The following is a 57,269-nucleotide window of genomic DNA, read 5'->3' on the forward strand; positions in this document are numbered from 1 at the left end:
CACCGTGATGGAGGGCTGGCGGGAGGGGCCCACGGTGGAGAAAGGGGCGCGGTGGATGCCGGAGGAGGTGGGGGAGGCGGTGCGGAAGCTCTTGGGGGAGGCGGGGGTGCCCGGAGCGGTGTACGGCACGTAGGAGGTTCCTCGCCCCCGCCGCCCCTACCCGTCCCATCCCAGGAAGATCCAGCCCCTCCGGCGTTTGAGGAGCGGGGTCTGGGGCGGAGCCCCAGAAAGGGGCGCGGGGCTGTGTCGATATGCGGCTCCGCCGCGTGGGCGCGACCAGCCCCCACCGGCCCGCACCCGAAGGACGACCGGCCGGGGTCGAAGGGGCGGAGCCCCTGGGATGGGACGGGTAGGGGCGGCGGGGGCGAGGAAGCCTACGTGTCGCACTCCAGGACCGTCCGGCACAACCCGCACCGCGCCCGAACCCGCCCCCGCACCGGCACCCGGATCCACTGCTGACACGTAGGACACGGGAACGACACCCGCAACGGCCCCCGCCCGTCCGGCGTGAACGAGTACGGCACCCCCGGCCGGGCACCGGCACTGGTACCGGCGCCATGATCCCCCTGGGCATGCCGCCGATCGTGGGCGTACCGCCGCCGCCCCGCCCACCCCGCCGCCGTCAGGGGCGGCTGCTGCGCGTCCCGCCGAGCCTCCGCAAGCCCCTTCCCGTAAGCCGTGTACGCCTGCGGACTGGTGAACCACACCGACGGATCCTCGGCGAAGACCAGCGCCCGCTTGGCGAGGACGTACCCGAACTCCTCCGGCGTCAGATACCCCAGCTTCTGCGAGGACGCCGAATCCTCCCGGTACGCGTCGAGAAGCAGCCAGCCGGCGCCCAGATACGTCGTCGCCGTGTCCGTCAGGATCTCGTTGTCGCGGGTGCCGGGGAAGGACAGGCCCAGGCGGTGCAGGTACACGTGCATCACCTCGTGGGCGAGGGCCGCCCCGATGTCCCGCCGATGCGTGCGGAAACGGTCGTTCAGCTCCACGAAGTACTCCGGCCCGGCGGCGAGTTCGACGTTCGCCGCATGGGTCATCTCGCGGAAGCCGACGATCAGCCGGGCGTCCGGGAGCCGGTAGTGCCGGACGAGCTCGCGGGCCACGCGCTGAGCCCCCAGATACAGGTCGTCCGTGTCGCAGAACGCCACGTCGGCCGGCGCCACACTCGTCGCGAACGTCTGGACGGTGTCGTACGACAACCGCTTGTAGAGCGCGGTGATCGACGCCCGCACCGTCTCCAGATGCGGGAAGCCGTGCTGGACCGGTCCGCCGTTCGCCACGCCCTCACCCCCGAGACGCCTGGAACACGATTCCACTCTACGGGGAGGTGAGGGGTTTTTCCCCGGCGAGGTTCCACGCCCGGGGCGTGAGATCCGTCCTTGTCAGGCATGCCACCCGATCTTCATACTGCGGGCCGCTCAACACGCCATGAGAGGACGTATGTTGACCCACAGCTCGCCGAAGAGAAGCGGCATGACACTGGCCAGGAGAGCGGCGGCGGTGGGTGCCGTCGCCCTCGCGGTCGCCTCCCTCCAGCCCCTCAGCGCGAACGCCGCGTCCACCCGCATCGTCGGTGGAACGCCCGCCGCGCAGAACGAGTTCCCGTTCATGGTCCATCTCTCCATGGGCTGCGGCGGAGCGCTCTACAAGAAGGACGTCGTCCTGACCGCCGCCCACTGCGTGGACGGCTCCGGCAACAACACCAGCATCACCGTCACCGCTGGTGTCAACGACCTCGACTCCTCCGCCGCGATCAAGGTCAAGTCGAAGAAGGTCAAGGTCGCCCCGGGCTACGACGGCACCGGCAAGGACTGGGCGCTGATCAAGCTCGCCCGGCCCATCGACAAGCCCACGCTGAAGATCGCCACCACGGACCGCTACAACCGCGGCATGTTCACGATCGCCGGATGGGGCGACACCGAGGAGGGAGCCGGCACGGGCACGACCAAGCTCCGCAAGGCCACCGTTCCCTTCGTCGCCGACCGCATCTGCAAGCGTCACTACGGGAACCGGCTGGTGTCGAAGGAGGAACTGTGCGCCGGCTGGCAGAGCGGCGGCATCGACACCTGCCAGGGCGACTCCGGTGGCCCCATGTTCCGCAAGGACGACGCCGGCAAGTGGCTCCAGGTCGGCATAGTCAGCTGGGGCGACGGCTGCGCCCGCACGGGTGTGCCCGGTGTCTACACCGAGGTCAGCACCTTCGCCAAGGACATAGCCCGCGCGGCCAGCGCCCTCTAGGCGGCCGCCGCACCAGCAGCGCGTCAGACGGCCCGGAGCACCGGGGCACCCGCCTCGCCGGACCCCGACCGGGCCGTCCCCTCCAGCTCCAGCACCCACACCTCGTTGCCGCCCTCCCGCAGGACGGGACCGGGGACGTGGAGCGAGCGCTGGGGGCCGGCGGACCAGTAGCGGCCGAGGCCGAATCCGTTGATCCACGCGAAGCCGCGGGTCCAGCCAGGCAGCTCCAGACAGGAGTCACCGGCGCCGCGCACGGTGACGGTGCCCCGGTACAGCCCCGGGGCACCGTCCTCCGGCAGCTCCCGTGAGGGCACCGCCCGCACCTTCCCGAAGTCGTCCAGCGCCTCCAGCCGCAGCCCACGCGCGCGTACGTCGTGCAGGTACTGCCGCTCGTGCAGCACACCCCCGGTGATCCCCTTGGGCTCGCCCAGCCGCGGCCCGTAGTTGACCCGCCCCAGGGACTCCACCCACAGCTCCACGCGCGCGTACCCGGCGACCGGCTCCTTGAGGCACGCCTCGTCCTCGGTCAACACCCCGGCCCGCTCCCCGTCGACGTACACCACGGCGAGGTCCCGCAGCCCGCGCACCGTCAGCGGATACGGCTGCCGCGGCCCCGGCACCGTCACCTCGTACCGCACCAGGCCCCGCTCGACGCCCAGTTCCTCGAACGTGGGCGGCACGGGGCCGGCGCTCTCCGCGCCGCCCAGGGTCTCCAGTACGGCGGTCAGGGGTGCCCAGTCGGTCAGGTCCGCCTCGGCCGGGGCGCCCAACGGGGCGGGGGCGGGCGGCACTTCGGGCAGGGGACCGTCGGCGTACTCGGCGAGGACCTCCCGGAAGGCCCAGAACTTCTCCGTGGGGCGCCCGTACTCGTCGATCGGGGCGTCGTAGTCGTACGACGTCACATCGGGCTCCAGCGGCCCGTCGTGCAGCGCGCCACCGCCCCGGTTGGCGCCCGCCCAACCGGCGAAGTTCGTACCGCCGTGCGCCATGTACAGGTTCACCGAGGCCCCGCACTCCAGGATCTCCCGCAGCGCCGCCGCCGCGTCCGCCGGGTCCCGTACGACATGCTCGCCGCCCCAGTGGTCGAACCAGCCGCACCAGAACTCCATGCACATCAGCGGACCGTCGGGGCGGTGCCGGCGCAGCGTCTCGAAGGCCGCGCGCGCGTCGGAGCCGAAGTTCACCGTCGCGAGGATCCCCGGGACCGAGCCGCCGGAAAGCATGTGCTCCTCGGGGCCGTCCGAGGTGAACAGCGGGACCGTGACGCCGTGCTCGCGCAGCAGATCCGCCAGCCGGCGCAGATACACCGCGTCGGATCCGTAGCTGCCGTACTCGTTCTCGACCTGCACCATGATCACCGGGCCGCCCCGGTCGATCTGCCGGGGCACGATCTCGTGCCGCAGCCGCCGGAACCAGCTCGCCACATACCCCAGGTAGCGCTCGTCACGCGTACGCGCGCGTGCCCCCACCTCGGCCGTCAGCCAGGACGGCAGCCCCCCGTTCTCCCACTCGGCGCAGATGTACGGCCCCGGCCGCACGATCGCCCACAGCCCCGCCTCCCGGGCCGCGTCCAGGAACCGGCCGAGCGCCTGCACGTCCCGGCTGTGCCCCGGCACCGGCTCGTGCAGGTTCCACGGCACATACGTCTCCACGCAGTTCAGGCCCATCGCCCGCAACATGGCCAGCCGGTGCCCCCACCGCGCCTCGTGCACCCGGAAGTAGTGCAGCGCGCCGGACAGCAGCCGCACCGGCCGCCCGTCCAGCAGGAAGTCTTCGTCCCCCACCGTGAACTCGCTCATACGCCCCACCCTCGCCCCTGGCGCAGGTCAGGGTCCATGGACAAAGATCGGCGCTGCTTGGACCGAAGCGCCGAACGGGAGGTGACGGGCATGTACCACACCTGGATGCGCTTCTTCACGCCCGGCCCCGCCCACCACCGCCTGGGCCTGGTCTGCCTCGGCGTCGGCCTCCAGTACGGCGCCCTGCCGACCGTCGGACCGCGCGTCCTGGACCACCACGTCGCCGTCGTCATCAGCACCGGCGGCGGCTGGTACGCCCACCCCGACGGCCGCCGTACGCCCGTCACCGCACCCGCGCTGCTGTGGCTGACCCCCGGGGCCCCGCACCACTACGCGCCCGACGCGGGCACCGGCTGGGACGAGGGCTTCGTCGACTTCGCCGGACCCGCCACCGCCTCGTACACCGAACTCGGCTACATCGAACCCGACCGCCCCGTGGTGCCCCTCTCCGACGCCTCAGGCCCGCGTGCCGTCATCGGACGCATGGCGCGCGCCGCCCGCCGTGACAACCCGCTCCTGGAGGTCGAGACCGGCGCCGCCGTCCACGAGCTCCTCGTCGCCCTGCGTCGCGCGCGTGCCGACCTCGCCCCGGACGGCGACCTCGTGCTCAAGGCCCTCGCCCGCGACGCCTGTCTGCCGCTGACCGTCGCCGACCACGCCGCCCGGCACGGCATGACCCCCGCCGAACTGCGCACCGCCGTACGGCGCGGCGCCGGCTGCAGCCCCAAGGACTATCTGCTCGGCATCCGCCTGGGCCGCGCCAAGGAACTCCTCGCCGCCACCGAGCTCCCCGTCGCGGCCGTCGCCCGCCGCGTCGGCTACGACGACCCCGCCTACTTCTCCCGGCTGTTCACCCGCCGCGTCGGCATGGCCCCGGTCCGCTTCCGCGCCCAGCAGAGCCGCGTCGTCCCCGGCGGCTGGAGCAACCAGGTCCCCGACCCCGACGATCCACCCGTGATCGAACGAACGACCACCTGACCCGCCCCGTAGGCTGGGCGCCCATGACCAGCAACACGTCCTCCAGCACCTCCGCCGGCGACGTCGACCCCGCCGTGCGCGAGGAGCTCGCCCGGCTGCGCGACAGCATCGACAACATCGACGCGGCCGTCGTCCACATGCTCGCCGAACGCTTCAAAGCCACCCAGCAGGTCGGCCATCTCAAGGCCAAGCACCAGCTCCCGCCCGCCGACCCGGCCCGCGAGTCCCGCCAGATCGCCCGGCTGCGCACCCTCGCCGAGAACGCCAAGCTCGACCCGGCGTTCGCGGAGAAGTTCCTGAACTTCATCATCGCCGAGGTGATCAGGCACCACGAGAGCATCGCCGAGGACACCCTCAACGGCGCCGAGCCCACGGCACCTCGCTCCTAGGAGACGCCCGCCCGGGACATCTCGCCGCATTCCCGGCCATGGCATGGTTCGCCGCGCGGCCGACGCAAATGTGACGACAGGACGTGAACTGACCCTCCCGAGGGAGTGACACGGCGGCCCGGGCGGGGCATGCTGCGCTGTGCACCGCATGCCAGCTGACACGCACTCCCCGTCAGCGCCCCCGGACATACTTCGGATGTCCACGCGGGAGGGACGTCGGGCCATGCCGTCGGATGCCAAGATCCTCATCGTCGACGACCACGAGGACACGCTGTACGCGCTGGAGAGCGCCCTGGCCCCGCTGGGCTACCGACTGGCCAGGGCCACCAGCGGCGACGAGGCGCTCAAGCAGGTGCTCCGCGGCAAGGTCGGCCTGCTGCTCCTGGACGTCCGCATGCCCGGCGTCAGCGGCCTGGACGTGGTCCGCTACATGCGGCGCGTCGAACAGACCCAGCACATACCGGTCATCCTCCTCACCGGCTTCGGCGCCGACCAGGAACTGGTGTCCGCCGCCTTCCGACTCGGCGTCGCCGACCTGGTCATGAAGCCCATCGATCCCTGGGCGCTGCGCACCAAGGTCCGCTACCTGTACGACGCCCACGAACGCCACCGCGCGCTGGAGCACGAGGTCCGCGCGCTACGCGCCCTCGTCAAGGACCCCACCGAGGCCGAGGACCCCGGCCCGCCCCCCGCCCTGCCCCACCCCGACGCCCGCGTCCCTCCGCAGCGCGACGGCCCAGCGGCCAGGAACCGGACATAGCGCACGTACTGATCCGCCTCTGTGCCTTGTCGGTGCCATCAGGCAGCATGTCCTGCATGTCCGTACTCACGCGCGACGAAGCGCAGACCCGTGCCCAGCTCCTCGACGTCCACGGCTACTCGATCGAACTCGATCTGACCACCGGGGACGAGACCTTCGACTCGCGCACCGTCATCAGGTTCACCACGCGCGCCGACGCGGACACGTTCATCGAGATCAGGCCCGCCGAGCTGCGCTCCGTCACGCTGGACGGACACCCCCTCGACCCCGGGATCCTGGACGACGACCGGCTGCCCCTGAAGGGCCTCACCGCCGGAGAGCACGAACTGCGCGTCGACGCGGCCATGCGCTACTCCCGCACCGGCGAGGGCATGCACCGCTTCACCGACCCCACCGACGGTGAGAGTTACGTCTACACCCAACTGGCGTTGGACGACTGCAAGCTGGTCTTCCCGGCCTTCGACCAGCCCGACCTCAAGGCCGTCTTCGAGCTCTCCGTCACCGCCCCCGAGGGCTGGACCGTCCTCGCCAACGGCATCACCGAGCACCTCGGCGACGGCCGCTGGCAGGCCGCGCCCACCCCGCTGATCTCCACCTACCTCGTCGCGGTCGCCGCCGGCCCCTGGCACTCGGTGCGCACCGAACACCGCGGACTGCCCTTCGGCCTCCACTGCCGCCGCTCCCTGGCCCCCTACCTGGACGCGGACGCCGAGGAACTCTTCGAGGTCACCCGGCAGTGCTTCGACCGCTTCCACGAGAAGTTCGAGGAGCCGTACCCCTTCGACTCCTACGACCAGGCCTTCGTCCCCGAGTTCAACGCCGGCGCCATGGAGAACCCCGGACTGGTCACCTTCCGCGACGAGTTCGTGTACCGCTCCGCCGTCACGAAGACCGAGCGGCAGACCCGCGCCATGGTCATCGCCCACGAGATGGCCCACATGTGGTTCGGCGACCTCGTCACCCTGCGCTGGTGGGACGACATCTGGCTGAACGAGTCCTTCGCCGAGTACATGGGCTACCAGACCTGCGCCGAGGCCACCCGCTTCAGCGACACCTGGACCGACTTCGGCATCGTCCGCAAGGCCTGGGGCTACGACGCCGACCAGCGCCCCTCCACCCACCCCGTCGCCCCCGAGGCCGTCGACGACACCGCCTCCGCCATGCTCAACTTCGACGGGATCTCCTACGCCAAGGGCGCCTCCGCGCTGCGGCAGCTGGTGACCTGGCTCGGCGAGAAGGACTTCCTCGCCGGCATCAACACCCACTTCGCCCGCCACCGGTTCGGCAACGCCACCCTCGCCGACTTCATCGACTCCCTGGCCGCCGCCACCGAACGCGACGTCCACGCCTGGGCCGACGCCTGGCTGCGCACCACCGGCGTCGACACCCTCACCCCGGCCGTCACCCGCGGCGACAACGGCACCTACACGCTCACCGTCGACCACGCCGGCAGCCGCACGCACCGCGTCCGTGTCGGCCTGTACGACCTGGACCTCGGCGACGACGACGGCCACCTCACCCTGCGCGAGCGCCTCGACCTGGACATCCCGCAGACCGCGCCGCAGCCCATCGGCAAGCGCCCGGCCCTGCTGCTGCTCAACGACGGCGACCTGACCTACGCCAAGGTCCGCTTCGACGCCGAGTCCTTCGAGACCGTCCGCACGAGCCTCGCCGGACTGCCCGACCCGCTCACCCGCGCGGTCGTCTGGAACGCCCTGCGCGACGCCGTCCGCGACGGCGAACTGCCCGCCACCGCCTACCTGGAGGCCGCCCGCGCCCACCTCCCGCGCGAGACCGACCTCGCCATCGTCCAGGGCGTCCTCGGCTTCGCCGGAGCCCAGGTCGCCGACCGCTACCTCGCCCCCGAGCAGCGGCCCGCCGCCCTGACCACGCTCTCCTCGCTGTGCCGCGACCTCATCCGCCGCACCGAGGACGGCGACAACCCCGGGCTGCGCCTGATCGCCGTACGCCACTTCATCGACGTCGCCGCCCACCCCGACACCATCGCCGCCTGGCTCGCCGACGGCACCGTGCCCGGCGGACCCGAGCTCGACCCCGACCTGCGCTGGCGCGTCCTCGCCCGGCTGGCCGTCCTCGGCGCCGTCGACGAGGCCGCCATCGCCGCCGAGCTGGAGCGCGACCCGAGCGCCACCGGCCAGGAGGGCGCCGCCCGCTGCCGGGCCGCCCTGCCGGACGAGGAGGCCAAGGCGAGGGCCTGGGACGCCATGTTCGGCGGAGACGGCAGCGCCGACCTGTCCAACTACCTCTTCATCGCCACCGCCCACGGCTTCTGGCAGCCCGAACAGGCCGACCTGCTCCGGCAGTACGTACCCCGCTTCTACCAGGACGCCGTCGCCCTCGGCGCCCGCCGCGGCCCCGCCATGGCCGACGCGGCCGGCCGCCACGCCTTCCCGGTGCACGCCGTCGACGCCGAGGCCCTGGCGCTGGGCGAGGACTGCCTGCGCGACGGCGAGCCGGTCCCGGCCCTGCGCCGCCGGCTCGCCGACCAGCTCGACGACCTGGCACGGGCGCTGAAGGTGCGGGAGGGCTAGTCCCACCGGGACTCCCCGAGCCCAGGGCGGCGGGCCCTTACTCCGCCGCCCTCGGCACGCATCCTCCGACACGCGTTCCCCGTACGGAAATACCCCCTTTCGGGTTCCGGTCATTGGGCTTCTCGGGCGCGAAAGCGCATCGGCGTACAAGCTGGAAGTCCCTCTTGCCCAGCGCCCGGGAGGACACGATGCGTACGTCGCCGTCGCTCGCTTCAGGCCCGGAAGGCCCCGCCGCCCTGCGGCCGTTGCTCGACACCGTGCTGGACGCGCTGAGCGAGGGGGCCGGGGCACGCGGCGGCCCACTGCCCCGGGGCGGCCCCAAGGCGGTGGCCGCGCGCCTGCGGGACGCCGTCGGCGACGTACTGCCGGCCGACGGCGACCCGAACGCCCTCCACACCGTCGTCCACGCCCTCGCCGAAACCGCCGCCGACCCCGCCGCCCCCCTCTGCACCGCCCACCTCCACTGCCCGCCCCTGGCCCTCGCCGCCGCCGCCGACCTCGCCGCCTCCGCCCTCAACCCGTCCCTGGACTCCTGGGACCAGGCGCCGGGCGCCTCGGAGTTGGAGACGCTGGTGACGGCCGCGCTGGCGCGCGAGGTGTTCGGCAGCGGGGAAGGGGAGGACGCCCCGCCCCCGACGCACGCGGCCCTCACCACCGGCGTCACCGCCGCCCCCACCGCCCTGATCACCACCGGCGGCACCGAGTCCAACCAACTCGCCCTCCTCCTCGCCCGGGAGGCGCACGGCGCCGGACTCAGGCTCGTGCACGGGGCCAACGCCCATCACTCGGTGCCCCGCGCCGCCTGGCTGGTCGGACTGGCCGAGCCCGCCGTCGTGCCCGCGCCGGCCGGTGTCCTCGATGTCGCCGCGCTCGACGAGGCGCTGACGGAGCTGCCCGGACCGCATCTCGTCGCCGCCACCGCCGGGACCACCGACGCCGGGCTCATCGACCCGCTTCCCGAGATCGCCGCCCTGTGCGCGGCGCACGGGGCACGCCTGCACGTCGACGCCGCGTACGGCGGAGGCCTGCTGTTCAGCGACCGCCACCGGTCGCGGCTCAGCGGCCTCGACGCCGCCGACACCGTCACCCTCGATCTGCACAAGCTGGGCTGGCAGCCCGTCGCCGCGGGGCTGCTCGCCGTCCGCGATCCGGGTGACCTCGCCGTACTGCACCACCGCGCCGACTACCTCAACGCCGACGACGACACCGAGGCGGGCCTGCCCGACCTGCTCGGCCGGTCCCTGCGGACCAGCCGCAGGCCCGACGTCGTCAAGATCGCCGTCACTCTCAAGGCCCTCGGCCGCAGCGGACTCGGCGGGCTCGTCGAGCAGGTCTGCGACCGGGCCCGTGAGTTCGCCGCCCTCGTTCACGGTCACCCCGGGTTCGAGCTCTACGACCCGCCCACCATCAGCACGGTCCTGTTCCGGCCGGCGCACGCCGACGACGACGCCGTCGCCGCCGTGCGCCGCACGCTGCTCACCGACGGCCGCGCCGTCCTCGGCCGGGCCCGCATAGACGGGCGCCTGTGGCTCAAGACCACCCTCCTCAACCCCCACACGCGCCCGGACGACCTGGCCGCCCTCCTGAACCTGGTGGAAGGAAACACCCCCGGATGAGCCCGCAGACGAACCCCCGCACCACCCCCCACGCCACCCCCCGTCTCGCCACCCTCCAGGCAGGCCCTGACACCGCTCCCCGAGCGGACCTGCAGCCGAGCCCCCGCTCAGAACCGGACCCCGGCCACCGCCCCGCCCCCGGCACGGCCTCGCACCCGAAGACCGCGCACCCCAACCCCGCGCACACCACCCCCGCGCACGCCCCCCGCGCCCAGCCCGGCCCCCCGCACCACGACCCCGACACCCCCCGCGACCTCGTCGGCATCGGCATCGGCCCCTTCAACCTCTCCCTCGCCGCCCTGGCCCACCCCCTCACCGACCTCGACGCCGTCTTCTACGAGCAGCGCCCCTCCTTCGCCTGGCACCCGGGGCTCCTCATCGACGGCTCCCGGATCCAGGTCCCGTTCCTCGCCGACCTGGTGACGCTCGCCGACCCCGCCAGCCCGTGGTCGTTCCTCAGCTACCTCCGGACCCGCGACCGGCTCTTCCCCTTCTACTTCGCCGAGCGCTTCCACATCCAGCGCGCCGAGTACGACGCCTACTGCCGCTGGGTCTGCGAGAACCTCCCCACGCTGTCCTTCGGCCACCAGGTCGACGCGATCCGCTTCAACCCCGAACGCGACGTCTTCGAGGTCGACTACACCCAGCTCGCCCCCGACGGCGACGCCGAGGCCGTCGGCCGTACGTACGCGAAGAACATCGTGCTCGGCATCGGCACCGAACCCGACGTCCCCGACCCGCTCAGGCCCCTGGTCGACGCGCCCGCCGTCCCCGTCATCCACGCCGCCGACTACCTCGACCACCGCGAGACGCTGCTCGCCGCCGAGCACATCACCGTCATCGGCTCCGGACAGTCCGGCGCGGAGATCTTCCTCGACCTGCTCCGCCACCGCCCCGCCGGACGCGAGCGACTGCACTGGCTCGGCCGTACCGCGGCCTTCGCGCCCATGGAGTACTCCAAGCTCGGCCTGGAGCACTTCACCCCCGACTACACCCGCTACTTCCAGTCCCTCGCCGAACCGGTCCGCGACCAGCTCGTCGCCTCGCAGTGGCAGCTCCACAAGGGCATCGACGCCGAGACCCTGGCCGCCATCCACGACGAGCTCTACCGCCGCACCCTGGACGGCGGCTGGCCCGACACCGTCCTCACCCCCGGCGTCCAGGTCCGCACGGCCGGCCGTATCGCCACCACCAAGGTCGAGCTGCACCTGGAGCACCTCCACCAGAACACCCGCTCGCGTCTGACCACCGACGCGGTCGTCCTCGCCACCGGCTACCGTGAGCGCCCCCTCGGCCGCATCCTCGCCGGCCTCGACCCCTATCTGCGCCGCGACAGCCAGGAACGCCCGCGCGTCGACGACCAGTACCGCCTGGTCATGGACCCGTCCGTCACGGGCTCCGGCTGCAACGTCTACGTCCAGAACGCCGAACGCCACACCCACGGCGTCGGCACCCCCGACCTCGGCCTCGCGGCCTGGCGCAGCGCCAGCATCCTCAACTCCGTCACCGGCCAGGAGGCCTACCCCCTGCCCACCCGCACGGCGTTCACCACCTTCGGCCTCCAACAGCAGGAGCCCCGGATCCCGCGCGCACGTCAGCCGAGGACGCTGACACCGCTCCTGGACGGGATCTGAGGCTCCTGCACAGAGAGTCCGGATCTAGAACACCGGCGTGCCGTTCCGCGTGAGCTTCCAGTCCACCGACGCGAAGTCCTTCGGGTCCAGCACGCCCTTCGCGGTCACCCACTCCGCGATCCGGGTGCGGATCTCCGTCGACTCCGCCCACAGCTCCTGGGCCGACGCCACGTGCGGGAACGCGCCGCCGCCGTTGGCCCGGTAGTTGTTCACGGCGAGCACGAACTGCTGGGCGTCGTCGAGAGCGGCACCGTTGTAGGCCAGGTTCCTGATCCGCGAACCGGCCGCCTGCGCGATGTCGATGTCGTACGTCAGCCCCGACACGTAGTCGTAGTTGTAGTCGGGACGGTTGCCCGCGTTCGTCAGCTTCTCCACGTCGACGGCCGCGTCGGCGGCGGTCTGTACGAAGTACTCCGCCGAGTACTCCAGGTACGCCCTGATCTGCGCGCCCGTCATCAGCTTGGCGACCAGCGTGTTGTCGTAGACGTACAGGCTCGACAGATCCCGGATGGTCACGTCGCCGGCCGGGATCTCCGAGGTGCGGGAGAACGGGGAGGCCTGGGAGATGACGGGCAGCGCGGCGTGCTCCGTGCCCGCCAGCGCCGCCTTCACCACGTCCTCCTGGACCTTGGTGATCAGGTCGATGATCGGGGCGTCCTTGTAACGCGCCTCGACCGTCGTCAGCTTGGCGGTCGCCGTGCCGACGACCTGGTTGACGTACTCCACGACGATGTCGTGGTCGTCCTTCAGCAGCTTGGTGATCTTCGGGTCGTCGGCGACCGTCTTGGCGTCACGCACCGTCGCCTTCACCGACTCGACCGTCCAGCGGCCCTTGTCGAAGACCAGCTCGAAGTCGAACAGGGACAGGCGCTGCGCGTAGCACAGCGGCTCCGACAGCACGACCTTCCTGCCCGTCTTCTCGTTCGTGACCAGCAGCTCCGCGATCTCCGTGTGCGCGTGCCCGACGAGGATCGCGTCGATGCCCGGCACCTGCTGGGCCACCAGCGCCGCCGAGTTCTCGATGTACGGCAGCTGGTCGCCGTACGACGACGTCCCCGACGAACCGGAGTGCGCGGACACGACCACGATGTCCGCGCCCATCGAACGCAGCTTCGGCACCCACTTCGCGGCCTGCTCCTCCAGACCCGGGAACACCATCTTGCCCTCGACGTACGCCTTGTCCCAGATCGCGATGCCGGGGTTGGTCAGACCGAGGACCGCGACCTTCACGTCAGGGGCGCCCGGCACGCAGAACCGCTTGATGAAGTACGGCGGGAAGGCGGGCTTCAGCGTCTTCGCGTCCAGCGCGTTCGCGCCCAGCAGCGGGAAGTGGCACTGGTCCTCGAACTTGCGCAGCGTCTCGATGCCGTAGTTGAACTCGTGGTTGCCGAGGGCCACCGCGTCGTACCCGATCGCGTTCATCGCCGCGGCCATCGGGTGGATCGGGCCGCCCTCGGCCGTGATCGGGTCGACCTTCGCGTAGTAGTACGTCAGCGGGGTGCCCTGGATCGTGTCGCCCGCGTCGATGAGCATCGTGTTGCGGCGGCCCTTCTCCGCGCGGACCTGGTTCACCAGCGTCGAGACCCGCGACAGGCCCTTGGCGTTGCCCTTGGCGTCGGAGTACTCCGCGTCCTTGAAGTAGTCCCAGTTGAAGATGTTGCCGTGCAGGTCGGTCGTGCCCATCACCGTCAGGGCGTACCGCTTCTTCGGCCGGGAGCCCTTCGCCGTCTCGGCGGCCTGCGCCGCCGGCGCGGTCACCGCACCGGCCATCGCCACCCCCGCTCCGGTCACGGCGGACTTGGTCAGGAACTTCCGACGGTTCAACGGCATGAGTGCTTCTCCCGGGCGAAATGGTCAACAACGCGCGTAGATTCTGACCTGGTCATGGCGAGCAGCAACAGACCCCGCAGGTTTCGATCTGGTGACCCACGGGGGCCGTAACCAAGCAAGCGATGACAGAGTGGGACGTATGACCGCCCCTTCAGAGGAACTTCAGCCCGCCGTCCCCTACGGCACCCCCGACGCCCCCCGTATCGCGGTGCGCGGTGAGGCCCGCCTCGAGGTCGACCCCGAGATCGCCCGCATCGGCGTCACCGTCGTCTCCCGCGGCAAGGACCGCCGCGCCGCCCTCGACGACCTCACCCGCCGCAACGCCGCCGTCCTCGACCTGGTCAAGTCCTACGGCGACGCGGTCGAGCGCCTGGAGAGCGGCTCCTTCTCCATCAGCCCGGAACTCAAGGAGAAGGGCCGCGGCGAACGGATCCACGCCTACCACGGCCGCGTCCGCATCACCGCCGAGCTCAACGACTTCACGGCGCTCGGCGAACTCGCCACACGTCTGGCCGACTTGGACCTCACCCGGGTGGACGGCCCCTGGTGGGCGCTGCGCCCCGACTCGCCGGCCCACCGGGAGGCCCGGCAGCAGGCGGTACGGGAAGCGGTGCAGCGGGCGCGGGAGTACGCGCAGGCCCTCGGCACCTCCCTGGCCGCGCTGGTGGAACTCGCCGACGTCGGCGCGGAGAACCCCCAGCCCTTCGCGGGCGCCGCCCCGGCCGGCCGCATGCGCTCCATGGCCTACGACGCCACCGAGGACGCCGCCGCGGCCCCGCTCGACCTGGAACCCCAGCGGCAGCACGTCTCTGCGCAGGTGAACGCGCGGTTCACGATGGCGCCGCCGCGCCTGTGACCTCGACGCCCGCAAACAGCCCCCGGCGGGGTGTCGCACGCCCGGGCGAATGCTCATCGGAGCACCCCGCCGCACAATTCAACACTTGTCAATAGCCCTTCACGCAAAGGTTGTTGAGTCGTCATGCGCGACCAATTCGCTACCCGTCGGTAAGTCATAGAGTCGAAACATGCGCCGAGCGAAAATCGTCTGCACCCTGGGCCCCGCCACCGACTCGTACGACCAGATAAAGGCACTGGTCGACGCCGGAATGGACGTCGCCCGATTCAACCTCAGCCACGGCAGCCACGCCGATCACGAGGAGCGCTACGAGCGGGTGCGCAAGGCCTCCGACGAGACCGGCCGCAGCGTCGGCGTCCTCGCCGACCTTCAAGGCCCGAAGATTCGCCTCGGCCGCTTCACCGAAGGCCCCGTACTCCTTGAACGCGGCGACACCTTCACCATCACCGTCGAGGAGGGCGCCGAGGGCGACCGCCAGCAGTGCGGTACCACCTACGCCGGTCTGGCCGCCGACGTCACCGCCGGTGAGCGCATCCTCGTCGACGACGGCAAGGTGTGCCTGGAGGTCACCTCCGTCGACGGCCCGCACGTCCACACGACGGTGGTCGAGGGCGGCATGGTCTCGGACAACAAGGGCCTCAACCTGCCCGGCGTCGCGGTCTCGGTGCCGGCCCTCTCCGAGAAGGACGAGGACGACCTGCGCTGGGCGCTGCGCACCGGCTTCGACGTCATCGCGCTGTCCTTCGTCCGCTCCGGCCGCGACATCGAGGACGTCCACCGGATCATGGACGAGGAGGGCCGTAGGCTCCCCGTCATCGCCAAGGTGGAGAAGCCCCAGGCGGTCGAGGCGATCGACGACATCGTGGCCGCCTTCGACGGCATCATGGTCGCGCGCGGCGACCTCGGCGTCGAAATGCCCCTGGAACAGGTCCCGATCGTCCAGAAGCGCGCCATCAAGCTGGCGAAGCGCAACGCCAAGCCGGTGATCGTGGCGACGCAGATGCTCGACTCGATGATCGACAACTCCCGCCCGACCCGCGCGGAGGCCTCGGACGTCGCCAACGCCGTCATCGACGGCACCGACGCGGTGATGCTGTCCGGTGAGACCAGCGTCGGCAAGTACCCCATCGAGACGGTCCGCACCATGGCGAAGATCGTCGAGGCGGCCGAGGAGGACATCCTGACGAAGGGCCTCCCGCCTCTGACGGAGCGGAACAAGCCCCGCACCCAGCCCGGCGCGGTGGCCCGGGCGGCGGCCGAGATCGGCGACTTCCTGGGCGCCAAGTTCCTGGTCGCCTTCACCCAGTCCGGCGACACCGTCCGCCGCCTGTCCCGCTACCGCTCACCGATCCCACTGCTGGCGTTCACACCGGAGCCCGCGACGAGATCGCAGCTGAGCCTGACGTGGGGTGTGGAGACGTTCCTGGGCCCGCACGTGGACTCGACGGACGCGATGGTCGACCAGGTGGACGAGCTGTTGTTGAAGTACGGCCGCTGCAAGAAGGGCGACGTCGTGGTCATCACGGCGGGGTCGCCTCCGGGGGTCTCCGGATCGACGAACATGGTCCGCGTCCACCACATCGGCGAGGACGACAGCCCGAAGTAGCAGGCGAGGGCCCCTCTTGAGGTTGGGGAGGGGCCCTTTGCGGTGGTCAGTGCTTGGGGCCCACATGGGTGTCCATCAGGGCTACGGAGGCCTTGCGGGCGATGGAGATGTTGAACGGGTCGCTGCCGCGGGCGAGGGTGGTCCACTCGACGCCGACCTTGTCGAGGGCGTCCGTGAAGAGCTTCCTGATGTCGTCCGACTTGTTGGCGAAGAAGTAGCGCGGGTACTCGTAGCGTTTGCGCTCACCGGCGACCAGTCGAGTGGTCCAGTTGGTGATACGGCAGCCGTCGGAGTGGATCAGGCCGCGGATGAACTCCCAGGGGTGCGCATCCATGATGGCCTGCTGCCAAGGTTCGAGTGCGATGAGACGTTCGTGCTTCTTGCCGGGGCCGTGCTGCGGGAACAGACAGTGCAGGTGCTTTGAGTAGACCTTTACGTTGCGGCAGCCGGTTTTGCGGACGCGGCAGACAGAGTTGTCGGGGAAGACCGCGTGCATGGCCAGCTCACAGGCATCCATCAGGCCAGGCCATGATTCGTCACACGTGATCATGAGGTTGGGTGCCCGGTGCCCGGAGTAGTGACTGATGTGGCCGTCGCCCAAGTAGAGACCGAGTAAGTAGCTGTACGCCACTGTGTCGAGGTCTCGGCCATCGCATCGCGGGCACTGCGGATCGTGCTTCCCTGGGCACTCGCCGCGTTTCGCACGGTCCAGGTGTTTCCAGTACGCGATGGTGCCCGGTGGGACATTGAATGTGCGTGCGACTTCTGCGTTCCTGATGCCGCCGCGCAGGAGCGTGAGTGCCTTCTGTCGCACCTCAGTGCTATGGAGGTTCATGCGGCCACTCTGAGTCACTGATCGTGACCGCATGCAGCAAAAAGCGGATGTTCACGAGAACGTGGACATCCGCTTTCTTGGTGCCGGGTATGGGATTCGAACCCACACGTCCTTGCGGACAGAGGTGTTTGAGACCTCCGCGTCAACCAGTTGCGCCAACCCGGCGAGAGTGGCTGCTGGGAAGCATACCGGCTCACTGCACCGGCCTGCAGCTAGGTAGGCTCTTGTCAGCAGCACCCCTGCCCCTGAACGAGGAGCCCCCGTGACCGCCCCCGAGTCGCCCCAGCCCGTAGACGCGCCCGACGACGACAAGTCGCACGTGCCTCCGCTGACGACCCGTGTCGTCATCGCCGAGGACGAGGCACTGATCCGGCTCGATCTCAAAGAGATGCTCGAAGAAGAGGGGTACACCGTCGTCGGTGAGGCCGGTGATGGTGAGCAGGCCGTCGAGCTGGCTCGTGAGCACCGGCCGGACCTCGTCATTCTCGATGTGAAGATGCCGAAGCTGGACGGTATTTCCGCGGCGGAGAAGATCGCCGAGGAGAGCATCGCCCCGGTGCTGATGCTGACCGCCTTCTCCCAGCGGGACCTGGTCGAGCGGGCCCGGGACGCCGGCGCCATGGCCTACCTGGTCAAGCCCTTCAGCAAGAGCGACGTCGTGCCGGCGATCGAGATGGCCGTCTCCCGCTTCACCGAGCTGAAGGAGCTGGAGAAGGAGGTCGCCGACCTCACTCTGCGCCTGGAGACGCGGAAGCTGGTGGACCGGGCGAAGTCGATCCTGCAGACCGAGTACGGACTGACCGAGCCCGCCGCCTTCCGCTGGATCCAGAAGACCTCCATGGACCGCCGGATGTCGATGCAGCAGGTCGCCGAGGCCGTCATCCAGGACGCCGACGAGAAGAAGGCCGCCAAGGGCTGACCGGCCCGAGCGCGTACGACGAGGCCCGCGTCCCCAGCTCAGGGGGCGCGGGCCTCGTCGTGTACGGAATGCGTTCGGGCGGTCAGTCCTCGCCCAGGTACGCCTTGCGCACCGACTCGTCGTGCAGGAGGTCCTGCCCGGTGCCGGAGAGGACGATCTTGCCGACCTCCATCACATGGCCGTGGTCGGCCAGGGAGAGCGCGGCCTGGGCGTTCTGCTCGATGAGCAGGATGGTGGTGCCCTGGGACTTGAGCTCCTGGATGGTCGCCATGATCTTCTGCATCATGATCGGGGAGAGCCCCATGGAGGGCTCGTCGAGCATGAGCAGCTTCGGCCGGGACATCAGCGCCCGTCCCATGGCGAGCATCTGCTGCTCACCACCGGAGAGGGTGCCCGCGGCCTGCTTCCTGCGCTCCCCGAGGATGGGGAACAGGTCGTAGGCCCGCTGGATGTCCTTCTCGATGGCCTCCTTGTCGTTGCGCAGGAACGCGCCGAGGCGGAGGTTGTCCTCGATCGTCATGCGGGGGAAGATGTGCCGCCCCTCGGGGGAGTGGGCGAGCCCCAGCGCGACGACCTTGTGGGCGGGGATCTTCTTCAGCGACTTGCCCTCGAACCTGATGTCGCCGGACACCGGCTGGAGGAGACCGGACAGGGTCCGCAGCGTGGTGGTCTTGCCGGCGCCGTTGGTGCCGATGAGGGTGACGACCTCGCCCGCGTCCACCTTGAACGAGATGCCCTTGACGGCCTCGATCTTGCCGTAAGCGACCCTGAGGTCCTCGACCTCGAGCAGTGCGGTCACTTCTCGTCCCCTTCCGTGGTGCTCTGCGCGTCGGGCTCGGCCTCCGCGGCCTCGACCTCGGCGGCTTCCTCCTTGCCGGGCGCGCCCTCGAAGGGCTCACCCAGGTAGGCGGCGATGACGCGCTCGTCGGCCTGGACGACCTCGGCGGGGCCCTCGACGATCTTCTCGCCCTGGACCAGCACGGCGACCCGGTCGCAGAGGTTCATGATGAACCGGATGTCGTGCTCGATGACGAGGACGGCGATGCCCTTGTCCCGGATGGCGAAGATCAGCTCCTCGGCCGCCCGGGTCTCCTGCGGGTTCATACCGGCGGTCGGCTCGTCGAGGAGGAGCAGACCGGGCTCGCTCGCCAGCGCGCGGGCGATCTCCAGCTTGCGCTGCTCGCCGTAGGGCAGGTTGCGGGCGAGGTGGTCGGCCTTGGCGGCCAGACCGGTGAACTCCAGGAGTTCCATGGCCCGGGCCCGGGACGCCTCCTCGGCCTTCTTGAAGCCGGGCAGGCGCAGCAGGGCCGACCAGAGGCCTTCCTTGGTGCGGGTGTGCCTGCCGACCAGCACGTTCTCCAGAACGGTCATGTTGGCGAAGAGCCGGATGTTCTGGAACGTACGGGCGATGCCGGCCTGGGTGACCAGGTGCGGCTTGGGCGGCAGGACGGTGCCCTTGTAGGCGACCTTGCCCTCGGTCGGCACGTACAGGCCGGTGAGGCAGTTGAAGAAGGTCGTCTTGCCGGCGCCGTTGGGGCCGATGAGGCCGACGATCTCGCCGGTGTTCACGGTGAGGTCCACGTCGCGTACGGCGGTCAGACCGCCGAAGCGCATGGTGACACCGCTGGCGTCGAGCACCGTGGTGCTGGTGGGTGCGGTCGTGGTGGTGGTCATGGCGGTCACGCCCCTGCCTTGGCGACGCCGGTCGCGCCGTCGGGCAGCGACTTGTCCTCCGGTACGTCGAGCTGTCCGGTCTCGTGGAATTCGAGCTGCTTCCTGCGGTCGGCGACCAGGCCCTCGGGACGGAAGCGCATCAGCAGCATCAGCGCGATGCCGAAGAGCAGCAGCTGGTACTCCGCCATGAACTGGAGCTTGGCCGGGATCAGGTAGAGCAGCGCGGCGCCGACGAGCGGGCCGCTGATGGTGCCCATACCGCCGAGGATGACGGCGGCGAGCAGGAAGGCGGAGTTCGGCGGCACGGGACCGGCGAACTCGTACTGCTCGGGGGTGACGCTGTAGGAGACGTGTGCCTGGACGGTGCCCGCGAGGCCGGCGAGGGAGGCGCCGAGTGCGAAGGCGAGGAGCTTCAGCCGGAAGCCGTTGATGCCCATCGCGGTCGCGGCGGTCTCGTCCTCGCGGATGGCGACCCACGCGCGGCCGATGCGGGATTCCGCCGAGCGGCGGAAGACCATCACGACGATCGCCGTGAACAGCAGCATCAGCAGGTAGTAGTTGGCCGAACGGGTCAGCTCGTGACCGAGGACGTCGTGCGGGACTCCGAGATTGAACCCGAAGATCTCCAGGTCGGGAATCTGCGGGATGCCGTTGGAGCCGTTGGTGACGTCCGGGCCGCTGTTGCCGTTCAGGTTGTTCATGGTGATGCGGAAGATCTCACCGAAGCCGAGCGTCACGATGGCGAGGTAGTCGCCGCGCAGTCGCAGGGTCGGGGCGCCGATGACCACGCCGAAGATCAGCGAGGCCGCGGCGCCGGTGAGAACGGCCGCCCAGAACGGGAACTTCACACCGATCGTCGACGCCGGGGAGCCGGAGACCAGGGCGGCGGCATAGGCGCCGACGCCGAGGAACGCGACGTAACCGAGGTCGAGCAGGCCGGCGAGGCCGACGACGACGTTCAGGCCCAGGGCGACCGTGGCGAAGATCAGGATGTTCGCGCCGATGAGGGCGAACTGGTCGTTGGTCTGGGTGAACGGGAAGCAGATCGCCGCCGCGAACGCCGCACCGAGGGTGACGTTGCGGTGCTTGGCGGTCAGCGCCGACAGCCGCTTGAGCAGACCGGCACGGGTGACGGCGGTGAAGCCGAACGCCGCGACGATCAGGAAGCCGATGAACAGCTCCGAGTACTCGGTGCCGATGCCGTACGCGAACACGTACAGGCCGACGCCGAAGCCACCGGCGATGATCAGGATCTCGGCCCAGGAGGGCAGCTCCTTGGCCCGGCCCGGGTCGGGCGCGGTGAGGGAGTGACGGATCCGGCCCCAGAGGTTCGGGGTCGGTTCGCCCGCGCCGTAGGGCTGGTCGACCGGGAGGCCGAGGGCGCCGATCACGGCGACGAGCGCGCCGATGCCGGAGACCCAGGCGCCGGGCTCCAGGTTGACCAGGCCGCCGAGTTCCTGGCTGATCGCGCCCATGGCGTAGCCGGTGGTGCCGAACACGCCGAGGGCGGCGAGCAGGACGGGGCTGTTCTTGCCGCCGGGGGTGAGCCAGCCGAGGCCCTTGATGCCGTAGCCGGAGAGGGCGAACAGCAGGGTCAGCAGGGAGCCGACGAGGGTGAGGACCTGGAGGCCGCCCGGGTAGCCGTTGATGGTCAGTTTGCCCGGGAACTCCTCGGTCCAGGTCCAGGCGAGGAAGGTGCCTATGAAAGCGACGGCGGAGCCGGCGACCGTCAGTCCACGTGCCGCGGCCTGCGGCAGCGGGATGATCGGGGTGGCCTCCGCGGTGGACACCTTGTCGGTGTCGGTGCTCTTGTCCATGGGGATCTCGGTGGTCATGGGTATCACGCCCGATCCGCGACGCGTTCGCCGAGCAGGCCCTGTGGCCTGAACAGGAGGACGAGGATGAGCAGCGCGAACGCCCATACGTCCTTCCAGGCGCCGCCGCCGAAGAGGTCCATGCCGGGGATGTCACCGATGTAGCCGGTGGCGAGGGACTCGGCGACGCCGAGCACGATGCCGCCGAGCATGGCGCCGTAGATGTTGCCGATGCCGCCGAGCACGGCGGCGGTGAAGGCCTTGAGGCCCATCAGGAAGCCCATCTGGAAGCCGACCTGACCGTTCTTCAGTCCGTAGGCGACGGCGGCGACGGCGGCGAAGCCGGCACCGATGGCGAACGCCATGACGATGATGCGGTCGGTGTTGATGCCCATCAGCTTGGCGGTGTCGGGGTCCTGGGCGGTGGCCTGCATGCCGCGGCCGGAGCGCGTCTTGGTGACGAACAGGCCGAGGGCGAGCATGCACAGCGGGGCGGCGATCAGGACGAAGAGGTCGCCGCGCTGGATGTTGGCGCCGAGGATTTCAATGGGGCCGCCGTGGAACTGCGGGAAGGGCTGGTCCTTCTTCGCGTCCGGGTACCACATCCACACGGCCTGCTGGAGGACGATGGACAGACCGATGGCGGTGATGAGGGGGGCCAGCCGTGGCGCTGTGCGCAGGGGCCGGTAGGCGAAGCGTTCCGCCGCCGTGCCGACGGCGACCGATACGAGCACGCCGCCGATGATCATGAGCGGGACGGCGGCGCCGAGGGAGAAGCCCTCGGGGAGGACCAACCAGACGGTGAGGGCCCCGAAGCCCCCGACCATGAATATCTCGCCGTGGGCGAAGTTGATGAGCTGGACGATGCCGTAGACCATCGTGTAGCCGATCGCGATGAGTCCGTACATCGCGCCGAGGATGAGTCCATTGGCCAGCTGTTGCGGCAGTTCGTTCACCGCAGGGCCTCCGTGGAGTGGTTCGGATATGGCGCCGCGCGGGAGCGCTGGTGGGCGCTTCCCGCGCGGCCTGGATCAATGTGTGAGTGGGGAGGGTTCTCTGACTCGTCCTTCGTCAGCCGAGCTTGGGTTCGCCGCTGAACTCGGGCACCCAGGCGTTGTTCTTGACCTTGTAGGCGGTCATCGTGTGGTTCGTGGTGTCACCGAACTCGTCGAAGGAGATGGTGCCGGTGACGCCGTCGAACTTGACCTTGGCCATGGCGTCCAGGACCGCCTTGCGGCCGTCGGACGGGAGCTTGCCGTCGTTGCCCTCGACGGCCAGCTTGACGGCCTCGATGATCGACCAGGTGGCGTCGTAGGTGAGGCCGCCGTACGCCTCGTAGTCGTCCTCGTAGCCCGCCGCCTTGTAGTCCTTGATGAACGTCTTGGCGGAGTCGAGCTGCTCGACCGGCTTGCCCACGGAGGTGGCGAGGTCGCCCTCGGCCTTCTTGTTCAGCTTCGGGAACTCGCCGGAGTAGATGCCGTCGCCGCCCATGAGCGGGATGTTCTGGCCGCTGTCCTTGAGCTGCTGGCTCAGCGGGCCGGCGGCCGGGTACTCGCCGCCGTAGTACAGGGCCTGGGCGCCGGTCTTCTTGATCTTGGCGACCACGGCGTTGAAGTCACGGTCTTCGGGGTTGATGTGGTCGGTGCCCACGATCTGGCCGCCGAACTTGGTGAAGTTCGTCTTGAAGGAGGCGGCGAGACCGGCGCCGTAGGTCTTCTGGTCGTCGATCAGGTAGACCTTCTTGATCTTCGCCTGGTTGTACAGGTAGTCGGCGGCGAAGGCGCCCTGGATCTCGTCCGTGGTGGCGGTACGGAAGAACGTCTTGAACTGGCGGACCGAGTCGCCGGTCTTCCAGCCGTCGCCCTGGGTCAGCTCCGTGCCCGTGTTGGCCGGGGAGACCTGGGTCAGGCCCGCGTCGTTGAGCGGCTTCTGCATCTGCTGCGAGACGCTGGAGTTCAGCGGGCCGACGACACCCAGGACGTCCTTGTTGCTGATGAACTTCTGGGCGTTCTGCTGGCCGACGGAGGGCTGCGCCTGGTCGTCGAGGGCCTCGATCTTGAACTCGACGCCCTTGACGTACTCCTGCTTGTTGGCCGTCTTGGCGGCGAGGTCGGCGGAGTTCTTGATGCCGAGGCCGAGGGCCGACAGGTCGCCGGTGGTCGGAGCGTCGACACCGATCACCACAGTGGTCTTGTCGCCGTTGCTGCTGCCGCCGTCGTCGTCACGCGACCCACAAGCCGTGAGTGTCAGCGATCCCGCCGCGAGCGCGGCGGTTATGGCGATGATCGAACGTTGACGCACGAATCAGGTCCTTTCCCTGGCACGGCGGCTCCCCGTGGAACGCGCCGAGTCGAGCGCTGGGTCGAAGTGACTTCGAATCCTGTAGCTCGGTGACTGGCGGTGACTCTAAGCGCGGGCGGGGAACATGGAGGAGGCTCTGACCAAGGCTGTGACGCTCTTGTTATGACACGGGGTAACACAGAGCGGTACTCCGTGGGGGGAAGAGCGGATTTCCAGCCGATTCGCCCTGTCCGCATAGTGAGAACTTGCAGCGTTCGCGCGTAGCTTCTTCACGAGTGTTCACCGGTTTTGGTGATTACCGGGATCGCTGTCGAAGGTTACCCGGGGGCCTCCGTGGACTGGCGGGGAGGGTGCTCACGGCGGGCGAACTCGGGGGCTGTATTGCAGCCGTATTACGTAGAGTTACAGCCGGGAAAGGGGTTCGGCGTTCCCACGGCCCTTTTCGTGTATGGGGCATGAAAGTGGAATCGAGGATTTCGTCACTCAGCCCCATGGCCCTCCGGTCGGCTCGCCGTTTCGGTAACGCTCCTCGCACAGCTCCCGCGCCCGGCGGTCGATCACCCGGTCGGCCGCCCGCGCGTCCGCACGCTCGCGCTCCGCCCGGGCGGCGTCCACGACCTCGCGCAGGATCTCGTACTGTCCGTCGGACAGGCCCATCGACTGGTAGTCCCCGTAGGTGTCCCCGGTCAGCGCGCGGCGCGACCAGTAGCCGATGATCCGTGTGCACAACTGGGCGGGCGGGGTCGCCGACGGCGAGGGGGACGGGGAGTGCGAACCGTCGGGGGCCCGGGGTGCGGTCGCGTCGCCCCGAGCGCCCGAATCCCCGCAGCCGGCCGCCAACCCCGCGGCCAGCAGCGCGAGTCCGAGCGCCGCCCCGCGCCTGAGGGCTGCTCCTCCCGACGTCATGCCTCGACGTTATGCCGCCGGGCGCCCCGGTTCAACGGCGGGAGGAGGTGCGGCTGTTGTGGCCAAGGGACATGGCCCGCAAGGGAGTTGGAGTTCGGTTGGCGGAAAGGCATCGATGCCTGCGTCAGCCCGTCGTCGCGCCGAGGCGCTCCTCGTCGCTCGGGTTCACGTCCCGCAGCAGACACGTCAGCCGCGCGCTGCACACCCGCCGGCCCGCCTCGTCGCTGATCACGATCTCGTACGTCGCCGTCGAGCGGCCCCGGTGCAGGGGCGTGGCCACACCGGTGACGAGGCCGGCGCGGACGCCCCGGTGGTGGGTGCAGTTGAGGTCGACGCCGACCGCGATCTTGGAGCTGCCGGCGTGCAGCATCGACCCGACCGACCCGAGGGTCTCGGCGAGCACCGCGGACGCGCCGCCGTGCAGCAGCCCGTACGGCTGGGTGTTGCCCTCCACCGGCATGGTCCCGACGACCCGCTCGGCGGACGCCTCCACGATCTCGACGCCCATGCGGGTGCCGAGGTGCCCGGCGGAGAACAGGGCCGGGAGGTCGACGCCGAGCGCGGCGTACTCGGCTATGACCTCCTGCGGGAACTTCACGTGCTGCTGCTCGCCCATGGGGCCCGGCTCCGTTCGTCGTGATCCGTCGGGGACGTGATCAGCGGATGACGTCGACTGAGCAAACGCTCAGTCGGTCGCCGATTGTTCCAGACGCACGACGACGGACTTGCTGGCCGGGGTGTTGCTGGTGTCCGCGGTGGCGTCCAGCGGGACGAGGACGTTGGTCTCCGGGTAGTAGGCGGCCGCGCAGCCCCGGGCCGTCGGGTAGTGCACGACCCGGAACCCGGGCGCCCGCCGCTCCACGCCGTCCTTCCACTCGCTCACCAGGTCGACGTACGCCCCGTCCGCGACGCCCAGCCGCCGCGCGTCCTCCGGGTTGACCATGACGACCCGGCGGCCGTTCCTGATCCCCCGGTAGCGGTCGTCGAGGCCGTAGATCGTGGTGTTGTACTGGTCGTGCGAGCGCAGGGTCTGCAGCAGCAGCCGACCCTCCGGCACCGACGGGTACTCGACCGGGGCCGCCGTGAAGTTGGCCTTGCCGGTCGCCGTCGGGAAGCGACGCTCGTCGCGCGGGGCGTGCGGGAGCGTGAAGCCGCCGGGGCGGGCCACGCGCGCGTTGAAGTCCTCGAAGCCCGGGATCACCCGGGCGATACGGTCCCGGATCGTCGCGTAGTCCTTCTCGAACTCCTCCCAGGGCGTGCGGCTGTCCTCGCCCAGCACACGGCGTGCCAGGCGGCAGACGATCGCCGGCTCCGACAGCAGATGCGCGCTCGCGGGCTCCAGGCGGCCCCGGGAGGCGTGCACCATGCCCATGGAGTCCTCGACGGTCACGAACTGCTCGCCGCTGCCCTGGAGGTCGCGCTCGGTGCGGCCGAGCGTGGGCAGGATCAGCGCGCGGGCACCGGTGACGGCGTGGCTGCGGTTGAGCTTCGTCGACACGTGCACGGTCAGCCGGGCGCGCCGCATGGCCGCCTCGGTGACGTCCGTGTCCGGCGTCGCGGAGACGAAGTTGCCGCCCATGGCGAAGAAGACCTTCGCCTCGCCGTCACGCAGCGCCTGGATGGCCCGGACGACGTCGTAACCGTGCTCGCGCGGGGGCGCGAAGCCGAACTCCTTCTCCAGGGCGTCCAGGAACGCCGGGGCGGGCCGCTCGAAGATGCCCATCGTGCGGTCGCCCTGCACGTTCGAGTGACCGCGTACCGGGCACACCCCCGCGCCCGGGCGGCCGATGTCGCCGCGCAGCAGAAGGAAGTTGACGACCTCGCGGATGGTCGGCACGGAGTGCTTGTGCTGGGTGAGGCCCATGGCCCAGCAGACGATGGTGCGCCGCGAGGCCAGGATCATCTCCATGGCCTGCTCGATGTCCGCGCGCGTGAGGCCGGTCGCCGTCAGCGTCTCGTCCCAGTCGGCCGCGCGGGCGGCCTCGGTGAACTCCTCGTAGCCGTGGGTGTGCTCGCGGACGAACTCCTCGTCGACCGCGCCCTCCGTCTCCAGGATCAGCTTGTTGAAGAGGCGGAACAGGGCCTGGTCGCCGCCGATGCGGATCTGCAGGAACAGATCGGTGAGCGCGGCGCCCTTGAGCATGCCCTGCGGGGTCTGCGGGTTCTTGAACCGCTCCAGGCCGGCCTCGGGCAGCGGGTTGACGCTGATGATCTTCGCGCCGTTGGCCTTGGCCTTCTCCAGGGCGGAGAGCATGCGCGGGTGGTTCGTGCCCGGATTCTGACCGGCGACGATGATCAGGTCGGCCTTGTAGAGGTCCTCCAGCAGGACGCTGCCCTTGCCGATGCCGATGGTCTCGGAGAGCGCCGAGCCCGAGGACTCGTGGCACATGTTCGAGCAGTCCGGCAGGTTGTTGGTGCCGAGCTCGCGCGCGAACAGCTGATAGAGGAACGCGGCCTCGTTGCTGGTGCGGCCGGAGGTGTAGAAGACGGACTCGTCGGGGGAGTCGCAGGCGGCGATCTCCTCACCGATGATGTCGAAGGCGCGCTCCCAGCTCACCGGCTCGTAGTGCGTGCCCCCTTCGGGGAGGAACACGGGGTGGGTGAGCCGCCCCTGCTGCCCCAGCCAGTAACCGCTGCGCGTCGCGAGATCGGCGACGGAGTGCGCGGCGAAGAACTCCGGGGTGACCCGGCGCAGGGTGGCCTCCTCGGCGACCGCCTTCGCGCCGTTCTCACAGAACTCCGCCTTGTGCCGGTGGTCCGGCTCCGGCCAGGCGCAGCCCGGGCAGTCGAAGCCGTTCTTCTGGTTGACGCTCAGCAGCGTCAGCATCGTCCGCTTCACACCCATCTGCTGCTGGGCGATGCGCAAGGTGTGCCCGATGGCCGGCAGCCCCGCCGCCGCGTGCTGCGGCTCCGCGACCTGGGGCGCGTCCTGGACCGGATCACCCTTGGGCGGCTTGGTGGCCATCGCGCACTCTCCTCTGTGTACACGTGTGAGGTACATCTCCGATCCTCGCACGCGGGACCGACAACGGGGGCGGGGGGCCCGGGGAGGGAGTGCGGAGGGGGACCGACTGTCAGTGGGGCGTGGCAGGATCGGGGACGTGGCAGAGACAGCAGCGAAGCAGACCGACAACACCCCCGGCGGCAGCCGGCCGCGCCTGATGCTCATGGACGGGCACTCGCTGGCCTACCGCGCGTTCTTCGCGCTGCCCGCGGAGAACTTCACGACCGCGACGGGCCAGCCGACGAACGCGATCTACGGCTTCGCGTCGATGCTGGCGAACACGCTGCGCGACGAGGCGCCCACGCACTTCGCGGTGGCCTTCGACGTGTCCCGCAAGACCTGGCGCTCCGCGGAGTTCACCGAGTACAAGGCGAACCGCTCCAAGACCCCGGACGAGTTCAAGGGCCAGGTCGAGCTGATCGGCGAGCTGCTCGACGCGATGCACGTCTCGCGGTTCGCGATCGACGGCTTCGAGGCCGACGACGTGATCGCCACGCTCGCCACCCAGGCCGAGGCCGACGGCTTCGAGGTGCTGATCGTCACCGGCGACCGGGACTCCTTCCAGCTGGTCAGCGAGCACACCACGGTGCTGTACCCGACCAAGGGCGTCTCCGAGCTGACCCGCTTCACCCCGGAGAAGGTCTTCGAGAAGTACGGCCTCACGCCCGCCCAGTACCCCGACTTCGCCGCCCTGCGCGGCGACCCGTCCGACAACCTGCCGGGCATCCCGGGCGTCGGCGAGAAGACGGCCGCCAAGTGGATCAACCAGTTCGGCTCCTTCGCCGAGCTGGTCGAGCGCGTCGAGGAAGTCAAGGGCAAGGCCGGCCAGAACCTCCGCGACCACCTGGAGTCCGTCAAGCTCAACCGCCGGCTGACCGAGCTGGAGCGCCAGGTCGAGCTGCCCAAGACCGTGGCCGACGTCGCGCGCGTGCCCTACGACCGCAAGGCCGTCGCGATGATCCTGGACACCCTGGAGATCCGAAACCCCTCCCTGCGCGAGCGGCTCTTCGGCGTCGACCCCGGAGCCGAGGAGGCCGAGGCCACCCCGATCGCGACCGAAGGCGTGGAGATCGACGGCTCGGTCCTCGGCACCGGCGAGCTGGCCCCCTGGCTCGCCGAGCACGGCGCCGGGCTGCTCGGCGTGGCCACCGTCGACACCTGGGCGCTCGGCACCGGCTCGGTCGCCGAGGTCGCGCTCGCGGCCGCCGACGGCACGGCCGGCTGGTTCGACCCGTCGCAGCTGGACGAGGCCGATGAGAAGTCCTTCGCAGCCTGGCTGGCCGACGCCGACAAGCCGAAGGTCTTCCACAACGCCAAGGGCGCGATGCGGGTCTTCGCCGAGCACGGCTGGACCATCGAGGGCGTGCGCATGGACACCGCGCTCGCCGCCTACCTGGTCAAGCCGGGCCGCCGCTCCTTCGACCTGGACGCGCTGTCCCTGGAGTACCTGCACCGCGAGCTGGCCCCCGCCGCCGCGGCCGACGGTCAGCTGGCCTTCGGCACGGACGACGGAGCCGAGGCCGAGGCGCTGATGATCCAGGCCCGCGCGGTCCTCGACCTGGGCGAGGCCTTCGAGAGCCGCCTGGCGGAGGTCGGCGCCGCGGACCTGCTCCGCGACATGGAGCTGCCGACCTCCGCCCTGCTGGCCCGGATGGAGCGGCACGGCATCGCGGCCGACCGGGCCCACCTGGAGGCCATGGAGCAGATGTTCGCGGGCGCCGTGCAGCAGGCGGTGAAGGAGGCGCACGCCGCGGCCGGGCACGAGTTCAACCTGGGCTCGCCCAAGCAGCTCCAGGAGGTCCTCTTCGGCGAACTCGCCCTGCCCAAGACGAAGAAGACCAAGACCGGCTACACCACGGACGCCGACGCCCTGGCCTGGCTCGCCACCCAGACGGACAACGAACTGCCGGTCATCATGCTCCGCCACCGCGAGCAGGCGAAGCTCCGTGTCACCGTCGAGGGGCTGATCAAGACGATCGCCGCGGACGGCCGTATCCACACGACCTTCAACCAGACGGTCGCCGCGACCGGCCGCCTGTCCTCGACCGACCCGAACCTGCAGAACATCCCGGTCCGCACCGACGAGGGCCGCGCGATCCGCCGGGGCTTCGTGGTCGGCGAGGGCTACGAGTCCCTGATGACCGCGGACTACAGCCAGATCGAGCTGCGCGTCATGGCCCACCTCTCCGAGGACGAGGGTCTGATCGAGGCCTTCACCTCGGGCGAGGACCTGCACACCACGGCCGCCTCCCAGGTCTTCGCCGTGGAGCCCACCGCGGTGGACGCGGAGATGCGCCGCAAGATCAAGGCCATGTCGTACGGCCTGGCCTACGGGCTCTCCGCCTTCGGCCTCTCCCAGCAGCTGAACATCGACGCCGGCGAGGCCCGCGCCCTGATGGACGCCTACTTCGAGCGCTTCGGCGGCGTCCGCGACTACCTGCGCCGCGCGGTCGACGAGGCCCGGGCGACGGGCTACACGGCGACCCTCTTCGGCCGCCGCCGCTACCTCCCCGACCTCAACAGCGACAACCGCCAGCGTCGCGAGGCCGCCGAGCGCATGGCCCTCAACGCCCCCATCCAGGGCACGGCGGCCGACATCGTCAAGATCGCCATGCTCAACGTGGACCGCGCCCTGCGCGAGGAGAACCTCACCTCCCGCATGCTCCTCCAGGTCCACGACGAAATCGTCCTGGAGATCGCCCCCGGCGAGCGGGCCACCGCGGAGGAACTCGTCCGCCGCGAGATGTCCAACGCCGTCCACCTCCGAGTCCCCCTGGGCGTCTCGGTAGGCGCTGGCCCGGACTGGGAATCAGCGGCCCACTAGCTCAGGGACGGACCGTCTGTGGATGCCGGGACTGGTACCCCCCGTCCCGGCATCCCGTGCATCTCGGGACAGGGCACTGCAAGGCCCCTGAAGGGGCGCGGGGAACCGCGCGACCAGCCACGCACCACCCGCACCCCCCAAGGCGACCGCAACCACGCAAACGCTCAGGCACCCGCACCCACCCCCCAACCGCCCCCACCAGCCACAACGCGAGGCACCCGGCCCGACCCCCGGAGGGACCGTCACCCACGCGGCCCCCACAAACACGCCCCACCCACCCGGCACCCGTAAGGATGCCGACATGGGTATACGCACGCTCCACCGCCGGCAGGCCCCGGCACCGGCGCAAGCGACCGCCGACCATCCGCCGAGCCCGGCGCAGCCACCCGTGGCCACCGACGCCAGCACCGCCCGCATCCCGGTCGACCCGCTGACCACATGGCGACAGACGGTGACAACGCTCCGCACCCGCCTCACCCACCGGACACAGAGATGGTCCGAGTTCGCCCGCGGCTACGCGTCCCTCGCCCTCGCCGTCACCCTGCTCCCACGGTCCCGCCCCGGAGGGACCCGGCCCCATCCGAACCCCCACTGCCAGGCCCCGGAACCGGACGCCACACCCTGACCCCCACGGCATACAGCAGCAGCCCCAGCACAAGCCCCGCGCCCGCCCCGAAGCACAGCGTCGGGATCAGCTCCCAGTACCTCGCGGTCGACCCCCAGTAGTCCCACCAGCGCGACGCCCGCTGCACCGCCGCAACCCCCGCCAACCCGCCGATCACCGCGCCGGCCAGCCACCGGTCCCGTACCGAGAGCACCGGCACCCCGACCGGCGCGGCGGCAGGGGTCCGCCGTAGCGCCACGACCACGAACGCGGCGATGACGACGGCGGCGACCGCCGAACCGCCGTACTGCAGGTACCAGTACAACGGCGATCCCGCGATCTCCTCGCCCAGGACCGGGAACAGCCGCATCCCCCAGCGGTCGAGGTGCGTGAACGCGTCCCACACGACATGGGTCAGCGCACCGAGCGCGGCCGAGACGTACCAGCGCGCCGCCAGCGACGGCCCTACACGCGCGCGTGGCGCCCCGCAGCGCAACAGCGTGGCCGGCCGGCCCTGCCGTCGGAGCGGCAGGAGGGCGACCAGCGGCTCGCGCAGCAGCAGCCACAGGCCCACCAGAGCCCAGGCGACCACGACGTCGACCGTGAACACCCCCGGGAACGAGTGCGTGACATCGCCGAACTCCATCGCCTCCGGCAGGACACTCGCCACGTAATAGGTCATGTCGGGAGAGAAGGAACCCGCCACCAGCGCGGCCGGTACGAGCGCGCCCCGGCCGGTTCCGTCGGTGCGTACGGCAGGCAGTACGGCCGCCGCGTGGCTGAGCGTGAACGGCAACGAGGCTCCTTGTGCGGGGTGTTGGCGGGCAGGTCGGCCCGGGGAGTCGGAGTGGCCAGTATGCGGGACACCGCCGGTCGCACCGGCGCGCGGAACCGTATATGGCCAACCGGTAAAAATCGGGCACCAACGGGTGCCCCCGCAAAGGAAGTTGTCGTAGGGTCGCCTGGGTCACCGTGCCGGGGAGCCCGGTCGAACAAGTGAACAGCGACAGAAAACGCGCCGCGAGGGCAACTGTCGCGGCGAGTCGATCGTCACAACAGGGGCGGGCTCGGTACGGCGGGCCCCGCAGACAGCGTCGGGCGCAGGGCGTCCGCAGGAGGGGTCCACTACATGGCGGCGCAATTCGGCAGGCTGCGCAAGGGGGCGGTGAACACCACCGTGGCCGCGGTCGCGGTGGCGGCGCTGGCCGCGTCCCAGGCTCCGGGAGTGACGACCGACGACGCCGGCAGACAGGTCGCCACCGGAACCCAGCCCTCACCGGACACGGCCGCCGAGGACAGCGCGACCGGCAACTCGCCGTACTACACGGACCTGCCGCCGCTCAACAGCCCCAACCCCTCGCCGTCCGCCGACACTCCCGTCACCCCGGGCACCAGCGAGGCGGGCATCCCCGCGACCGTCCTCGACGCCTACAAGAAGGCGGAGACCGCGCTCCGGGAGGCCAAGCCCGGCTGCAACCTGCCGTGGCAGCTCCTCGCCGCCATCGGCAAGGTCGAGTCGGGGCAGGCCCGCGGCGGCCGCGTCGATGCCAACGGCACCACGATCTCCCGCATCCTCGGCCCGCAGCTCAACGGCAACGGCTTCGCGAACATCGGCGACACCGACAACGGCGCCTACGACGGCGACAGCTCCTACGACCGCGCCGTCGGCCCCATGCAGTTCATCCCGTCCACCTGGGAGTGGGCCGGCCGTGACGGCAACGGCGACGGCAAGAGGGACCCCAACAACGTCTACGACGCCGCGCTCGCCGCCGGCCACTACCTGTGCCGCTTCGGCTGGGACCTCTCCACCCAGGGCGACCTCGACCGCGCGATCCTCAGCTACAACAACTCGCAGGACTACCTGAACCTCGTCATGAGGTGGCTGGAGTACTACCGCAAGGGCACCCACGAGATCCCGGACGGCACGGGCACCCTCCCGTCCGACCGCAGCGACGACTCGGCGGGCGCGAGCCCCACGCCGACGGCTCCCGTCACGCCCACCACACCCGCCGAGCCCGCCACGCCGACGACGCCGAGCAGCCCCCGGCCCGGCGACAACGGCGGCTCCGGCAGCCCCGCCCCCACTCCGCCGGGCACGACCCCGCCGCCCACCACCACGCCGCCCACCCCCACCGACACCGTCCACCACCTTCAGGACGCGGGCACCGCGAAGCTCACGGCGATGGCGGGCGACACCTTCACCGAGCGGATCAGCACCCGCGCCGAGACCCAGGCCGGCAAGGCCGTCGCCAAGGTCCGGGTCCGCTTCACCATCACCGGCGACACCGACGCCACCTTCAGCACCGGCGAGAAGTACGCCACCGCACTCACCGACAGCACGGGCCGGGTCGTGGCACCCGCGCTGAAGGCGGGCGAGGACACCGGCGAGTTCGTGGTCCGCGCCGTCGTCGTCGGCCGGGCGGTCGCCGGCCTCGACTACACGGCCACCGTCACCGAACGCGCCGCCGACACCCTGACCCGCACCAGCGAAACCGCGCTGACCTGCACGCCGGGCGGCGAGTTCGCCGACCAGGTCGAGGTGAAGGCGACGTACAACGGCGCCGTGGCGGACAAGGTCGCGGCCACCGCCACGCTGGTCAAGTCGGCGGACGACCCGGCCGAGAACGACAAGGGCCCCTACTTCAAGGACGCCGACGGCAAGACCGTACGCACCCTGACCGGTCTGACCACGGACGCCAAGGGCCTGCTCAAGCTGCCGAAGCTGTACGCCGACGACACCACGGGCACGTTCCTGCTCCGCGTCAACACCGCGGGCGGCGCGACCCTGACCGTCGAACTGAAGGTCGCGGCGGCCGACACGTCGCCCAGTCCGACCCCGTCGGAGTCGGAATCCGGGTCGGCGTCGGCGAGCCCGACCGCGTAGACCCCGCGGGATCCGAACGAGGGGCGCCCCCCCGCCACGGCGGACCGGGCGCCCCTCGCATGTGCGCGACGTGTTCTCATCTCGCCCGCCCGTTGCTACGGTGCCGAACCTGACGAAGTATCAGATGTCCTGGCTCCGGGATCCCGGGAGGCCCGTATGCGCGCCCTGATCGCCGCCGCGACCGGTCTCGCCGTCGCGCTCGCCCTGGTGTTCACCATCACCGCGCTCGGCAGCCCGGCCGGCGAGACGTCCCCCAAACCGCTGCTCACGACGGTGCCCGCACACCCCTGACCGCCCGTCCGACCGTCAGCCCGTCCGGGAGGGAGGCCGAGATGCGCCGCAAGGCCGGCCTGATCCTGCTCGCCCTCGCCGTGTTCTTCGCGGCGCTGTCCCCGCTGCTGCGCTGGTACGCCTTCCCGCGCCTGGCCAAGATCCCGGCCAACCAGTACCAGGACATGGTCCTGGAGGCGAAGGACGCCACCCTCCTCGACTACGGCACCATGCAGGCCCGCAAGGTCCCCAAGGTCACCATCGTGCAGACCCTGAAGGGCAACGTCGAGGAGTCGGAGAAGATCGAGAGGACGGCGGGCAGGGACGTGGTCGTCTGGGACGGTCTGTCCTACGTCGTCGGCCCCGACGGCAAGATGGTCTCCAAGATCCCCGAGCGCTACATCTTCGACGCCCACACCCAGGAACCCGTCCACGCCACCGGTGAGATGGTCGACGGCGACCCGGTCCGGCGGCAGGGCATCGAGTTCAAGTGGCCCTTCCTGACGGAGAAACGGGACTACGAGTACTTCGACGCCCAGGCCCGCGTCACCGCCCCCATCCACTACAAGGGCACCCGGGACTTCCGCGGCGTCGACGTCTACTACTTCGAGCAGACCATCCCGTGGACGAAGGTCAGGTTCCCCAGGACGATGCCGGTCGAGGGCATCACCCCGGAGTCGGTCGCCAAGACCGGCACCACCCGCTGGTACACCACCGTCCGCAAGTTCTGGGTCGAGCCCCTCACCGGCGCCCCCGTCTACGGCGAGGAGATCCACAAGGAGGAACTGCGCGGCGGCACCCTCCTCGGCGGCCGGGACAAGGTCACGGCGTTCGCCGGCCACGTGAAGATGCGCGAGGACTACATCGAGTCCACGGTCGAGCTGGTCAAGTCCAACCGCACGCTGGTCCTGCTGATGACGTCGTACCTGCCCTGGGGCTTCCTGGCCCTCGGCCTGCTGCTCCTGGCACTCGCCCTCTACCTGGAGGCACGCGGCCGCCGCCCCGGCGATCCCGAGCCCACGAAGGACAGCGAGCCCGAACCGGTCACCGCCTGAGCCGGGCGTTGGTGTGCCGGGTCGGCTCGGCACCGGCCGGGTCCTCCGGCCAGGGATGCTTCGGATAGCGCCCGCGCAGCTCCGCCCGTACGCCGTGGTAGCCGTCCTTCCAGAAGGAGGCGAGGTCGGCGGTGACAGCGGCGGGACGACCGGCGGGGGAGAGCAGATGGACGAGGAGCGGCACCCCGGCGACGGACGGCGACTCGTGCAACCCGAACATCTCCTGCAACTTCACGGCGAGCACGGGCTGTTCCGGGTCCCCGTAGTCGATCCGGATCCTGGACCCACTCGGCACCTCGATGCGCTCGGGCGCCAGCTCGTCGAGCCGCCCCGCTGCACCCGACGCCCAGGGCAACAACCGTGCGAGCGCCTGCCCCGCGTCGATCCGCCCGAGGTCCGCCCGCCGCCCGGCCCGCCCCAGCTCGGGCTCCAGCCACTCGTCCACGCGAGCGTGCAGCGCGTCGTCGGACACCTCGGGCCAGGGATCGCCGAGGTGCAGACGGAGGAACGCGAGCCGTTGCCGCAGTACCAGGGCGTCGGGAGTCCACCGCAGCAGGCCGAACCCTTCCCGCCGCAGCCCTTCGAGGAGCGCGTCGCGTACGAGTACGGGGTCGGCGTTCCGCAAGGGCCGCGCCGCGAGCTCGATCGCCCCCAGCCGCTCGACCCGCCGGGCGACGACGTCCCCGTCGGCCCAGTGGACCTCCTGGCTCTCGCCGTACAGCGAGGCCGCCGCGGAGCGGGCCATGTCCTCGTCCATCACGGCGGCGAGCTGCACGCGCGCGTGCCCCTTGCCGACCGGACGGTCCGCGACGGCCACGGCGAGCCACGGGGCACCGCGCAAGGGGCTGCCGTCGGCGAGTTCGGCCCGCGTACCGGAGGCCATGAGGTAGGAACCGCCGTCGGCCTTGGCGACGCGCTCGGGGAAGGCGAGGGCGGCGACGAGGCCCACCGTCCGGTCGTCCGCGCCACCCGCCGCAGCGCTCTCACCGCCCGACCGCAGCCGCCGCACCTCCGCACGCCAGCGGCCCGCGTACGTGTCCCCGCCGCGCCGAGCCGCCCTCAGCGCGGCCGCCAGGTCGTCGCCGTACTCCCGCGGAGCCTCCTCGCTCAGCAGCGCGACCACCTCGGCACCGCCCGCAGCGGACGTGTCCAGCAGCGCCCGCCCCAGCCGGGGATGCAACCCCAACCGGGCCAGCTCGGCGCCCCGAGCCGTGGCCCGCCCGTCGGTTTCCACCGCCCCGACGGCCGTCAGCACGCTTCGCGCCGCCGCCATCGCCCCACCCGGAGGCGGATCCAGCAGCGCCAGCCCCGACGCGTCCGGATCGCCCCAGCACGCCGCCTGCAACGCGAACGCCGTCAGGTCGGCCACCTTGATCTCCGGCGACGGGAAGCGCGGCAGCCGCACGTCCTCGGCCTGCGCCCAGCACCGGTACACCGCCCCCGGCGCCTCACGCCCGGCCCGCCCCGCCCGCTGCCGCCCGGCGGCCTGCGAGGCCCGGACCGTCGTCAGCGCGCTCAGCCCGCGCGCGTGGTCGACGCGAGGCTCCCGCGCCAGCCCGGAGTCGACGACCACCCGCACCCCGGGAACCGTCAGCGACGACTCCGCCACGGACGTCGCCAGCACGACCCGGCGCCGCTCCCCACCGGCCAGCACCGCGTCCTGCACGGCCGCCGACGCCCGCCCGTGCACCTGCAACACCTCGACGTCCCCGAGACCACCCAGCTGCCCGGCCACCCACGCGATCTCGCCCACGCCCGGCAGAAAACACAGCACGTCCCCCGTCCGCTCGGCCAGCGCCCGCCGCACCACCGACGCCACGTGTGTCAGCAGCGCCGGATCGACGCGCATCCCGTGCGGCGGCCGTACCGGACGCGCAGGTGGCGCCCACACCACGTCCACGGGATGCGAGACGCCCTCGGCCTCGACCACCGGCGCGTCACCCAGCAGCCGCGCCCACCCGGCCGCGTCCGTCGTCGCCGACGCGGCCACCAGCCGCAGCTCCGGCCGCAGCGCCTGCCGTACGTCCCACAGGAACGCGGCGACCGTGTCCGCGTCCAGATGCCGCTCGTGGCACTCGTCGAGGATCACGACGTCCACGCCTGCGAGCTCCTGGTCGCGCTGCAGCCGCTGGAGCAGGACGCCGGTGGTGACGACCTCCACGCGTGCGTGGCGCCCGACGACCCGCTCCCCGCGCACGGTGTAGCCGACGCTCCCACCGACCCTCTCGCCCAGCAGCCACGCCATCCGCCGCGCGGCGGCCCGGGCGGCGATCCGCCGGGGCTCGGCGACGACGACCCGCCGCGCCGGCCCGTCACCCAGCAGCCCCGCGAGGGCCAGTGGCACCAGCGTCGTCTTGCCGGTGCCGGGCGGCGCGACCAGCACAGCGGTGCCGTGCGTGTCCAGGGCCTCGGTCAGACCGGGCAGGGCGCCGCGTACGGGCAGCGTGTCCAGGGCGTCGTAACGGATCACGCTCTCAGTCTCGTACGCACACGAAGATCGCCGTCCCCGGGATCAGGTTCCCGCGCAGCGGCGACCAGCCGCCCCATTCCGCGGTGTTCCAGGCCGGCCACTCCGGCTCGACCAGGTCCACCAGCCGCAGGTCCGCCGCCACGACGTCCCGCACCCGGTCGCCGATCGTCCGGTGGTGCTCGACGTAGACCGCGCGGCCCTCCTCGTCCTGCTCGACGTACGGCGTGCGGTCGAAGTACGAGGCCGAGACGGACAGGCCCTCCGGTCCCGGCTCGTCCGGGAACGCCCAGCGGACGGGATGGGTGACGGAGAAGACGAAACGGCCGCCCGGGCGCAGAACCCGCCGCACCTCCCGCAGCACCAGCACCGGGTCGGCGACGAACGGCAGCGCCCCGTACGCCGAGCACGCCAGGTCGAAGGAGGCGTCGGCGAAGGGGAGGGCGCCGGCGTCGGCGCACACCAGCGGGAACGCGCTCCCGATGCGCAGGGCGTGCTGGAGCTGGCGGTGGGAGATGTCCAGGGCGACCGGACGGGCCCCCTGCGCGGTCAGCCAGCGCGAGCACTGGGCGGCGCCGGCGCCGATCTCCAGGACGTCCTTGCCCTTGAGGTCCTCCGGCGGCCCGAGCAGCTCGGCCTCCACCTCGTCCAGCCCCTCCGGCCCCCACACGAAGCGGTCGTCACCGAGGAACGTGCCGTGCTCGATCTGGTACTCGTCCGCGTTGCGGTCCCACCAGCCCCGGTTGGCGCGGGAACTCTCGGCGACGCCGGCCTGACGCCGCGTGGCCTCCGGCTCGTCGGACGCGATCTCGGGCGATACGGGCTCTTGGATGATCGGCTCCCTCGTCGTACTCTTCCGTCACCTGAATGGCGCGGCCCCTCACGGTGGTGTCACAGGAGGGGTGCTCCAAGGCCTGCGTGGCCTCAGGGCTGCGTCCGATTTGCGGCTACCGCCGCGGGGGTTTTGTGCCGGGTATGCGGCGATCCGCCCCGGGTGTGCGCCTTCGCGCATTGACCCTGCCCGGCTGCCCCCGTATGCTACAAGTTGCGCTGCGGGCCTGCGCACCTCAGACGTAGCAGGCTGCGCTCGCATCTGTTGTATGTCCCCTCGGTTGTCGAGGCGCCACCGGATTTCTGTGGCGCTTCCTAGGCTGTCCGGCTTCTTCAGAGCGATACGGGCTCCCGGCGTAGCAGTACCTACGACTTCAATGTCCGTACCGGAGCCCTTTCCCACATGACGAGCAGCACCGAGACCACCGCCACCACCCCGCAGGTAGCGGTCAACGACATCGGTAACGAGGAAGCCTTCCTCGCCGCGATCGACGAGACGATCAAGTACTTCAACGACGGCGACATCGTCGACGGCGTCATCGTGAAGGTCGACCGGGACGAGGTCCTGCTCGACATCGGTTACAAGACCGAAGGCGTGATCCCGAGCCGCGAACTCTCGATCAAGCACGACGTCGACCCCAACGAGGTCGTCGCCGTCGGTGACGAGATCGAAGCCCTTGTTCTCCAGAAGGAGGACAAGGAAGGCCGCCTGATCCTCTCGAAGAAGCGCGCCCAGTACGAGCGTGCCTGGGGCACCATCGAGAAGATCAAGGAAGAGGACGGGATCGTCACCGGTACCGTCATCGAGGTCGTCAAGGGTGGTCTCATCCTCGACATCGGCCTCCGTGGCTTCCTCCCGGCCTCCCTGGTCGAGATGCGCCGCGTTCGCGACCTCCAGCCCTACGTGGGCAAGGAGCTCGAGGCGAAGATCATCGAGCTGGACAAGAACCGCAACAACGTGGTCCTGTCCCGCCGTGCCTGGCTGGAGCAGACCCAGTCCGAGGTCCGCCAGACGTTCCTCACCACCCTCCAGAAGGGTCAGGTCCGTTCCGGCGTCGTCTCCTCGATCGTCAACTTCGGTGCCTTCGTGGACCTGGGTGGCGTCGACGGTCTGGTCCACGTCTCCGAGCTCTCCTGGAAGCACATCGACCACCCGTCCGAGGTTGTCGAGGTCGGCCAGGAAGTCACCGTCGAGGTCCTCGACGTCGACATGGACCGCGAGCGTGTCTCCCTGTCGCTGAAGGCGACGCAGGAAGACCCGTGGCAGCAGTTCGCCCGGACCCACCAGATCGGTCAGGTCGTCCCGGGTAAGGTCACCAAGCTGGTTCCGTTCGGTGCGTTCGTCCGCGTGGACGAGGGCATCGAGGGTCTGGTCCACATCTCCGAGCTGGCCGAGCGCCACGTGGAGATCCCGGAGCAGGTCGTCCAGGTCAACGACGAGATCTTCGTCAAGGTCATCGACATCGACCTCGAGCGCCGTCGCATCAGCCTCTCGCTGAAGCAGGCCAACGAGTCCTTCGGTGCCGACCCGGCCTCGGTCGAGTTCGACCCGACCCTGTACGGCATGGCCGCGTCCTACGACGACCAGGGCAACTACATCTACCCCGAGGGCTTCGACCCCGAGACCAACGACTGGCTCGAGGGTTACGAGAAGCAGCGCGAGGAGTGGGAGCGCCAGTACGCCGAGGCGCAGACCCGCTTCGAGCAGCACCAGCAGCAGGTCATCAAGAGCCGCGAGGCCGATGCTGCCGCTGCTGCCGAGGGTGGCGACGCCGCGGGTGCGGCTCCGGCCGCGGGTGGCGGTTCGTACTCCTCCGAGGGTCCGGACAACTCCGGTGCCCTGGCTTCGGACGAGGCGCTTGCCGCGCTGCGCGAGAAGCTGGCGGGTGGGCAGAGCTGACGCCCACTGAGCAGTAGCTCTTGAACTGAGGGGCCGTACCTTTCGAGGTGCGGTCCCTCAGGCGTTTGTACGTTGTCCTTCGGGTGTGGGCCGGTGGGGACTTGTCGCGCAGTTCCCCGCGCCCGCCAAAGGCGGGGCGTTGCCCGTGCCGTTCTTGTGATCTTGGCCCTCTCCTCGGGGAATGCCCGTGCGCGTAAGGGTGTTGTCACGTACGGACACGAGGAGGAGCGGTCACTGTGCTTGATCCGCAGGGTTTGTACACGTGGGAGCCGAAGGGGCTGGCTGTCGTCGACATGGCGCTCGCCCAGGAGTCGGCCGGTCTTGTCATGCTCTACCACTTCGACGGATACATCGACGCGGGGGAGACCGGCGACCAGATCGTCGACGGACTCCTTGACTCGCTGCCCCACCAGGTCGTCGCCCGCTTCGACCACGACCGGCTGGTGGACTACCGTGCCCGCCGACCGCTGCTGACGTTCAAGCGCGACCGCTGGGCCGGCTACGAGGTGCCGGGCATAGAGGTGCGGCTCGTGCAGGACGCGACCGGGGCGCCGTTCCTGCTGCTGTCCGGGCCCGAGCCGGACGTGGAGTGGGAGCGCTTCGCCGCGGCCGTCAAGGAGATCGTGGAGCGGCTCGGGGTGCGCCTTTCGGTGAACTTCCACGGCATCCCCATGGGCGTCCCGCACACCCGTCCGGTCGGCGTCACCCCGCACGGCAACCGCACCGACCTCGTCCCGGGCCACAGCAGCCCCTTCGACGAGGCGCAGGTGCCCGGCAGTGCCGAGGCCCTGGTCGAGTACCGGCTGATGGAGGCCGGGCACGATGTGCTGGGCGTCGCCGCGCACGTCCCGCACTACATCGCCCGCTCCGCGTACCCGGACGCCGCCCTGACCGTCCTGGAGGCCGTGACCGCGGCGACCGGGCTGGTCCTGCCCGGCATCGCGCACTCCCTGCGCACGGAAGCCCACCGCACGCAGAACGAGATCGACCGGCAGATCCGCGAGGGCGACGAGGAGCTCACCAACCTGGTGGAGGGCCTCGAGCACCAGTACGACGCGATGGCGGGTGCCGAGTCCCGGGGCAACATGCTCGCCGAGCCCGTGGACATCCCGTCGGCGGACGAGATCGGGCGGGAGTTCGAGCGGTTCCTGGCGGAGCGGGAGGGCGACAACTGAGGGGGCCGGTCCCTGCCGGGGACGTTGTCAGTGGCAGGGCCTAAGCTTCGGGACATGCTGAAGGTGGGCCTGACCGGGGGCATCGGTGCCGGTAAGAGCGAGGTGTCGCGGCTGCTCGTGGAGCACGGGGCCGTGCTGATCGACGCGGACCGGATCGCCCGCGAGGTCGTCGCGCCCGGTACGGCCGGGCTCGCCGCCGTCGTCGAGGCGTTCGGCGCGGACGTGCTCGCGGCGGACGGCAGCCTCGACCGGCCCAAGCTGGGCTCGATCGTCTTCGCCGACCCCGACCGGCTCGCCGTGCTGAACTCGATCGTGCACCCCCTCGTCGGCGCCCGCTCCCGTGAACTCGAGGAGGCCGCCGCCGACGACGCCGTCGTCGTGCACGACGTCCCGCTCCTCACGGAGAACGGCCTCGCGCCGCTGTACGACCTCGTGGTCGTCGTCGACGCCGGCCCCGATACCCAGCTCGACCGCCTCGTCCGGCTGCGCGGCATGACCGAGGAGGACGCACGCGCACGCATGGCCGCGCAGGCGACGCGTGAGCAGCGCCGGGAGATCGCGGACATCGTCATCGACAACGACGTACCGCTGGAAGAGCTCCAAAGACGCGTGAAGGACGTGTGGGACGAGCTCGTGCGCCGAGCCCATGCGGCCCAGGGGAGCCGGTAGTCCCTGGCGTCCCAGGAATAGCGGCGGCCCGTTCACGCGTTGAAGCCCTCCAGTGAGGGAAGGACATTGCCGTGCCCGAGACCAGCGGTTCCACCGGACGTACTCCGGAGACGCATGTCATCGACTACCGCGCCGCCGAGCAGTTGCTCGCCGCGCGGGACCCGCGGGGTGCGGTGAAGCTGCTCGACGAGGTCATCGCCGTGCACCCGGAGAACACCGCCGCCCGGCTGCTGCGCGCCCGTGCCTTCTTCGCCGCCGCGCAACTGCGACCCGCCGAGCTGGAGTTCACCATCGTCCTGGAGCGCGAGCCGGACAACGCGTTCGCGCACTTCGCGCTCGCCCGGACCTATGAGCGGCAGGGCCGGGGCAGCCAGGCCAAGCGCCACTTCCGGCTGGCCGCCGCGCTCGACCCGAACCCGCAGTACCTCAAGGCGGCCCGGTTCGACGCGTGACGGGCGGCAAGGGGGGATGAGGATTCGGTGCGGCAGACGGGACTTTGCGGACACGCCCTAGGGGCGGTGGTCGTCCGGCGGTGGCCGGTGGGGGCGATTCCCGGGAGTGCGGCCGTAGGGGCGGTTCTCCGGTGGGAGATACGGCGGGATGTCGCGGCCGGGCTGGTAGTGCGGGCCCTGGCGGATGTGTCTGAGGACCATGGCCGTGTCGATCGTGATCACCAGCCACAGCGCCGCGCAGGCCGCCGCCCAGCCGGGGCGCCCCACCAGCGCGAACGCGACGGTACCGAAGATCGTCCAGACCAGGCCCCACACGCACAGCCAGAAGCGGGCCCGCAGTGGACTGCGCGCTGTCGTCGGCTCACTGCCCGTACGCATCGGGATCATCTCTCCTTCTTGAAACGTACTCCTCGCAGGGGGCCTCGTGCTGCCGGACACCGATGAACTGGCCGAGGTGCTCCTCGACCTCGGAGTACCCCACGAGGACATCAACGACCTCGTGCGGATGGCCCCACGGGTGACCGACGACCCGGAGCTGCGGCAGGTCCTGGAGCGGTCCGTCGACGAGCTCGTCCAGGGGATGGGGGAGGTCGGCGGACCGGTCGACCTGCCCGACCTGGACTGGCCCTCCGGCGCGCTTCAGCGCTGCTTCCCCATATACGTCTTCGTCGCCGCGCTGCCGGCCACGCGCGCGTACCACCGCGAGCGCGGCGTCCCGGCCGACGTCAGCAGGCGCACCCTCGCCGACCTCGGGCGGAACATGGCCGTGCACCGCAGGCGGTACGGCCGGACGGGAGTGCAGGCGCCCTGGTGGCTCGTCCATCACTTCCGGGGCGAGCTCTACCAGTTGGGGCGGTTGCAGTTCGAGCGGGCGCGGCTCGGGCAGCGTACGGGGACACGGCTCGCGGCGGCCGGACTCGACGTGCGTCCGGGCACGCGCTGCCTCAACCTGCACATCCCCGACTTCCACGGGCCCCTGTCGCCGGCCGCGGTCGACCGGTCCCTGGCGCTGGCCCGGGAGTTCTTCGCCCTGCGCTTTCCGCAGGAGCGGTACCCGGTGGCGCTCTGCCACTCCTGGCTGCTGGACCCGCAGCTCAGGAAGTACCTGCCCGGGGACTCCAACATCGTCCGGTTCCAGGAGCGCTTCGGCGTCGCCCGCGAGGACCGGGAGCCGGCCGACACGGAGCCGGTGCAGTTCGTCTTCGGCGACCCGGAGCTCCCGGTCGAGAGCCTGCCGCGCCGTACGGCGGTGGAGCGGGCCGTCGGAGACCATCTGAGGGCGGGCGGTCACTGGTACATCGGGCACGGGTGGTTGCCGTTCGAGTCGCTCGACGGGCGTGCGTGAATTCCCGCCGTACGGCGATGAGTTCCGGGGCGACGCCCGGTCTACCTCTGTGACAGCACGACGGACCGCTCGACCGCTTCACGAGGAGACCCCATGTCCGAGACCACCGCCTCCGCTCCCACCGGCACGACCGCCACCGCCGTCGCCGAGTCCGCGACCCCGCGCGGTCGCCGGGCCCGTATCGCCCTGCGCGGACTGCAGATAGTGCTCGCTCTCTTCTACGCGGTCGCGAGCGCGCTGCCCAAGCTGATCGCGCACCCGTCGGCCGCCGAGAGCTTCGAGGAGATGGGCTGGGGCAGCGCGGGCATGTACGCCGTCGGCGTCCTCGAACTGGCCGGTGCCGTCGCCCTGTTGATCCCGGTGCTCCAGTCGGTGGCGGCGGTCGCCCTGGGCGCGCTGATGGTGGGCGCCTTCGTCGTCCAGATGACGTACTTCGATGGCGAGTACGCCATCACCCCGCTCATCCTGATCCTGCCGCTCGCCCTCATCGCGTGGGCGCGGCGAGGCTCGAACGCGGAGTTGCTGCGGCTGGTGCGGCGACGGGACTGACAGCTCTGACGGAACTGACGGGACTGACGACGGACTTGTACGGCGCGGTGGCGTCCGGTGGGCCGAGAGGCCGGGCCGGACGCCACCGCCGTATGTCATCCGGGTGTGTCACCAGCCGTGTGTCACCGCCCGCGTGGCTGTCCGGGGCCGCCGTCCATGAGGCCGCGCAGGCGTTCCATCTCGCGTCGGTCCCGCTTGGTCGGGCGGCCGGTGCCGCGGTCGCGGATGCCGGCCGGGGCGACGGCCTCGCGCGGCGGGGGAGGGGGCGAGTTGTCGACGTAGCACTGGACCGCCACCGGCGCCCCGACCCGTTTGCTGATGAGCCGCTTGACGACGACGATCCGCTCCCGGTTCTCCTGCCGCAGCCGTACCTCGTCGCCGACGCGCACCGAGTGGGAGGGCTTCACGTTGTGGCCGTTCACGCGCACGTGGCCGCCCTTGCAGGCGGTGGCGCCCATGGAGCGGGTCTTGACCAGGCGTACGGACCAGATCCAGCTGTCGATCCGGACGCTCTCGCCGCTGCGCGCACCGGCGGCCTCGGCGGCGGCCTCGGCCGCTGCGACCTGCGGGTCGACGGCCGGTTCGGTGCCGGACGCGCCGGGCTGCCCCTCGGCCGGGCCGCCGCTCGTCCCCTTGTCGTCCTCGTCATGCTCGGAAGCCATGCCCCGACCTTAGCTCGCGCAGGGGCCGTGTCGGCCGTACCGGTGCGAGTGTGATTACGGTGGAAACGTGGACGCCCTCACCGACCTCGACCGACGGATCGCGGGGTGTCGGGCCTGCCCGCGTCTTGTCGACTGGCGTGAGGAGGTGGCCCGCACCAAGCGTGCCGCCTTCGCCGACCAGACGTACTGGGGCCGCCCGGTGCCCGGGTTCGGCCCGCCGGACGCCCGGATGCTGATCGTCGGGCTCGCCCCCGCGGCCCATGGCGGCAACCGGACCGGCCGGATGTTCACCGGGGACCGCTCCGGGGACGTGCTGTACCAGGCGCTGTACGACGTGGGCCTCGCCTCGCAGCCCACGTCGGTCGCCGTCGACGACGGTCTGGAGCTGTACGGCGTACGCGTCACGGCCCCCGTGCACTGCGCTCCGCCCGCGAACAAGCCCACGCCGGGGGAGCGGGAGACCTGCCGGTCCTGGCTCGTACGGGAGTTGGGGCTGTTGCGGCCGACGCTGCGGGTGATCGTGGTGCTGGGGGCGTTCGGCTGGCAGGCGACGTTGCCGGCGCTGGTGGAGGCGGGGTGGCCGGTGCCCCGGCCGCGGCCGGCGTTCGCGCACGGGGCGCGGGTGGCGCTGGACGGGGCCGGTGGCCTCGACGGGCTCGACCTCTTCGGGTGCTTCCACGTCAGCCAGCGCAACACCTTCACCGGCCGGCTGACCCCCGAGATGCTGCGGGAGGTGCTGAGCACGGCGGCGCGAGCGGCCACTCTCACCTGAAATTGAGGCGACCGGACGACCGCGTGGACGTTACGTTGCCCGGATGCCCCTCTATCCTGAGATCGACCCGTACGACCACGGCATGCTCGACGTCGGTGACGGCAACCGCGTCTACTGGGAGACCTGCGGGAACCCGCGGGGCAAACCGGCGGTGGTGCTGCACGGCGGGCCGGGTTCCGGGAGCAACCCCTGGTTCCGGCGGCTGTTCGACCCCGCCGCTTACCGGATCGTGCTGCTCGACCAGCGCGGATGCGGACGTTCGACGCCGCACGCGAGCGCGTACGAGACGGACATGAGCGTCAATACGACCACGCACCTGATGGCCGATCTGGAGCTGCTGCGGGGGCATCTCGGGATCGAGCGGTGGCTGGTGTGGGGGGTGTCGTGGGGATCGGTGCTCGGGCTGCGGTACGCGCAGACGCATCCCGGGGTCGTGTCCGAGCTCGTCCTCACGGGCGTGGCCACCGGTTCCGACGCCGAGGTCGCCCTGTTGACCAGGGGGCTCGGGCAGTTCTTCCCGGAGGCCTTCGAGCGGTTCGTCGCCGAGGTGCCGGAGGCCGAGCGGGCAGGGAACCTCGCCGCCGCGTACAGCAGGCTGATCGAGTCGCCGGACCCGGAGGTGCGGGCGCGGGCGGCGCGGGCGTGGACCGACTGGGAGACGGCCATCGCCGCAGCACCGCCGCGTTCCGTGCCGCGCTACGAGGATCCGGTGTTCCGCATGGGCTTCGCGCGGACCGTGACGCATTACTGGGGCAACGGCCACTTCCTCTCCCTCGGCGAGGAGCAGGGCGAGGGCGGTGAGGAGGGTGTCGTCCTGCGGGACGCGCCCCTGCTCAAGGGCGTTCCGGGCACCCTCGTCCAGGGCAGCCTCGACCCCGGCAACCTGCTCGGCATCGTCTGGCGTCTGCACCACGCCTGGCCGGGCAGCGAGCTGATCGTCATCGACGACGTGGGGCACCACGCCGGGGCGCCGGGCATGGCGGACGCACTGGTGGCGGCGACGGACAGGTACGCGGGGCGCGAGTCGGCTCAGACGGGACCCTGATCGGCGGGACTCTGATCGGGAGGGCCCTGATCGGGAGGGCCCTGATCGGCGGGAGTCTGGTCGGCAGGACCTTGCTCGGCGTCCTCCCCGAACAGCTGCCGTACCGTCGACCGGTAGTTGGTCCGCACGTGGGCCAGCGCGTGCGACTTGGCCCGTGTCGGGTCGCCGGAGGCGATGGCCTCGTACAACTCGCGGTGTTCCACGAGGAGTTGGGGCCACTCCTCGTTCCGCCGGGTCATCCAGCGCAGGCGTCCGGCGACCGGTTCCAGGGCCTCGATCAGCAGGTTGTTGCCGGCCATGGCGATGATCCGGTCGTGCAGGCGGCTGTTGACGTCCGTGATGGTCTCCGCGTCGCCGGCCTCGGTCGCGGTGGCGGCCTGGTCGAGGAGCCGCTCGACCTCGGCCAGGTCCTCCGGGGTCGCCCGGGCCGCCGCGAGTCCGGCCGCGTACACCTCCAGGGCCTCGCGCAGTTCGAAGAGCTCCTTGACGTCGGCCGGGGTCAGTCGGCGCACGACCGTACGGCGCGCCGACTCGAAGTGGACGAAGCCCTCGACGACCAGGGCGCGGATCGCCTCGCGGACCGGCACGCGCGAGACTCCGAGGCGCTCGGCCAGCTCCCGCTCGACGAGCCGGTCTCCGGGGCGCAGACGTCCGGCGATGATGTCCTGCCGCAGGGTCGCCAGGACGCGTTCCCGTACCGCGCCGATGGGTTCGATCTTCGTCGTGGAGCTCATGGGGCCATTTTGGCTGACCCGGGGTGTGTTTTACGGAGCGTTAACAAGAGCGACATCGGTCAGAACTGTTGACGGGAGGACTATGTCGGCAGTTTGGTATACCAAACGCCGCCTATCGTGGGCGGCACCTCCAAAAGCAGTCCTCCGTCCCCTGGCTCCTGGAGGCCCCGTGTCCCTCGCCGACCGTGCCGAAGTCACCGGCACACCAGCGTTCGTCCCCGATCCCAGGCTCACCAACGAAGACCTCGCGCCCGCGGACAAGCGCAACTGGAAGGTCTTCGACCTCTTCGCGCTGTGGATGTCCGACGTCCACAACCTCGGCAACTACACCTTCGCGGCCGGTCTGCTGGTCCTCGGCATGAACGTGTGGCAGGTCTTCACGTCCCTGCTCGTCGGCTTCGTGCTCATCTACGTCGGCATGAACTGGATGGGGAAGATCGGCCAGCGCCACGGTGTCCCGTTCCCCGTCGTCAGCCGCATCAGCTTCGGAGTCTGGGGCGCCAACATCCCGGCGCTGATCAGGGCCGTGATCGCCATCATGTGGTACGGCATCCAGACCTATCTGGCGTCCGTGGCCGTCAACGTGATGCTGTTGGCCGCCTGGCCGGGCCTGGAATCCTGGACGCACAGCTCCTTCCTGGGCCTGCACGCGCTCGGCTGGGTCTCCTTCCTCTCCCTCTGGCTCATCCAGGCGTTGATCATCAGCCAGGGGATGGAGTCGGTGCGGAAGTTCCAGGACTTCTGCGGTCCGGCGATCTGGGTGGTGATGATCGCGCTGGCGGTCTGGATCCTGGCCAAGGCCGGCTGGACGATCTCGCTCACGTCCACCCCGCACCCGGTCTCCGTCGGCGAGCAGTGGCGGCAGTGGTTCGGCGCGATTGGCCTGATCCTCGCCACGTACGGCACGCTGATGCTCAACTTCTGCGACTTCTCGCGCTTCGCGCCCGACTACCGCACGGTCCGCAAGGGCAACTTCTGGGGTCTGCCCATCAACTCGACGGCCTTCGTGGTCGTCTCGGTGATCGTCACCGCCGGTTCGCTGGAGGTCTTCGGCGAGGCCATCACGGACCCGGCTGAGCTGGTGGCTAAGGTCGGCAACACCTGGGTGCTGGTGCTGGCCGCCCTGACGTTCGCCATCGCCACCATGGGTGTCAACATCGTCGCCAACTTCGTCTCCCCGGCGTACGACCTGGCCAACGTCTGGCCGCAGAAGATCACCTTCAAGGTCGGCGGCATGATCAGCACGGTCGCGGCGCTGGTGGTGACGCCGTGGAACCTCTTCTCGAACCCGACCGTCGTCAACTACTTCCTGGGCGGCCTCGGCGCCTTCCTGGGCCCGCTGTTCGGCGTGATCATGGTCGACTACTACCTGGTCAAGCGTGGCCGGGTGGACGTCGAGGAACTGTTCTCCGCCGAGCCCGGCTCGCGCTACTACTACCGCAAGGGCGTCAACCCCAAGGCGCTGTGGGCGTTCCTGCCGTCGGCGGGGGTCGCGGCGGTGCTGGCGCTGGTGAAGACGTTCAGCGATGTGTCGCCGTACTCCTGGTTCATCGGGACGGCGATGGCGGCGGGTCTCTACCTGCTGCTGTGCCGCGGTGAGCGCGCCGAGTCCGCTGCCGCGCCGGCCACCAAGTCCGTGACGCGGGAGGTCTGAAGGACGTGCGGATCGTCGTCACCAACTGCAACACCACGCAGGAGATGACCGAGGAGATCGTACGAGGTGCCCGGGCCGCCGCAGGCCCGGGCACCACCGTGCTCGGACTGACCCCCGCGTGGGGGCCGGAGTCGGCGGAGGGCTGGCTCGACAGCTACCTCTCGGCGGCGGCCGTGATGGACGCGCTGCGGACGTACGAGGGTCCCGAGTACGACGCGGTCGTCATGGCCGGGTTCGGGGAGCACGGGAGGGAGGGCGTACGGGAGCTGGTGGACGTGCCGGTCGTCGACATCACCGAGGCCGCCGCGCATCTGGCCTGTCTGCTCGGGCGGCGGTACGGCGTGGTGACCACGCTGGAGCGGTCGTGCGGCCAGATCGAGGACAGCCTGGAGACCGCCGGGGTGGGCCGCAACTGCGTCGCCGTCGTCGGTACGGGGCTCGGCGTGCTGGAACTGGAGGACGGCGAGCGCACCGAGTCCGCCTTCCTGACGGCCGCCGAACGGGCCCGCGACGCCGGCGCCGAGGTCCTGGTGCTGGGCTGTGCCGGGATGACCGGGTTGCAGCGGACCGTGGCGGAGAAGCTGGGGGTTCCGGTGGTCGACGGGGTGGCGGCGGCCGTCAAACTCGCCGAGTCACTGGTGGGGTTGGGGCTCACGACGAGTCGGGCCGGGACGTATGCGAAGCCGTTGCCGAAACGGCGGGCGTGGGGGGCGTCTCCGGGCTGATCGGGGTGACGGCGGAGGGGGTGACGGGGGGCGGAGTGACGGGGGACGGAGTCCAGACGTACCGCACGTCCGGCTCCCGCTCCTCGTTGGCGCTGCCGTCCGTGCGTTCGACGGCGACGAAGCCGTGGCGCTCGTAGAAGCGGTGGGCGGGCTTGTTGACCTGAAAGGTCCACAGGCTCAGCCCGCCCGGTCTGCGTCGCTTGGCGAGATCGACGAACCGGTCGCCGAGGCCGCGGCCCCGCTGGTCGGGATCGAGGTAGAGCTGGGAGAGCTCGTCGTGGTCGAGCACCATGAGGCCGATGAGGTGGTTGGCGGCCTCGGTTGCTTCTGCTGGCTCGAGGGCTTCGGCTGCCTCGGTTGCTTCGGCTGGCTCGACGGCCTCGGTTGGTTCGGCTGGCTCTGCGGCCTCGACGATCTCGGCGGTCTCGCTTGCGTCTGCGGCATCGGCGGCATCGGCGACCCAGGTCTCCCTGAGCGGGACCACCACCTCCCGGAAGTAGGCCCGCACCTCGTCGTCGGAGTGCGGCCGGACGACCGTCGGCAGGGCGGCGGCGAAGGACCGCAGCCAGAGGTCGGCGGCGGCAGCGGCGTCGGCCGCGGTGGCACGGCGGAGCACGACCGGCGTCATGGCCGCGACCCTTCTGCCGGCCCCTCGGGAACGACCGCCGTGGCCGTGATCTCCACCAGCTGCCCCGTGTACCCGAGACTGGCCACGCCCAGGAGCGTCGACGAGTGCGGACCCGCGCTCAGTCCCGATGCCTCGACGACGTCCCAGACGGCCGACAGCACGGCGGTGTCGCCGCTCACCACGTACACATCGGTCGACACCACGTGCGCCAAGTCGCTGTCGACCAACCGCAGTTGCTCCTCCAGGTTGGCGATCACCTGCTCGGCCTGCCGCACGGGGTCACCTTCGCCGACAAGGTTCCCGTCACCGTCCAGCGGCACGGAACCGGCGAGGAAGGCGAGCCTAGTGCCGGCCTCGACGACGGAGGCGTGGGAGTAGGTGGGGGGAGGGAAGAGGGTGGCGGAGGTGACTCGCCGGATCATGGGCGCTCCTGGGGTGCCTGAGAGGTGGTGGCGGTGAACAGTGGTGAGCGGTGGGGAATGGTCTCGTGGTGACAACTTGCCGATCATCCGGGGGCGGAGCCGCATACGCATCCGAATTTCCGTCCCGGAAGCCGCACCCGGGATGTCATCCCGGCGGTGGACCGCACTGCCGTTCACGCAGTTGGCGTTCGCACTCCCGTGCAAGGGGTGGGTACGCCTCGGAGATGGCGGCGTAGATGCGGTGGCGCAGCAGTTCCTCCGCTGCCGCGCGGCCGGTGCGGCCGTACAACTCGTCGAGGATCTCGTCGTAGCGGGTGAGTCGATGGCTCAGATAGTCGACCTTCCAGCGGGCGAGCGCGCCGGGCTCGGCGCCGCTGACCGTGGCAGGTTCCACGACATGGCCCGACCGCCGGGACGCTCGCTCCTCATCCATGCGGTTGCGATGCTCGACGGCCAGCGCCGCCAGCCTGTCGGGGGCCAGCCGCGGCACCTCGATGGGCTCCGCCGCGATCCGCGCCAGCACCTCCCGTCGCCTGCGCAGCGCGGCGGCCCGCGCGGCAGCGGAACGCCTCGCGGCAAGCGCCGCAGCGGCGCGGAACTCCTCGCTCCGCTCGACGGCCTCCACGCGTTCGATGCGGTAGAGACGGGTCTGCGGGACGGCGTCGAAGTGCGGGTTGCTGCGCAACAGATCGGGTTCGCCGAGCAGTTGGCGCATCATGCCGGGGGTCCAGCCGCGGGCTCGTAGGCCGGATGTGGAGAGGTGGCTGCGGGGTGGTTCGACCTGGTTCAGGTCCTCTGAAGTCTCCTCGTGCGCTGTCATCGCCGCTTCCCCCGTCATCAATCGAATGGTCACGTTGAGTGACGAGTCCATTGATAGCGGGTGCCACTGACAATGCCGCGGTGCAGCTGCGCTACTCGGTGAGCAGTGGCGCAAGGACTCTCGGCCCGCTCGGCTCCGCCCGTTCACCAGCACGCGGCATCCGCGCCTCGCGGCGTACGAGGCCTGCTGCCCGGCGGAAGTGGCACCCCTGGACCACGAGGCGGCATGGCCGGATGCCGAGGCGATGCGAGCCGAACTGGCCGCGCTGCGGGGCCCGTTGATGCGGATCGTGGAGGGGCTGGGGGGTATCTCGGGGGCCGGCTTCGGGGTGGCGGCGACGGGATGAGGGCCGGGGCGTAATCGTGTGGAGCCTCGGCGGGCTAGTCCATACGCTGCGTTCATGCTGGCTGATCCCGACCCTGCTCTCCCTGACCCCGGTGGTCCCGACCCTGGTCTTCCTGACCCTGGTGGTCCCGGGCCCGCCCTCCCCGACCCCGCCTTCCTCACCCACACCGCCGACCGCCTCGCCTCCCTCCCCGCCGTCCGGGCCGTCGCCCTCGGTGGATCCCGGGCGCAGGGCACGCACGGGCCGGACAGTGACTGGGACTTGGCCGTCTACTACCGCGGGGCCTTCGATCCGGAGGATCTCCGGGCTCTCGGCTGGGAGGGCGAGGTGTCGGAGGTCGGTGGCTGGGGCGGGGGTGTGTTCAACGGGGGAGCGTGGCTGACGGTCGAGGGGCGGCGGGTGGATGTTCACTATCGCGATCTCGACGTGGTGGAGCGGGAGTTGGCGGAGGCGGAGGAGGGGCGGTTCCGGGTGGAGCCGTTGCTGTTCCATCTCGCGGGGATTCCCAGTTACCTGGTGGTGGCCGAGTTGGCGATCAACCGGGTGCTGCGGGGTGAGTTGCCGAGACCGGCCGACTATCCCGAGCGGCTGCGTCGGACGGCGAGCGAGCGTTGGTACGGCACCGCCCGGGCCACGCTCGGTTATGCGCGTGCCAACCATGCCCCGGCCGGTCGGCTCACCGAGGTCGCGGGTGCCCTCGCCACGGCTGCCGCGCAGACCGGGCACGCCGTGCTGGCGGCGCGCGGGGAATGGGTGACGAACGAGAAGCGGCTGCTGGAGCGGGCGGGGCTGCGGGGTGTGGACGACGTCGTCGGGGCGTTGGGCGGTGCCGGCGGCGAGGCGCTCGGCTCGGCGCTGAGCTCGGCGGTCGGTGAAGCGGAGCGGCTCTTCGAGCGGGCGATGGACGGGGCCGTGGCGGCCCTGGAGGGGTGTGGCCCGGCGAGCGGATCCGCTGGATAATTTGTCCATGTACGCAGCGTTTGTCGGTGGGTGATGCGCGGCGATGGGTGCGGGACTGGTCGGGGAGCAGATCGCGGGCTACCAGGTGGAGTGCGAGCTCGGTCGTGGGGGCATGGCCGTGGTGTACCGGGCGAGGGACCTACGTCTGGAACGCACGGTGGCGCTGAAGCTGCTGACCCCGGACATGGTCCGCAATGACACCTTCCGCCGCCGTTTCGCGCACGAGCAGCGGGCGGCAGCGGCGCTCGACCACCCGCACATCGTGCCGATCTTCGAGGCCGGTGAGACGGAAGGCGTCCTGTACATCGCCATGCGGTACGTCCCGGGCCTGGACCTGCGGGCCCTGCTCGACCGGGACGGCCCCCTGCCGGTCGCGACGGCGGTACGTATAGCCGCACAGGTGGCGTCCGCCCTGGACGCGGCCCATGAGCACGATCTGGTGCACCGGGATGTGAAGCCCGGCAACGTGCTGGTGGCCCGCGGTACCGACAGCGACCACCCCGAGCACGTCTATCTCACGGATTTCGGGCTGACGAAGAAGTCGCTGTCGCTGACCGGGCTCACGTCCGTGGGCGAGTTCGTCGGCACGCTCGACTACGTGGCCCCGGAGCAGATCGCCGGCCGTCCGGTGGACGGCAGGTGTGATCTGTACAGCCTCGCCTGCGTCGTCTACGAGACCCTCGCCGGCGGCCCGCCCTTCGAGCGGGACGACAGCATGGAACTGCTGTGGGCCCACCAGTACGACCAGCCGCCCGCCCTGAGCGAGAGGCGGCCGGGAACCCCGCCGGAGATGGACGAGGTCGTGGCCCGCGCCCTGGCCAAGGTCCCCGAGGATCGCTACGACACCTGCCTGGACTTCGTGGCGGCCCTGCGCAGGACGGCGGGGGGTGCCGAGCGGGAGCCGGAGCCGCAGGAGGCTCCGCATCCGCCGACGCAGGTGGACCGGGCCGTGGGGCCGTCCCCGCATCCGCCGCTGTGGGCCCGGCCCGTCTTCGATCGCCGCCCCGGTCGCTGACCGGCCCATTGTGCCAGTACCTCACCGCTTCGGGTCCGTCAAGTCCCGAGCCCTCGGAACGTGACCAAGCGGGACGAAGCGGGCCTACTGGAAGTGCGCCTCACCGGAAACGCCGGATCGAACGAGGCACCAGGGCCCCGCCAAGGGCCACTCACTCCAGAAGGAACCATGAACTCTTCCACCCGCACTCGCGACAACGTCCGTTCCAAGCGCCGTCTGGGCCTGACCATGGCGGCGGTGTCCGCCGCGGTCGTCACCGGCGGTGTCATCCTGCCGGCCACCGCCGCGACGGCGACCCCGATGTCCTCCGAGTCGGCGGCGGCCGTGGCGCCCCAGGCCAAGGGCAAGGACCACGGCAAGGACAAGCGCAAGGACAAGCGCGAGGACAAGCACAAGAAGAACTACTGCTGGAGTGACGACCACAAGGAGCGCTTCAAGGAGGAGGACAAGAGCCACAAGGGCAAGGACGGCAAGGACAAGGGACACAAGGGCAAGAACCACGAAAAGTGGGAGAAGAAGTACTACTGCTGGGCGGGCGGCCAGAAGTTCTACTGGTCGGAGAAGTACGAGTGCTACTTCGTGGTGATCAAGCACGCCAAGCGCTACTTCTGGGACAGCCACAAGGACTACTACTACTTCGAGAAGCACTACAACGAGTGGAAGGTCGAGATCCACCACCACTTCTGGGAGGACAAGGACCACTGGAAGGACGAGGACGAGGCGAAGGACAAGCACGAGCACGAGGAGAAGGGCGAGCACGGGGAAGGGACCGAGGACGGGTCCGGGACCGAGGACGGCACCGACGCCGGGGACGACACGGCTGACCAGGGCACCGGCAGCGGCACCGAGGACGGCACCGGCACCGAGGACGGCACCGGCACCGAGGACGGCACCGGGACCGAGGACGGCACCGAGACCGACGACGGCACGGCCGACCAGGGCACCGAGAACGGGACCGGCACGGAGACCGACGACGGTACGGGAGAGCAGGGCACCGAGAACGAGACCGGCACCGGCACCGAGGTGCAGCCCCAGCCCGAGGCGCAGCCCGAGCCCGAGGCGCAGCCCGAGCCGGGAGCCCTGGTCGACGAGCCCGCCCCGGCCGTGTAAGTCCGGACGGTAGTACCACGACATCCACTCCGACGGGGTGAAGGCACTCAGACCTTCACCCCGTCACCTTCTCCCGAGAGGAACCACCGCTCATGTCCCCCCAGCTCTGGCAGCGCGACCTCGCCCAGATAGCCCACCCCCGCTCGATCGCCCCCGGCGCGGCCTGTACGGCATCCACGCATCCCCCCATGCCTCCCCCCACGCATCCCCACGCGGCGTCCGCGCCCGGAACCCGCCGACCCGCCGAGGCGCACCCCGTGAACCGGCTGCCTGGCACCGGCCCTCGTCATCACACCCGGGCTCCCCCGGGCTCTCTCCCCCGGGCTCCCCGGTCAGGCCGGGTTGAGGAACTGTTCGGCCCAGACCGTCTTGCCGGTGGCCTCATGCCGAGTCCCCCAGCGCTGGGCGAGCTGACCGACCAGCAGCAGGCCCCGTCCGCCCTCGTCGAACACCCTGGCGCGGCGCAGGTGCGGGGCCGTGCTGCTGGAGTCGAAGACCTCGCTGATCAGGGTGCGGCCCTCGTGGATCAGGCGCAGCCGGACGGGCCGGCGGCCGTAGCGCAGGGCGTTGGTGACCAGCTCGCTCACCACGAGTTCGGTGATGAACCCGGCCTCCTCCAACTGCCAGGTGGCCAGCTGGTCGGCGGCCAGCCGGCGGGCCCGGGCCACGACCGTGGGTTCGAACTCCAGCTCCCAGGTGGCGACCCGGTCGGCGCCGAGGCAGCGGGTGCGGGCGGCGAGCAGGGCGATGTCGTCGTCCGGCGGATGGGTCAGCATGGCGGCGAGGAGCCGGTCGCAGACCGTGTCCGGCGTCGGCGCGGGGCGGGCGAGGGTGGCGAACATCTTGTCCAGGGCCTCGTCGATATCGTGGTCGCGAGCCTCCAGCAGACCGTCGGTGTACAGCGCGATCAGGCTGCCCTCGGCCAGTTCGGTCTCCACCGTCTCGAACGGCAGGCCGCCGAGGCCCAGGGGCGGACCGGGCGGGACGTCGAGGAAGCGCACCGCACCGTCGGGCGCGACCACGGCGGGCGGAGGGTGGCCGGCCCGGGCCAGGGCGAGGTGCCGGGAGATGGGGTCGTAGACGGCGTAGAGACAGGTGGTGCCGATCCCCGCGGCGCCCTCCGCCTCCTGCGGCCCGGCCTCCTCGGCGGACAGGTGCACCACGAGATCGTCGAGGTGGGTCAGCAGTTCGTCGGGCGGCAGATCGACGTCGGCCAGGGTGCGCACCGCCGTACGGACCCGGCCCATGGTCGCCGCGGCCCGCACGCCGTGGCCGACCACGTCGCCCACGACCAGGGCCACCCGGGCGCCCGACAGCGGGATCACGTCGAACCAGTCGCCGCCCACCCCGGCCCGGCCGCCGGCCGGTAGATAGCGGGTGGCGATGTCCAGGGCGTGCTGGTCGGGCAGCGTCTGCGGGAGCAGGCTGCGCTGGAGGGTCATGGTGGTCGTACGTTCCCGGCCGCGCTGCCGGGCCCTGCGGATGCCCTCGGCCGCCGCGCTCGCGAGCTGCTGGGCCAGCCACACGTCGTCCGCGTCGAACGGCTCCCGGCGCCGGTGCCGGCCCAGCAGCACGGCACCGAGCATGCCGCCGCCCTGGGCGCGCAACGGCACCACCATCACCGAGTGCACCCGCGC

At 70.8% G+C, this 57,269-nt stretch carries 50 protein-coding genes, 1 tRNA gene and 2 pseudogenes (2 of these 53 cut by a window edge); 29 read left to right on the forward strand and 24 right to left on the reverse strand.

Annotation, left to right across the window (positions count from 1 at the left end; all coding sequences use genetic code 11):
* Positions 1–133: the 3' portion of an SDR family oxidoreductase gene (locus tag ACFZBP_RS28460; RefSeq protein ID WP_391417204.1), read on the forward strand. It extends 776 nt beyond the left edge of the window; 133 of the gene's 909 nt are visible here — the last part of the coding sequence; its start codon lies off the left edge, out of view; it ends in the stop codon at positions 131–133.
* Between the two features lie 241 nt (positions 134–374).
* On the opposite strand, the gene ACFZBP_RS28465 is transcribed toward ACFZBP_RS28460, so the two are convergent.
* Complete coding sequence (locus ACFZBP_RS28465) at positions 375–1,283, reverse strand: hypothetical protein (RefSeq protein WP_391417206.1); 909 nt, start codon at positions 1,281–1,283, stop codon at positions 375–377.
* 193 nt (positions 1,284–1,476) lie between these two features.
* On the opposite strand from ACFZBP_RS28465, the gene ACFZBP_RS28470 reads away from it, so the two are divergent.
* A complete protein-coding gene (locus tag ACFZBP_RS28470; protein ID WP_391417208.1) occupies positions 1,477–2,241 on the forward strand; it encodes a trypsin-like serine protease in 765 nt (254 codons plus the stop codon).
* A gap of 23 nt (positions 2,242–2,264) precedes the next feature.
* Here ACFZBP_RS28470 and ACFZBP_RS28475 read toward each other — a convergent pair whose 3' ends face one another.
* Complete coding sequence (locus ACFZBP_RS28475) at positions 2,265–4,040, reverse strand: beta-galactosidase (protein ID WP_391417210.1); 1,776 nt, start codon at positions 4,038–4,040, stop codon at positions 2,265–2,267.
* A 90-nt stretch (positions 4,041–4,130) separates the two neighbouring features.
* Here ACFZBP_RS28475 and ACFZBP_RS28480 point away from each other — a divergent pair, with 90 nt between their 5' ends.
* From ACFZBP_RS28480 to ACFZBP_RS28505, 6 genes are all read left to right on the forward strand, one after another.
* A complete protein-coding gene (locus ACFZBP_RS28480; protein ID WP_383444809.1) occupies positions 4,131–5,018 on the forward strand; it encodes a helix-turn-helix domain-containing protein in 888 nt (295 codons plus the stop codon).
* Between the two features lie 23 nt (positions 5,019–5,041).
* The gene (locus ACFZBP_RS28485; RefSeq protein WP_383444812.1) at positions 5,042–5,407 is read left to right on the forward strand and encodes a chorismate mutase; all 366 of its coding nucleotides are present in this window, start codon (positions 5,042–5,044) and stop codon (positions 5,405–5,407) included.
* Between the two features lie 223 nt (positions 5,408–5,630).
* Positions 5,631–6,167, forward strand: coding sequence for a response regulator (locus ACFZBP_RS28490; protein WP_391417213.1), 537 nt, complete (start codon positions 5,631–5,633; stop codon positions 6,165–6,167).
* Between the two features lie 56 nt (positions 6,168–6,223).
* Positions 6,224–8,719, forward strand: a complete 2,496-nt coding sequence (pepN, locus tag ACFZBP_RS28495; protein ID WP_391417215.1) for an aminopeptidase N — start codon at positions 6,224–6,226, stop codon at positions 8,717–8,719.
* Between the two features lie 188 nt (positions 8,720–8,907).
* Entirely contained in the window at positions 8,908–10,335 is a 1,428-nt protein-coding gene (locus tag ACFZBP_RS28500) for an aminotransferase class V-fold PLP-dependent enzyme (RefSeq protein ID WP_391417217.1), read from the forward strand.
* Complete coding sequence (locus tag ACFZBP_RS28505; RefSeq protein WP_391417219.1) at positions 10,332–11,969, forward strand: SidA/IucD/PvdA family monooxygenase; 1,638 nt, start codon at positions 10,332–10,334, stop codon at positions 11,967–11,969. Before ACFZBP_RS28500 ends, ACFZBP_RS28505 begins: the two co-directional genes overlap by 4 nt.
* Before the next feature lie 24 nt (positions 11,970–11,993).
* Here ACFZBP_RS28505 and ACFZBP_RS28510 read toward each other — a convergent pair whose 3' ends face one another.
* Positions 11,994–13,799 (reverse strand): 5'-nucleotidase C-terminal domain-containing protein, encoded by a 1,806-nt coding sequence (locus ACFZBP_RS28510; protein ID WP_391417221.1) that lies wholly within the window; start codon positions 13,797–13,799, stop codon positions 11,994–11,996.
* Between the two features lie 139 nt (positions 13,800–13,938).
* Here ACFZBP_RS28510 and ACFZBP_RS28515 point away from each other — a divergent pair, with 139 nt between their 5' ends.
* Both ACFZBP_RS28515 and pyk read left to right on the forward strand, forming a co-directional pair.
* Positions 13,939–14,655 carry an SIMPL domain-containing protein gene (locus tag ACFZBP_RS28515; RefSeq protein WP_391417223.1) on the forward strand — a complete coding sequence of 239 codons (717 nt, stop codon included), beginning with the start codon at positions 13,939–13,941 and terminating at the stop codon, positions 14,653–14,655.
* Between the two features lie 169 nt (positions 14,656–14,824).
* The gene (gene pyk / locus ACFZBP_RS28520; protein WP_383444833.1) at positions 14,825–16,261 is read left to right on the forward strand and encodes a pyruvate kinase; all 1,437 of its coding nucleotides are present in this window, start codon (positions 14,825–14,827) and stop codon (positions 16,259–16,261) included.
* Positions 16,262–16,307: 46 nt separating this feature from the next.
* On the opposite strand, the gene ACFZBP_RS28525 is transcribed toward pyk, so the two are convergent.
* Entirely contained in the window at positions 16,308–17,096 is a 789-nt protein-coding gene (locus tag ACFZBP_RS28525; RefSeq protein ID WP_391417225.1) for a helix-turn-helix domain-containing protein, read from the reverse strand.
* Positions 17,097–17,174: 78 nt separating this feature from the next.
* Positions 17,175–17,261: transfer RNA gene (locus ACFZBP_RS28530), tRNA-Leu, on the reverse strand.
* Positions 17,262–17,358: 97 nt separating this feature from the next.
* On the opposite strand from ACFZBP_RS28530, the gene ACFZBP_RS28535 reads away from it, so the two are divergent.
* Entirely contained in the window at positions 17,359–18,015 is a 657-nt protein-coding gene (locus ACFZBP_RS28535) for an ANTAR domain-containing response regulator (protein WP_030949406.1), read from the forward strand.
* Between the two features lie 82 nt (positions 18,016–18,097).
* On the opposite strand, the gene ACFZBP_RS28540 is transcribed toward ACFZBP_RS28535, so the two are convergent.
* The 8 genes from ACFZBP_RS28540 to ACFZBP_RS28575 all read right to left on the reverse strand — a co-directional run bounded on the left by ACFZBP_RS28540 (position 18,098) and on the right by ACFZBP_RS28575 (position 27,675).
* The gene (locus ACFZBP_RS28540) at positions 18,098–18,814 is read right to left on the reverse strand and encodes an ABC transporter ATP-binding protein (protein WP_383444840.1); all 717 of its coding nucleotides are present in this window, start codon (positions 18,812–18,814) and stop codon (positions 18,098–18,100) included.
* Positions 18,811–19,689 carry an ATP-binding cassette domain-containing protein gene (locus tag ACFZBP_RS28545; protein ID WP_391417228.1) on the reverse strand — a complete coding sequence of 293 codons (879 nt, stop codon included), beginning with the start codon at positions 19,687–19,689 and terminating at the stop codon, positions 18,811–18,813. Before ACFZBP_RS28545 ends, ACFZBP_RS28540 begins: the two co-directional genes overlap by 4 nt.
* 5 nt (positions 19,690–19,694) lie before the next feature.
* On the reverse strand, positions 19,695–21,506 hold the full coding sequence (locus ACFZBP_RS28550; RefSeq protein WP_383445696.1) for a branched-chain amino acid ABC transporter permease: 1,812 nt from the start codon (positions 21,504–21,506) through the stop codon (positions 19,695–19,697).
* Between the two features lie 23 nt (positions 21,507–21,529).
* Positions 21,530–22,459 carry a branched-chain amino acid ABC transporter permease gene (locus tag ACFZBP_RS28555; RefSeq protein WP_383444846.1) on the reverse strand — a complete coding sequence of 310 codons (930 nt, stop codon included), beginning with the start codon at positions 22,457–22,459 and terminating at the stop codon, positions 21,530–21,532.
* 115 nt (positions 22,460–22,574) lie between these two features.
* Positions 22,575–23,804 (reverse strand): branched-chain amino acid ABC transporter substrate-binding protein, encoded by a 1,230-nt coding sequence (locus tag ACFZBP_RS28560; protein WP_383444849.1) that lies wholly within the window; start codon positions 23,802–23,804, stop codon positions 22,575–22,577.
* 483 nt (positions 23,805–24,287) lie between these two features.
* Positions 24,288–24,710 carry a hypothetical protein gene (locus ACFZBP_RS28565; protein WP_391417231.1) on the reverse strand — a complete coding sequence of 141 codons (423 nt, stop codon included), beginning with the start codon at positions 24,708–24,710 and terminating at the stop codon, positions 24,288–24,290.
* Positions 24,711–24,834: 124 nt separating this feature from the next.
* The gene (locus tag ACFZBP_RS28570) at positions 24,835–25,326 is read right to left on the reverse strand and encodes a hotdog fold thioesterase (RefSeq protein ID WP_383444855.1); all 492 of its coding nucleotides are present in this window, start codon (positions 25,324–25,326) and stop codon (positions 24,835–24,837) included.
* 69 nt (positions 25,327–25,395) lie between these two features.
* Positions 25,396–27,675 (reverse strand): FdhF/YdeP family oxidoreductase, encoded by a 2,280-nt coding sequence (locus tag ACFZBP_RS28575; protein WP_391417233.1) that lies wholly within the window; start codon positions 27,673–27,675, stop codon positions 25,396–25,398.
* 136 nt (positions 27,676–27,811) lie between these two features.
* Here ACFZBP_RS28575 and polA point away from each other — a divergent pair, with 136 nt between their 5' ends.
* Positions 27,812–30,538: a DNA polymerase I gene (polA, locus tag ACFZBP_RS28580; protein WP_391417235.1), complete on the forward strand. Its 2,727-nt coding sequence runs from the start codon at positions 27,812–27,814 to the stop codon at positions 30,536–30,538.
* 536 nt (positions 30,539–31,074) lie between these two features.
* Here the strand turns inward: polA and ACFZBP_RS28585 are convergent.
* On the reverse strand, positions 31,075–31,938 hold the full coding sequence (locus ACFZBP_RS28585) for a DUF4184 family protein (protein WP_391417237.1): 864 nt from the start codon (positions 31,936–31,938) through the stop codon (positions 31,075–31,077).
* A 333-nt stretch (positions 31,939–32,271) separates the two neighbouring features.
* Between ACFZBP_RS28585 and ACFZBP_RS28590 the strand changes: the two genes are divergently transcribed.
* The 3 genes from ACFZBP_RS28590 to ACFZBP_RS28600 all read left to right on the forward strand — a co-directional run bounded on the left by ACFZBP_RS28590 (position 32,272) and on the right by ACFZBP_RS28600 (position 35,351).
* On the forward strand, positions 32,272–34,026 hold the full coding sequence (locus ACFZBP_RS28590; RefSeq protein ID WP_391417239.1) for a lytic murein transglycosylase: 1,755 nt from the start codon (positions 32,272–32,274) through the stop codon (positions 34,024–34,026).
* A gap of 156 nt (positions 34,027–34,182) precedes the next feature.
* Complete coding sequence (locus ACFZBP_RS28595; RefSeq protein WP_107122876.1) at positions 34,183–34,317, forward strand: SPW_0924 family protein; 135 nt, start codon at positions 34,183–34,185, stop codon at positions 34,315–34,317.
* Between the two features lie 41 nt (positions 34,318–34,358).
* Positions 34,359–35,351, forward strand: coding sequence for a porin PorA family protein (locus tag ACFZBP_RS28600; RefSeq protein WP_391417242.1), 993 nt, complete (start codon positions 34,359–34,361; stop codon positions 35,349–35,351).
* Here the strand turns inward: ACFZBP_RS28600 and hrpB are convergent.
* Together hrpB and ACFZBP_RS28610 are read right to left on the reverse strand one after the other, a co-directional pair.
* A complete protein-coding gene (gene hrpB / locus ACFZBP_RS28605; RefSeq protein ID WP_391417244.1) occupies positions 35,341–37,821 on the reverse strand; it encodes an ATP-dependent helicase HrpB in 2,481 nt (826 codons plus the stop codon). The genes ACFZBP_RS28600 and hrpB overlap by 11 nt on opposite strands.
* A gap of 4 nt (positions 37,822–37,825) precedes the next feature.
* Entirely contained in the window at positions 37,826–38,653 is an 828-nt protein-coding gene (locus ACFZBP_RS28610; RefSeq protein ID WP_391417604.1) for a methyltransferase domain-containing protein, read from the reverse strand.
* A gap of 399 nt (positions 38,654–39,052) precedes the next feature.
* Here ACFZBP_RS28610 and rpsA point away from each other — a divergent pair, with 399 nt between their 5' ends.
* From rpsA to ACFZBP_RS28630, 4 genes are all read left to right on the forward strand, one after another.
* Positions 39,053–40,549, forward strand: a complete 1,497-nt coding sequence (gene rpsA, locus ACFZBP_RS28615; RefSeq protein ID WP_383444882.1) for a 30S ribosomal protein S1 — start codon at positions 39,053–39,055, stop codon at positions 40,547–40,549.
* A gap of 236 nt (positions 40,550–40,785) precedes the next feature.
* A complete protein-coding gene (locus ACFZBP_RS28620; RefSeq protein ID WP_383444885.1) occupies positions 40,786–41,724 on the forward strand; it encodes a PAC2 family protein in 939 nt (312 codons plus the stop codon).
* A gap of 54 nt (positions 41,725–41,778) precedes the next feature.
* Entirely contained in the window at positions 41,779–42,393 is a 615-nt protein-coding gene (gene coaE / locus ACFZBP_RS28625; RefSeq protein WP_391417247.1) for a dephospho-CoA kinase, read from the forward strand.
* A 71-nt stretch (positions 42,394–42,464) separates the two neighbouring features.
* Complete coding sequence (locus ACFZBP_RS28630; protein ID WP_391417248.1) at positions 42,465–42,845, forward strand: tetratricopeptide repeat protein; 381 nt, start codon at positions 42,465–42,467, stop codon at positions 42,843–42,845.
* A gap of 57 nt (positions 42,846–42,902) precedes the next feature.
* Here the strand turns inward: ACFZBP_RS28630 and ACFZBP_RS28635 are convergent, their stop codons facing one another.
* Positions 42,903–43,232 carry a DUF6343 family protein gene (locus tag ACFZBP_RS28635; protein WP_391417250.1) on the reverse strand — a complete coding sequence of 110 codons (330 nt, stop codon included), beginning with the start codon at positions 43,230–43,232 and terminating at the stop codon, positions 42,903–42,905.
* A 37-nt stretch (positions 43,233–43,269) separates the two neighbouring features.
* Between ACFZBP_RS28635 and ACFZBP_RS28640 the strand changes: the two genes are divergently transcribed.
* Both ACFZBP_RS28640 and ACFZBP_RS28645 read left to right on the forward strand, forming a co-directional pair.
* Positions 43,270–44,190, forward strand: coding sequence for an acyltransferase domain-containing protein (locus ACFZBP_RS28640; protein WP_391417252.1), 921 nt, complete (start codon positions 43,270–43,272; stop codon positions 44,188–44,190).
* Positions 44,191–44,283: 93 nt separating this feature from the next.
* Positions 44,284–44,739 carry a DoxX family protein gene (locus tag ACFZBP_RS28645; RefSeq protein ID WP_391417254.1) on the forward strand — a complete coding sequence of 152 codons (456 nt, stop codon included), beginning with the start codon at positions 44,284–44,286 and terminating at the stop codon, positions 44,737–44,739.
* A gap of 122 nt (positions 44,740–44,861) precedes the next feature.
* Here the strand turns inward: ACFZBP_RS28645 and ACFZBP_RS28650 are convergent, their stop codons facing one another.
* The gene (locus ACFZBP_RS28650; RefSeq protein ID WP_383444904.1) at positions 44,862–45,401 is read right to left on the reverse strand and encodes an RNA-binding S4 domain-containing protein; all 540 of its coding nucleotides are present in this window, start codon (positions 45,399–45,401) and stop codon (positions 44,862–44,864) included.
* Between the two features lie 67 nt (positions 45,402–45,468).
* Between ACFZBP_RS28650 and ACFZBP_RS28655 the strand changes: the two genes are divergently transcribed.
* Together ACFZBP_RS28655 and pip are read left to right on the forward strand one after the other, a co-directional pair.
* Positions 45,469–46,173 (forward strand): uracil-DNA glycosylase, encoded by a 705-nt coding sequence (locus tag ACFZBP_RS28655; protein WP_383444907.1) that lies wholly within the window; start codon positions 45,469–45,471, stop codon positions 46,171–46,173.
* Positions 46,174–46,216: 43 nt separating this feature from the next.
* Positions 46,217–47,218 carry a prolyl aminopeptidase gene (pip, locus tag ACFZBP_RS28660; protein WP_391417257.1) on the forward strand — a complete coding sequence of 334 codons (1,002 nt, stop codon included), beginning with the start codon at positions 46,217–46,219 and terminating at the stop codon, positions 47,216–47,218.
* Here the strand turns inward: pip and ACFZBP_RS28665 are convergent.
* The gene (locus ACFZBP_RS28665; RefSeq protein WP_391417259.1) at positions 47,203–47,952 is read right to left on the reverse strand and encodes an FCD domain-containing protein; all 750 of its coding nucleotides are present in this window, start codon (positions 47,950–47,952) and stop codon (positions 47,203–47,205) included. The genes pip and ACFZBP_RS28665 overlap by 16 nt on opposite strands.
* A 169-nt stretch (positions 47,953–48,121) precedes the next feature.
* On the opposite strand from ACFZBP_RS28665, the gene ACFZBP_RS28670 reads away from it, so the two are divergent.
* Positions 48,122–49,606, forward strand: a complete 1,485-nt coding sequence (locus ACFZBP_RS28670; RefSeq protein ID WP_391417261.1) for a cytosine permease — start codon at positions 48,122–48,124, stop codon at positions 49,604–49,606.
* A 5-nt stretch (positions 49,607–49,611) separates the two neighbouring features.
* Entirely contained in the window at positions 49,612–50,331 is a 720-nt protein-coding gene (locus tag ACFZBP_RS28675; protein ID WP_383444919.1) for an aspartate/glutamate racemase family protein, read from the forward strand.
* 46 nt (positions 50,332–50,377) lie between these two features.
* Here the strand turns inward: ACFZBP_RS28675 and ACFZBP_RS28680 are convergent.
* The 4 genes and pseudogenes from ACFZBP_RS28680 to ACFZBP_RS28695 form a co-directional block, all read right to left on the reverse strand.
* Positions 50,378–50,746 (reverse strand): annotated as a pseudogene (locus tag ACFZBP_RS28680) (GNAT family N-acetyltransferase); the annotation flags it as partial.
* Positions 50,747–50,767: 21 nt separating this feature from the next.
* Positions 50,768–50,959, reverse strand: a pseudogene (locus ACFZBP_RS28685) (hypothetical protein); the annotation flags it as partial.
* Complete coding sequence (locus tag ACFZBP_RS28690) at positions 50,956–51,381, reverse strand: RidA family protein (protein ID WP_383444922.1); 426 nt, start codon at positions 51,379–51,381, stop codon at positions 50,956–50,958. The pseudogene ACFZBP_RS28685 and the gene ACFZBP_RS28690, both read right to left, overlap by 4 nt.
* Positions 51,382–51,526: 145 nt before the next feature.
* Positions 51,527–52,201, reverse strand: coding sequence for a hypothetical protein (locus tag ACFZBP_RS28695; RefSeq protein ID WP_391417264.1), 675 nt, complete (start codon positions 52,199–52,201; stop codon positions 51,527–51,529).
* Positions 52,202–52,400: 199 nt separating this feature from the next.
* Here ACFZBP_RS28695 and ACFZBP_RS28700 point away from each other — a divergent pair, with 199 nt between their 5' ends.
* From ACFZBP_RS28700 to ACFZBP_RS28715, 4 genes are all read left to right on the forward strand, one after another.
* The gene (locus tag ACFZBP_RS28700) at positions 52,401–52,547 is read left to right on the forward strand and encodes a hypothetical protein (RefSeq protein ID WP_391417266.1); all 147 of its coding nucleotides are present in this window, start codon (positions 52,401–52,403) and stop codon (positions 52,545–52,547) included.
* A gap of 54 nt (positions 52,548–52,601) precedes the next feature.
* Entirely contained in the window at positions 52,602–53,507 is a 906-nt protein-coding gene (locus ACFZBP_RS28705; protein WP_391417268.1) for a nucleotidyltransferase domain-containing protein, read from the forward strand.
* 43 nt (positions 53,508–53,550) lie between these two features.
* Positions 53,551–54,522 carry a serine/threonine-protein kinase gene (locus tag ACFZBP_RS28710; RefSeq protein WP_383444930.1) on the forward strand — a complete coding sequence of 324 codons (972 nt, stop codon included), beginning with the start codon at positions 53,551–53,553 and terminating at the stop codon, positions 54,520–54,522.
* A 168-nt stretch (positions 54,523–54,690) separates the two neighbouring features.
* Positions 54,691–55,632: a hypothetical protein gene (locus ACFZBP_RS28715; protein ID WP_391417270.1), complete on the forward strand. Its 942-nt coding sequence runs from the start codon at positions 54,691–54,693 to the stop codon at positions 55,630–55,632.
* A gap of 332 nt (positions 55,633–55,964) precedes the next feature.
* Here ACFZBP_RS28715 and ACFZBP_RS28720 read toward each other — a convergent pair whose 3' ends face one another.
* On the reverse strand, positions 55,965–57,269 hold the 3' portion of the coding sequence (locus ACFZBP_RS28720; protein WP_391417272.1) for a SpoIIE family protein phosphatase. It continues 1,134 nt past the right edge of the window; only the last 1,305 of its 2,439 coding nucleotides appear in the window; the start codon falls outside the window, past its right edge — the gene reads right to left on this strand; it ends in the stop codon at positions 55,965–55,967.

This window comes from Streptomyces sp. NPDC008086 (assembly GCF_042957325.1).
Classification (GTDB): domain Bacteria; phylum Actinomycetota; class Actinomycetes; order Streptomycetales; family Streptomycetaceae; genus Streptomyces.

Bases quoted from the DNA above. Each gene is read 5' to 3' on its own strand.
- ACFZBP_RS28470 (WP_391417208.1), top strand. From the start codon at position 1,477: ATGACACTGGCCAGGAGAGCGGCGGCGGTGGGTGCCGTCGCCCTCGCG.
- ACFZBP_RS28525 (WP_391417225.1), bottom strand. From the start codon at position 17,096: ATGAACCTCCATAGCACTGAGGTGCGACAGAAGGCACTCACGCTCCTG.
- ACFZBP_RS28645 (WP_391417254.1), top strand. From the start codon at position 44,284: ATGTCCGAGACCACCGCCTCCGCTCCCACCGGCACGACCGCCACCGCC.
- pepN (WP_391417215.1), top strand. From the start codon at position 6,224: ATGTCCGTACTCACGCGCGACGAAGCGCAGACCCGTGCCCAGCTCCTC.
- ACFZBP_RS28480 (WP_383444809.1), top strand. From the start codon at position 4,131: ATGTACCACACCTGGATGCGCTTCTTCACGCCCGGCCCCGCCCACCAC.
- coaE (WP_391417247.1), top strand. From the start codon at position 41,779: ATGCTGAAGGTGGGCCTGACCGGGGGCATCGGTGCCGGTAAGAGCGAG.
- pyk (WP_383444833.1), top strand. From the start codon at position 14,825: ATGCGCCGAGCGAAAATCGTCTGCACCCTGGGCCCCGCCACCGACTCG.
- ACFZBP_RS28510 (WP_391417221.1), bottom strand. From the start codon at position 13,799: ATGCCGTTGAACCGTCGGAAGTTCCTGACCAAGTCCGCCGTGACCGGA.
- ACFZBP_RS28665 (WP_391417259.1), bottom strand. From the start codon at position 47,952: ATGAGCTCCACGACGAAGATCGAACCCATCGGCGCGGTACGGGAACGC.
- ACFZBP_RS28570 (WP_383444855.1), bottom strand. From the start codon at position 25,326: ATGGGCGAGCAGCAGCACGTGAAGTTCCCGCAGGAGGTCATAGCCGAG.
- ACFZBP_RS28515 (WP_391417223.1), top strand. From the start codon at position 13,939: ATGACCGCCCCTTCAGAGGAACTTCAGCCCGCCGTCCCCTACGGCACC.
- ACFZBP_RS28705 (WP_391417268.1), top strand. From the start codon at position 52,602: ATGCTGGCTGATCCCGACCCTGCTCTCCCTGACCCCGGTGGTCCCGAC.
- ACFZBP_RS28715 (WP_391417270.1), top strand. From the start codon at position 54,691: ATGAACTCTTCCACCCGCACTCGCGACAACGTCCGTTCCAAGCGCCGT.
- rpsA (WP_383444882.1), top strand. From the start codon at position 39,053: ATGACGAGCAGCACCGAGACCACCGCCACCACCCCGCAGGTAGCGGTC.
- ACFZBP_RS28565 (WP_391417231.1), bottom strand. From the start codon at position 24,710: ATGACGTCGGGAGGAGCAGCCCTCAGGCGCGGGGCGGCGCTCGGACTC.
- ACFZBP_RS28500 (WP_391417217.1), top strand. From the start codon at position 8,908: ATGCGTACGTCGCCGTCGCTCGCTTCAGGCCCGGAAGGCCCCGCCGCC.
- ACFZBP_RS28475 (WP_391417210.1), bottom strand. From the start codon at position 4,040: ATGAGCGAGTTCACGGTGGGGGACGAAGACTTCCTGCTGGACGGGCGG.
- ACFZBP_RS28650 (WP_383444904.1), bottom strand. From the start codon at position 45,401: ATGGCTTCCGAGCATGACGAGGACGACAAGGGGACGAGCGGCGGCCCG.
- pip (WP_391417257.1), top strand. From the start codon at position 46,217: ATGCCCCTCTATCCTGAGATCGACCCGTACGACCACGGCATGCTCGAC.
- ACFZBP_RS28550 (WP_383445696.1), bottom strand. From the start codon at position 21,506: ATGGACAAGAGCACCGACACCGACAAGGTGTCCACCGCGGAGGCCACC.
- ACFZBP_RS28485 (WP_383444812.1), top strand. From the start codon at position 5,042: ATGACCAGCAACACGTCCTCCAGCACCTCCGCCGGCGACGTCGACCCC.
- ACFZBP_RS28695 (WP_391417264.1), bottom strand. From the start codon at position 52,201: ATGACAGCGCACGAGGAGACTTCAGAGGACCTGAACCAGGTCGAACCA.
- ACFZBP_RS28590 (WP_391417239.1), top strand. From the start codon at position 32,272: ATGGCGGCGCAATTCGGCAGGCTGCGCAAGGGGGCGGTGAACACCACC.
- ACFZBP_RS28595 (WP_107122876.1), top strand. From the start codon at position 34,183: ATGCGCGCCCTGATCGCCGCCGCGACCGGTCTCGCCGTCGCGCTCGCC.
- ACFZBP_RS28505 (WP_391417219.1), top strand. From the start codon at position 10,332: ATGAGCCCGCAGACGAACCCCCGCACCACCCCCCACGCCACCCCCCGT.
- ACFZBP_RS28545 (WP_391417228.1), bottom strand. From the start codon at position 19,689: ATGACCACCACCACGACCGCACCCACCAGCACCACGGTGCTCGACGCC.
- ACFZBP_RS28690 (WP_383444922.1), bottom strand. From the start codon at position 51,381: ATGATCCGGCGAGTCACCTCCGCCACCCTCTTCCCTCCCCCCACCTAC.
- ACFZBP_RS28490 (WP_391417213.1), top strand. From the start codon at position 5,631: ATGCCGTCGGATGCCAAGATCCTCATCGTCGACGACCACGAGGACACG.
- ACFZBP_RS28635 (WP_391417250.1), bottom strand. From the start codon at position 43,232: ATGATCCCGATGCGTACGGGCAGTGAGCCGACGACAGCGCGCAGTCCA.
- ACFZBP_RS28600 (WP_391417242.1), top strand. From the start codon at position 34,359: ATGCGCCGCAAGGCCGGCCTGATCCTGCTCGCCCTCGCCGTGTTCTTC.
- ACFZBP_RS28575 (WP_391417233.1), bottom strand. From the start codon at position 27,675: ATGGCCACCAAGCCGCCCAAGGGTGATCCGGTCCAGGACGCGCCCCAG.
- ACFZBP_RS28710 (WP_383444930.1), top strand. From the start codon at position 53,551: ATGGGTGCGGGACTGGTCGGGGAGCAGATCGCGGGCTACCAGGTGGAG.